Genomic DNA, 57,671 nt, shown 5'->3' on the forward strand with positions numbered 1-57,671 from the left:
AGATCAATATTTATAATAATCAATATTTAATGTGGAATCAGAGTGCTGTTTCGATGTGTTTCACCTTGTGTCGCTCCACAAGAGAACGGAACAAACTGCAACTATCAGTAACATAAACTTATATCTATATTAAATAATTAAAATATAACTGATTATAAATATATCAGCCATTACATCCACATTAAAAACCGGGGATATTTTTAAACTGAATAGTTTTATCAGATATATACTGATAGTAATTATATTAATAACACAGCTGTCTGTTCCGTTCGGTTCCTGTTCCGGACACCGGGATACAGGGTGAAACAATTTTATCTTTTGAATTAAAGACAGATGTTTTCATCTCTGCCATTAAAATACTGATTAACCGTATAGCTGCCACGCCTGTTTGTTCCGTTCGGTTCCTGTTCCGAACACCGTGACACAGGGTGAAACAATTGTTCTTTCTTCGCCTCGTCAGTTCCGGCCGATGAAGCAGCAAGACCGCCGGACAGTAAACAAGAAAGCCGCGTTATGCGGCTTCTTCTATTTTAAAAATGCTATATTTTAGCTTCGTTTGATTACAGCGTTGAGTTCTGCCATAAAATCATCGGCGTCCTTTTTAGTGCGAATAACTTGTGATAAACTATCAACATGACCAGAATTCATTGGGGAAGGCTCACGTTTACTTCCCTGGGTTTTAGCCAGTTTTTTAAATTGATCAATTTTTTCCTGAACAGATTTATTCATATACAAATATACTCAAACAAATAAGGTTGAAATACAGACCGTGTAATTTAAAAAAACACTTATGAATATTCGCTTTAATTGCTACGAATAAACAGGTTCTACAAATATTTTTATTTAACACAACAAACCCCTACCTTTCGCTATTGATGCATCTTCCCCTAGATGGTCGTCAACACCAATTTTCCTTTACTATTTAACAAACCTGTTACTGTACTATGAAAGAAGAGAACGAACAACCCTCACGCAGAAGTTTTATTAAGAAGTTCGGCGCCGCAGCTGCCGCAGTGGCCGTTGGCTCAAATGTTCTGGCTGCCGAAAAGAAACCTGAAGTTTTTGCATACCTGAAACGCAAAGGCGGCATAGCAGCTAACGACCAGCTAAACATTGCCCTTATAGGCGCCGGCGGACAGGGCAGCGAAGACACTAACGTAGCCTTGCAGGTGCCCGGCGTTAAGCTGGTAGCCGTTTGCGATTTATACGATGGCCGCCTTGCGGATGCTAAAAAACGCTGGGGTGCAGATATTTATACTACCAAGATCTACAAAGAAATACTTAACCGCAAAGACATTGATGCGGTGATCATCGGTACGCCCGACCACTGGCACCAGCAAATATCCGTCGACTCGATGCATGCGGGCAAGCATGTTTATTGCGAAAAACCAATGGTTCATGCCATTACTGAAGGCCCCGCCGTTATAAAAGCGCAAAAGGAAACCGGGAAGGTTTTCCAGGTAGGCAGCCAGGGCGTGTCTTCATTAGGCAACGAAAAAGCTAAAGAGCTTTTGGCAGCAGGCGCTATCGGACAGCTAAACTATGCTGAAGGCTTTTGGGCACGCCGCGGACCGGTGGAGGTTTGGCAATACCCTATCCCTGCCGATGCCTCGCCGCAAACGGTAGACTGGGAAACTTATGTCAGCAATACGCACAAGCGTCCTTTTGACGAGAAGCGCTTTTTCCGCTGGAGGAATTATACCGACTATGGCACCGGCATGGCAGGCGACCTATTTGTGCACCTGTTCAGCAGTCTGCACTTTATAACCGGTTCGCATGGCCCCGAAAAGATCTATGCGTCGGGCGGATTGCGTTTCTGGCATGATGGCCGCGAAGTGCCGGATGTATTATTGGGCACATTTGATTATGCGCAAAATGCCATGCACCCTGCGTTTAACCTTTCGCTGCGCTGCAACTTTGTGGACGGCACCAGCGGTACTACCTACCTGCGCCTTGTAGGAAGCGAGGGCGCGATGGATATTACCTGGGACGAAGTAGTGCTGAAACGCAACAAGGTTTTTGCGTCTGATGATCCCTTCTATCTTGAAAAGCTCCGCCAAGCCGGCGACCGCAACCCCGAACGCAAAAAGATGCTGCCTCCCGAAGAGATAGTGTACAAGGCCGATAAAGGCTACCTGGGCGGTCCGTACGACCACATGAACAACTTTGTTACCGCTATACGCAAAAACGGCAAGGTAACTGAGGATGCTGTGTTCGGCTACCGTGCCGCTGCTCCGGCCCTGCTGTGCAACGACAGCTACTTTAAAAATCAGCCGATGTTCTGGGATCCTGAGAAAATGGAGAAGAAAGGTTGAGGTTAGTGATCAGAGACTAGAGATCAGCGGTTAGGTAAGACACTTAACCGCTACAACATTTACAACTACTACGACCTATATGAAAAAAACAAACATACTCTTAACCTGCGTTGCTTTGATAGCAACGCAGGCTATGGCTACCCCGCCAGGTAAGCCGGTAAAGCCATCAGCCAAAATAAAAAAATGGGTAAGCCTGTTTGATGGCAAAACACTGAAAGGCTGGCACAACTATAACATGAAGGGCGAGGTGAAAAATTGGGTAGTGCAGGATGGCAATTTGGTGTGCCTGGGCGGTATACCCGGCGGCGATATTGTTACCGATGGCCAGTATGCCAACTTTGAATTGTCGTGGGACTGGAAAATAGAGAAGGGCAGCAACAGCGGGGTTTTATATCATGTGGTTGAAGACCCCAAATATCCATACACGTCTGAAACCGGCCCGGAATACCAGATCATCGACGATTTGGGCTGGCCCGACAAACTGGAAGACTGGCAGAAAACCGGCTGCGATTATGCCATGCACCTGCCCAACAGCAATAAAAAGCTGATGCCAGTAGGCGAATGGAATACCAGCAAGATCATTTTTAACCATGGTCATGTGGAGCATTGGCTGAATGGCAAAAAGATATTATCCTTTACCGCGTGGGATGCAGACTGGAATAAGAAAAAAGCTGAAGGGAAATGGAAAGACCATCCGGGCTATGGCGTGGCTAAAACCGGCGTTATTGCCTTGCAGGAGCACAATAATAAGACTTACTATAAGAATATCTGGATTAAGAATTTGGATTAAACGGGATTTAAAGATTACGTTAGTTACGTTAGTCCGGATTTGCAATCCCGGACTAACAAACATGCGGATTTGTAATCCGCGAAATAAAAAGATTATTACGGGGATTGCAAATCCTCAAAAACCTTAGACCGGATTACAAATCCGGACTAACAACTGAGCATACATTACGTTAGTCCGGATTTGCAATCCCGGACTAACAAACATGCGGATTTGTAATCCGCGAAATAAAAAGATCATTACGGGGATTACAAATCCCCAAAAACCTTAGACCGGATTTCAAATCCGGACTAACCTGTAAGGTTTGTTACGTTAGTCCGGATTTACAATCCCGGACTGGCAAACATGCGGATTTGTAATCCGCGAAAGATGCTGTTTTTCCAAAAATCAGTTAAGTTCTCCCAGCAGCCCTTCCAGATCCAGCCTCCGGGTAAACATCGTCAGTTCGCCGTTTTCATCAAGCGGCCATTGTTCACGGGGCCTGTCCCAATATAGTTCAACGCCGTTGCCATCCGGGTCATCCAGGTAGATAGCCTCCGATACGCCGTGATCTGATGCGCCGGTTATGGGGTATTTGGCGTCGATTAAGCGTTGTAATATTACGGCCAAATCCTTCCTTTCAGCATATAGAATAGCAGTATGATATAAGCCCGGCGCATATTCAGGTGCAGGCGGTGCGCCTTTGCTGTGCCAGGTATTTAAGCCGATATGGTGATGATAGCCACCGGCGGATATGAATGCAGCCTGTCCGCCATACATCATCATTTTATCAAAGCCCAGCAATCCGCAATAAAAATCAAGCGACTTCTGCAAATCGCTAACCTTTAAATGCACGTGGCCAATGCGGGTTTGGGCTGGTATTTTATACGGTTCCATTTTAAATTACATGTTTAAACATCAAATTTACTAAACATTTTGATAATCATTTGTTTAATCAGTGTCATATCATTTTACTCAACTAATCTATAGTCAATTATCCGCTAATCTCTCAACCAAAACCCTACCTTTGCCATATGATCATCAAATCTGCCGAGTTTATTTGCAGCAATTCCCAAATTTCAAAATTGCCGCCACCGGTAATGGCTGAATATGCTTTTATTGGCCGCTCGAACGTGGGCAAATCGTCGCTGATAAACATGCTGACCGGAAAAAAGGGACTGGCAAAAACATCGCAAACGCCGGGCAAAACCCAGCTTATTAATCATTTTTTAATAAACGATAGCTGGTATATTGTTGATTTACCCGGTTATGGTTATGCCAGGGTATCGAAAAACAAAAAAGCCGATTGGGATAAATTCATACACACCTACCTGGATAAGCGCGAAAGCCTGCAATGTGTGATGGTTTTGATCGACAGCCGGCTTGAACCTCAAAAAATAGACTTGGAGTTTTGTAACTGGTTGGGTGAAAAAGGTTTGTCGTTTGTTTTGATATTTACCAAAGCCGATAAGCAGTCGGCCACAAAAACCGACCAGAACGTTGCGAAATTCCGGAAAGCGCTTTTAGCTACTTTTGAAGAAGCGCCCATGCATTTTGTAACCTCGTCAGAAACGCAATTGGGGCACGACGAAGTTTTAAGCTTTATAGATGAAGTTAACCAGCAATTTATAATACCCGTAATAAATCATTAAAAACAGAAACTATGAAACGTACAGCACATGCTCACTGGAATGGCACTTTACAGGAAGGTAAAGGCGAAATCACAACCCAAAGCACCATTCTTAACAACACACAGTATTCATTTAAAACCCGTTTTCAGGATGGTATCGGCACTAACCCTGAAGAACTGATAGCCGCTGCACATGCTGGCTGCTTTACCATGGCCGTTGGCGCTGCGCTTAGCCAGGCCGGTTTTAAACCGAACGATTTGACCACCGACGCTATATTAGACCTCGACATGCAAAAGTTAGAAATAACAGGCATTCACCTGGAATTGAAAGCTTCAGCGATTGATGGTGTATCCGAAGAAAAATTTAAAGAAATTGCCGAAGGCGCCAAAGCGGGCTGCATTGTCTCAAAAGCGTTGAGCGTTCCCATTACGATGAATGTGAGCTATTCGTAATGCAAACACGATAACCCTGATATGTTTAATATTAGAAAGAGCGGCCACCAGTCGCTCTTTTTTTATACAACCATCTGTATTTCAGGTTAAAAAAATGTTAACAAATATTATAATAAATGTTAATTTTATATATTTGATAACATTATAAACCCATTAAAACCTTTATTCATGAAAAAGATCCTATTAGCGCTATTCGTGCTGGCGGCTGCAGCATGCAGCAGTTTTGCACAAACAACAAAAAGTTCGGATGTGGCGAAATTCAGTATCGGTGTTGACCCGGGTTTGCCGGTAGGCAACGCCAGTAATGCCTACAATTTTGCTATTGGCGGTTCACTTAAATACGACATGCCAATCGGCTCCGGTACTTTTTTTAACCTGTCAGCCGGTTACACGGCATTTTTAACCAAAGATGCACTTAAGCAACTGGGGGCCAAGTCATCTTATGGTTTCGTGCCATTAAAAGCAGGCTTAAAATACTACTTTAATGGCCAGGGTTTTTACGGCGAGGCACAGTTGGGCGCAGCCATATCGACTGAAAGCGGCGGCGGTACTGCATTTGCTTATGCGCCCGGCATCGGTTATACTGCAGATGGCGGATTTGACATTGGCGTTCGTTACGAGGGATGGTCTCATAATGGTACAATCGGCCAGATAGCCCTGCGTATTGCCTACGGTTTCTGATTGGATAGATTTTTGCAAATTGAAGAGAGCGGACCAACATCCGCTCTTTTTTTGTTTTATATCAAGCTATCCGCTGTATCCACGTTTAAGCAGATACTTTGCACCTGCCTTGAATGCATCGTCAGAGGGCACAAAAAAATCAAAAGTATCTGCCAGCCGGTTCGTTACGTTAAATGCAAAGCAAACTGCCAGTGCATCTTCAATCTGACTAGTTGAAACACCAACTGCAATTACCTTACGTACATCATCCGCGCTGACTGTACCCTGCCTGGTGAGCTTGCCCAGCATTAACAATGTAGCACGCAGCGGTAACGTGATTGCCGCTTCCCCGGGGTCGGTTAAAACCGATTCTACCTTCGTGTTATCGCCGTAAGCAGCGGCGGATACCGCACTATGAGCCTTAACGCAAAATGTACACTGGTTCAGTTTGGAGACATAGGCAGCCATTAGTTCCCGTTCAGCTACCGACCATCCGGAAGGGCCACGCATGGCACGCTGGGTAAATGCCTTAGCAGGCGTACCGTAGAAATCAGGGCGATAGAAAACTAACCTGGCAGCATCGGGCAAGGGATAGCCTGAAACTATTTTAATGATAGAAAATAATAACCTGGCGCCAAGTTTATACCCGTTATTTAAAATTTCAAGACGCATGCTGCCCTCCTTCCTGCATGGCTTCAGCCAGTGCCGCCAAGCCGTTCTCATATTGCCGTGAAGCTGCACCAACAGCCGCACAAACAATAAGTTCAAAAATCTCGTCCTCGCTAACTCCCGATTGTTTCACTGCCTCAACCTCGCCGTCGGTCACTTTAAAAGCCGCATTTGCAACTTTCGTAATAAACGCGTGTAAAGGTTCCGGTAAATCTGAATTATTAAAAGCTGCCTGCCGCAGGCCGGCCGTACTGTAACCGTCTCCCTTCAGAATACGGTTAATAAGGTTTTGAAAAAGCGCTCCATAATCGCTCGTGTCCTTCACTGTATCCATAACTAAGATATTGTCAATTATTGTTGAACCTGCTCAAATCTACAAAACACTCCTATTTATGATAAAACGAAATTCAGCAAAGAAACGAGACAGTTACGGCAAAAAAGTCAATCCTTAATAAAATCCAGCTGCACATGCTGGTAGGCGGGCTTTTTCAGTTGGAGTTTTAACGCCTGGAAACTTTTCATGGGCCCGCTGGCAGCTAACAGATTTACCAGCCATGCCGGTATGTCGCCGCCCGGGTCAGTCTGCAATGTGTACACCACCCTTACCACATCTTTCCTTACCGGCGTAAGTATCCAGAGTCCTTTGGAGGAATGAACCCTGACGATGCCTTCCTTTTCCGGCACGAAACCATCAACTGCGGGTCCGTCCATAGTCACTACTTTGGTGTTGGGGTTTTGGCGAACAGTAAGATGGGCTACAAAGTCGCGGTTCTGCGCCGGCCAGGGGATATTGATTTCGGAATAATAATATAATTCTGATGGGGACACCTGTTTCAAAAGCGTACAGGATTTGGTATGGTCTACCCATTCGGGGCAGGTCTTTATATCCAGCAGCACTTTAACCAGCTGCGATAAGGTGGTATTCAGTTCACAATCAACCCTTATGGCCTTAAATTTCGAATCGGGAACGGCGCCAACGTAAACTTTTATGCCGTCTTTTTCATTTTTCAACTTCCAGCCGGTTTGAGCGGAAGCAACAGTTGTTTGTGCTGTGATGAATAGTGCTGCGAGTACCTTTAGCATTAAAAAATATTTACCTGAATGTCAAATTTACGTAAACGACGGCATCGTATCGCCTGCCGGAAATATTTTTACATTAGGCTGCAAATAGAACTAAACTTAATATAGGCGCTTTTTTTTTTCAGAAGGCTTATGATTTACAAAGATAAATTCCCCTCTTGAGAGGAATTGGGCGTGTGTTGCCCGGATAACTTCCCAATTCCTATTATGGTTTCCAAAGACAAATTCTCCTCTTGAGAGGGGTTGGGCGTGTGTTAGCCCGGATAACTTCCAATTACTATTATGGTTTCCAAAGACAAATTCCCCTCTTAAGAGAGGTTAGGGGTGTGTTAGCCCGGATAACTTCCAATTCCTATTATGGTTTTCAAAGACAAATTCCCCTCTTTGAGAAGGGTTAGGGGTGTATTAGCCCGGATAACTTCCCAATTCCTATTATGGTTTCCAAAGACAAATTCCCCTCTTGAGAGGGGTTAGGGGTGTGTTAGCCCGATAACTTCCCAATTCCTATTGGGCCCTCCTCTCCTGCCTGTCTAAAATATAATACTCAATTGCCCGCAATACATTAACCATATCTTTTCGCACCTCTTGCTCGGTAAAACGTAAAATTGTTAAATCATATTTACTTAATTCGTCGTCTCTTAAATTATCAGACAAAGACTTCTCGTCGTTAAAATGATATCGTCCGTCAACTTCGATAACCAGGTTCAATTCGGCACAATAAAAATCAACTATATAATTTAACAAGGGCTTTTGGCGATGGAAATCATATCCTAACATTTGTTTGCTCTTCAACTCATTCCAAAGAAGTACTTCGCCAAGTGTTGAATCATTTCTGAGCCTTCGTGCTAATTCTTTCAGGTTTGAATTATAGGGAATTATTTTGCGTGACATAAGAATGGCAGGTCAAGTATAGAAAAGAAAATACAGGAAACCAACAGCATCATACAAAAGCATGGCGTAGAACACACCCCTGCCCCTCTCAAGAGGGGAGCCCGCTGCACAGGCCGGAAATTTCACCCTCCACATTTCTATTCTTTTCACACCACCGTATATAATAAATGTGCTGCCCAAGGTTTTGCGTTAGCACATTATTGTGTAATTTCGGCCTCATCACTGTAAATCGAAAGTGCTTAGCATCCTCAAAAAAGAAATCACTTCTTACCTCAGTTCCCTGGTGGCGTATGTTACTATAGGCGTTTTTTTACTGGTACTGGGCCTGTTCTTATGGGTCTTTCCTGAATCAAGCATACTGGATTATGGCTATGCCGGGCTCGACAGCCTGTTCAGCACAGCGCCTTATCTGTTTATGTTCCTGATACCGGCAATCACCATGCGCTCGCTTGCCGAGGAACGCCGCGAAGGTACTTTTGAATTGCTGCTGACCCGTCCGCTTGCCGACTGGCAGATTGTGCTTGGCAAATACCTGGCCTGCCTGGTACTTGTACTGTTTGCATTAGTACCCACATTGGTTTACTACTATTCTGTTTACCAGCTTGGGGCGCCTAAGGGCAATATTGATACCGGCGGTGTTATCGGTTCGTACATAGGACTATTTTTATTAGGCGCTAGTTTTACTGCAATTGGTTTGTTCTCATCATCAATCAGCAAAAACCAGATTATTGCGTTTACTGTTGCCGTTTTTCTTTGCTTCTTTTTTTACAGCGGGTTTGATTCACTGAGCCAAATGCTGGCTTTACAAAGTCTGAACTTACAAGACCTGGGCATAACCGAGCATTATCAGTCCGTAAGCCGCGGAGTACTTGATACGCGCGATCTTACCTATTTCGTCATCGTTATAGGCCTATTTATCTGCCTTACGCTTGTAGCCCTTATCAGGCAGCAGCAAAAATCTTTAAAGGATAAAAAGCTGATCGGCGCACTGGTTTTTCTTATTGGCATCTATATTATTTCGGGGTTTACCTTTGTCCGGTTCGATTTCACCAAAGAAAAACGCTTTACGGTATCGCCTATAACGCGCGATATCATGAAAAAGCTGCATAACCCGGTAAAAGTTACTGTTTACTTGCAAGGGAGCAATTTTCCGGCGGACCTTAAAAGACTGCAACGAGCCACCCGGGATATGCTGATCGACCTGCGGGCCTATAGTAATGACCAGGTACAATTTGATTTTGTTGACCCGGCAGCATCGATAAAAAACTTACCTGACGAACAACAAAAGGCTGTCTATGATTCGCTGGAAGCAAAAGGTATAATCGGGCAAAATAAAACCATTAAAACCGATAATGGTGTTTCAGAGATGCTTATTTTCCCGCAGGCTTTAGTGCAGTATAAAGGCAGGGAAATGGCTGTGAACCTTTTGCAGTCGCAAATAGGCCTGTCAGACGAAGAAGAGGCCAACAATTCCATACAAAACCTGGAGTATGCTTTCTCATCAGCCATAAAAAAGATCACCGCTAAAGGCAGGCCCATAATAGGCTTTACGGAAGGGCACCATGAGCTTACCGACTTGCAGTTGAACTATGCAATGAGGTCGCTGGCTGACGGGTACCAGGTTGGCCGGATCAACCTTGGCACCATTCCGTTCGAAGTGCTGATGAAGCTGAACCTGCTGGTGATACCGAAGCCCGATACTAAGTTCAGCGAGGCTGAAAAATTCAAGCTCGACCAGTACATTATGCGTGGCGGCAGGGTGCTATGGACCATAGACCAGGTGAATGCCGAAATGGATAGCTTACAGAAACACGGCAGCGAGCAGATGTCGTTCCCGAAGCAATTGGAATTGGATGACCAGCTTTTTACCTATGGCGTACGCATTAATTACGATTTAATTGCTGACATGAGGTGTGCACAGATACCGATAAGTACAGGAGACGTTGGCGGACGGCCGCAGATCCAATTGCTGCCGTGGTTGTACTACCCTGTTTTTATTCCATCTTCAAAGCATCCCCTGGTGAAAAACCTGGATGGTATCCGCAGTGAATTTGCCAGTACAATTGACACATTGGCGATAAAGAATGTACAAAAAACGGTGCTCTTAACGTCATCCCCTTACAATAAAAAAATAAGCGCGCCGCATATTATCTCGCTGCAGGCGGTGGAAAAGGAGCCGGACGTAAAGGAATTTCAAAACCCGCCGAAAATTGCGGCGGTATTGCTGGAAGGCAGGTTCAAGTCGGATTTTTTGAACCGCCCTGTACCTGAAGGAATAACCGAAAACATACCGGAAATAGCGCAAAGTGTTCCCACCAAAATGATTGTTATCGGCGACGGCGACATATTTAAAAACCAGGTAAGTTCAGACGGCATCCCCTATCCGTTGGGGTATGACCATTATATGCGGCAAACTTTCGGTAACAAGAATTTTCTGCTCAATATTGCCGATTACATGACCGACGATTCGGGCCTTATTTCACTGCGGATGAAAGAGGTTAAGATCCGCCTGCTCGATCGTCCGCGCATCCGTACCGAAAAGCTATTTTGGCAGATATTAAACAATGCCTTACCCTTCGGTTTGTTGGTAATATTTGCTATTTTTCAACATTATTTACGCAAGAGAAAGTATGCTCGTTAAATTAGTTACTTTTGATTGATTAATTCCCAATTCTATGAGATTTATTGTTTCTACATCAACATTACTCAAGCAACTGCAGGCAGTAAGCGGCGCCCTCAGCAACAGCACCGTATTGCCTATACTTGAAAACTTTTTGTTCGAGATAAAAGATGGAAACTTAACTATTTCGGCAACGGACCTGCAAACCAGCATGACCACTTCACTATCGGTTGAAGCCAAAGAAAATGGCCGCATTGCTATTCCGTCGCGCATTTTGTTAGATACACTGAAATCGCTGCCGGAGCAACCGGTTAATTTTTCAGTTGACGATACCACCTTCGCTATAGAAATAAACGCCGGCGACGGTAAATACAAGCTGAATGGCGAAAACGGTGAGGACTTCCCGAAAATACCGGTAGTTGAAAACGCATCGTCTGTAAACCTGCCGGCCTCTGTTTTAGCCGAAGCCATTAACAAAACCATATTTGCAGTAAGTAACGATGAGCTGCGCCCGGCGATGACCGGCGTTTACTGCCAGCTTTCTACACAGCATATTACTTTTGTTGCTACCGATGCACACAAACTGGTACGCTACCGCCGCAAGGATGCCAAAGCTGCCGGTACAGCATCGTTTATATTACCTAAAAAAGCTTTAACGCTATTAAAATCATCGCTTCCTTCTGACGATGTGAACGTTGCAGTAGAATATAACAGCACCAGCGCCTTCTTTAAATTTGGCAACATTAACCTGGTTTGCCGTTTGATTGATGAGCGCTATCCTGATTACGAAGCGGTTATTCCGTTAAACAATCCGAATAAACTAAGCATCGATCGCCAGGCGTTCCTGGGTTCGCTTAGTCGCGTTGCTATTTATGCCAACAAAACTACGCACCAGGTGAGGCTTAAAATAAGCGGCAGTGAGCTGAACATATCTTCAGAAGACATTGACTTTGCAAACGAGGCACATGAGCGTTTAAGCTGCCAGTACGAAGGCGAGGATATGGAAATCGGCTTTAATGCCCGTTTCCTGATTGAAATGTTGAAGAACCTGAGCTGCGAAGAAGTAATGCTCGAGATGTCGACCCCTAACCGCGCAGGCATCCTGCTCCCACAAGGTGGCGACGAAAACGAAGATGTGCTGATGCTGGTAATGCCGGTGATGTTAAATAGCTACGCATAATAGTCATAGGTCATTAGTCATTGGTCATTTGTGATTAGCATTATGGACCAACTAATAACCAATGGCTAATGGCTAATGACAATAAAAAAAGTCCGGCGTCAACGACCGGACTTTTTTTATTCGCGCTGATAACAAAATTTATTATAAGCAGTTATAATATTCTGTATGAATTTGAGGCTGACATGCTTGTTTCTGATAACCGCAATAAGCGGCCTGGTTTCGTGCAAAAATAACGACAACGTTTTTCCGCAGAAAAACCCCGATGCCACATTTAAAATAATTAATGCGTCGCCAAATACAATAAACTATTATTTAAATGGCACACGGTTAAATAATGGCACAAGTCTTTCTACCGGTGTCGCTACTCCCTATATAGCCACAACAGCCGGTCAGCAAAACTTCGGGTTTAAATTAAACGGAAGCGCGGATGTGCTGTTCAACTGGCCCGAAAAGATGATCGACAGCGTAAACTATTCGCTTTATATTACCGGAAATACCGCTGACAAAGCCTTCAGGACAAGGGATACATTAATTGTAGATTCTGGTTTTGTTTCGGTTGGCTTTGTAAACGCGGCCCCAAATGCAGGCGCTTTGGATGTCAGCATTGGCGACACATTAAGATTTAAAGCAGCTGGATTTAAAAGCCAGGCAAAGTACACAGCAGTTGCAAATGGCGACAGGGAAATTAAGGTTTACAAAGCCGGCACAACCACCCTGCTGAAGGACACCGTATGCACCATGAACCAAAATAGTATTTATACGATATACACCTATGGCACACCGGGAGCAACCGGAAGTTCGCAGTTCGGCGTGGGCATAACCCGTAATTTATGAAGCTAATATTTAAATATTTCTCTTTTAAAAATTGCAGCATCGCGCTATTCACCGGGGCTGGCTTGTGGCTGGTATCAATTATTTCATCCTGCGGCAAGGGCCCTCAAAACGAAGCTATTAATTTAAATATCAGGTACGAGGTTTTAAACCTTAGTCCGGATGTTTTTCCTCTGGATATCTATTTCAATTATATTAAGGCTAATTCAGGCCATTTGACATTCGGTGTAAACCAGGGCTATTTCAATGTCCCTTCCCTGGTGTCGCCATCTTATCTCAGATCGTCGGATATCAGGGTGGACACACCTTTGCTCAAACTGACGGATACGTTAAAGCGAAACGTACAATATTCGTTATTTATCACCGGCGATGTCGCCAACAATTCCATTAAAACTATATTTACGGTTGATACTGCCACATTACCCAAAGTTGGCCGCGGTAAGATAAGATTTGTCGATGCCTCGCCCTCTGGCAGCGCTGGGCTTGATGTATACGCCAACAATACAAAGGCTTTCAGCAAGATCGCATACCCTAAGTTTTCCGATTTTATTGAGATACCTAACGGATTTTATGACTTTAAGATAACCGCCACAGGTTCATCAACCGTTTTAAAAACCATCACCAACGTTCAGATCCAGGATGGCAGCCTGTACACCCTTTATGCTTATGGCTATACAAACCGTGCTGACAGCGCCGCATTCAACGCCGCGTTTATTACTAATCATTAGTAGTTGAAGAAGTTAGAGTTGTTGTAATAGTTGTATTGGTTATAAATGTTGTCATAATCTTCAAACATGTCTTATTATCTATAAATCTTATAGCTGCTACGGCTAACCTGTACCAATATAATAACTGCAACTAATACAACTAAATTCCCTATTTTTGCCCAAATTTTAAAGCCTTGGAAATAGTTAAAAGCCTGATTGATTTTATTTTACACATTGATAAGCACCTGGCCGGCATCATCAGCCAATATCACGCGCTTACTTACCTTATACTGTTTGCAATCATTTTTGCTGAAACAGGCTTCGTGGTAACGCCCTTCCTGCCCGGCGACTCTCTGCTATTTGCTGCGGGCGCATTAATTGCAGGCGGTGCTACAGGCTTAAATATTTTCCTGCTGACAATAATTCTTATCATAGCCGCCTTTACCGGTAATACAGTCAATTATCTTCTCGGCAATTACCTGGGGCCAAAGGTGTTTAAAGAGAATAATAAAATACTGAAGCTGGATTATTACCTCAAAACCAAGGCATTTTTTGACAAGCACGGCGGCAAGGCGGTAATCTTCAGCCGCTTTATGCCAATTATCCGCACTATTGCCCCCTTTGTGGCGGGCGTTGGAAAGATGCCGATGGGACGCTACAGCCTGTACAACATTATAGGCGGTGCGGGCTGGATCGTTCTTTTTCTTTTTGCGGGATATGAATTGGGAACTGTGCCGTTCTTTAAGGAGCACTTCGCACTCATCGGCGTGGCTATCATCCTGATATCTATCATTCCGCCGATTTATGCTGCTGTTAAAACAGGCCGCACCAGAAAGGCCGTAGAATAAAAGCCTTTAGGCGGTTAGGGAACCTTACTGGCCAAAACCAGCTTTTTTCCGCTTTTGAATAAGGCTTCTTCCTTTCCAAGCTTTAAGTTTTCATCCATATTCAGTGGCTTCGCTATCAGCTTATTTAAATCCGGCTGTCCTGCGTCAACCCATGCGGAATACCAAAAGCTGCAACGGCCAGTATTGCCGAGCGCATCCTTTTCTCAACCATACCGTGCAGCATCATATGATAAGCTTTGGCATATCCTGCTGAATAATCTTTAATCTCTTTTTTGCCATGTAAAACCAGCGCATATTTTTTTTCGGCTGGAAAAGTTTTACTAAGCATACGTTCGAAACGCAGTACGGTATCCGCACTTTTAAATGAGCTGTTGCAAATTCTGAATGCTTCATTCAGCGGGTTCTCAATATACCTGGCCCTGCCGGCGTAAAGCCTGTAATTATCACTGAACAGTTCCGGCAGCCGGCTTTCCCAAAGCGCGTGAATGCCATCCTGACCGGTTAATTGTCCGTTGTAATTTTGTGTAAGATGAAGCGGCACATGCGCATCCGCAATGTAATGACCAAGATTTGCCGAGGTATTTAAAATGGCAGTAGTATCGTGTTCCTTAAAGGCGCGCACTAACCGGTAATATTGATATTGAATAGTCCACGGCACGGTGCCATATTTGTCCAGTGTATCCGCTGTGTATTTTAAAGCCGCATCGTACCAGTTGTGCGGAATCACTTTAAATGGATATTTGCCAAAGTGGTCGGCATTCAAAAAGTGCCGCCTCGCCTCTGCCGAGTCAACATAACGGCGCTTATCAGCGCTGATGGCATGTTCCGTCAGGTAATCTATGTTGGCTTTGTAGAACCCCGCCATAGCCTTTGGTAGCGTATAAACAGCGAGCCGTCCGATCTTATAATGCGCGAAGAAACCCCAGGAACTGGTTGTCAGGAGTACCAAAATACAAATCGCAAAAGTTGCTGCACGCTTCATGTTTTGGGAGAGTTGTAGCAGTTGTAGTTGTTGAAATGGTTATAGTCCTGTGATGACTACTAATTAACCTTTTTTGTTAAGAATCCTATGTAACCATTTAATAATCGAAGGCATTCTTCATATTTTGTTCTAAAATGTTCCAGTTTACCAGCGGGTACCAATTGTTCATCAACTGCACAAATCAAATGATCCAAGATTTCATTCAGCGAGCCTCGTGCATTTCGACAAAACCTTAAGTTGTCCTGGTAATGAAATCGGCCATGTCCTTCAGCGATATTAGCTGTAACAGATCTTGAAGCCCTTATTAGTTGATCCGCCAGTCTATACTTTTCTTCGGCCGGAAAGGTCTTAACCAAATCAGAAACTTCAAGCCTGAACGCCCGGCATTTCCTCCAAACCTCCAAGTCCTCAAAACCATTCATGTAAATTCTTTAATTATGTCACAATAATACCAAAACCAAATTACTCCCTATTAGAACGTCTTTCGCAATTATCTTGATTGTCTTACATAAACTACAAATTTACTTCCACTGCAACCTTTCAATAACCAATATAACAACTACAACTTTTACAACCAATACAACCCTTTACAAAATTTTAAAAAGGTATTTGATTTTTAAAATAATCGTCATATATTTGCAGTCCTTAAAATAAAAGAAAGAATAACAAAGCTATACAATGGCAAATCATAAATCATCATTAAAAAGGATTCGTGCAAACGCTGCGAAGCGCCTGCGCAACAGGTACCAGGCTAAAACAACCAGGAACGCCATAAAAAAATTAAGAGGCTCTACTACTAAGGCTGATGCCACTCCGCTTTTAGCCAAAGTGATTTCGATGCTTGACCGTTTAGCAAAAAAGAATGTTATTCACAAAAACAAAGCTTCAAACAACAAATCGAAGCTTACTAAATTCGTTAACAACTTAAAGTAACACTATTTAATATATTTTAAACCCGCTTCCCAAAATGGAGCGGGTTTTTTATTTTCCGGTATTTCGGTCACACCTTTAAAAAAATTGAATCTTAATTAAAAAAGTTGGAACAAAACCAAATGCATACTCCGTATAAAGCCCTGTAAAACAGTTGCCGGACGGGGCAATTGTATTGGCTGAATATGTTAAAATTTAGAATTTACTTTACCTTTTCACTGCTAATCGTATCAATTTCGGCTTTTGCCGCTATCGACAGGGGCCGGGTTGACAGCCTGAAAACTTTGATCGCATCATTAGTAAATAAGCAAACTGTTGCGGACAGTATCAGCATCAACAGGCTCAATCAACTGGCAACAAACTATTTCGAATCGAATCCGGACAGCACGCTGTTTTATGCACATAAAGCAATTGACCTTGCGCGCAAAACAAACTACAAAGCAGGAATTGCTAATGGGTTAGTTCAAACCGCGCACGCTAACTTTTTCAAAGGCAGATCTCAGCAAGCGGAAACTGAATTTGCCGAAGCCATAGCTATTTATAAAGATATAAACGACCTAACCGGGCTTAGTAACGCTTACAAATTGCATGGCCGCATGGATAATCTATTGGCCAGGTATAAAAGCGCATTGTTTTACCTGGGAATGGCAACGGATATTAATAAAAAGTTAAATAATGGACCCGAAATTGCTGATTGTTACAAAAACCTCGGGATAGTTTATTTTAGTGAGGGCCAAAATTCAACCGCATTAGATTATTATTACAAGGCGCTTTATATAACCCTGAAAAGTAACGATAAAAACAGCTCCGCTGCGATTTATAACGACATCGGCGTGGTATTGCAGGGGATGGAAGTTTATCCCAAAGCGCTCGAATATTACCGGAAAGCGCTTAACCTGCTGCAATCAACCAATAACCTGAACGGGGTGGGCACAATTAATGAAAACATAGGCGAAGTGCTTATTGCCCAGAAAGAATACGATAAGGCCATCGGTCATTTAACTAAGGCGATAAAAATTGCTAAAAAGCAGGACGACAAGGACGGGATGAGTTCTGTTTATACAGATTTCGGTTTGTGCTACTCGCATAAAAAGCAATTTACCCTCGCCAAAGCCTACCTTGATTCATCATTACAGATAGCCAGCAAATACAAAATCGTATATAACCAGGCCTATGCTTTAATTGGGATGGCAACCATGTACAACATGCAGGGGGATTTCAAGAACGCCTACGTATACGCCACACAGGGCCAGCAACTTGCGGGCACCTTGCGCAATCTTACCGTGCGCTCAAATGCGGCCCTGCAATTAAATAAAACCCTTGCAGGCTTAGGAAAGTACAATGAAGCCTATCAAATGCTGAATCGCTATAATGAGTTAAAGGACAGCTTGAATAACAATGAGAGCATTCAAAAACTTACTTCTTATAATCTCGCGCTTGACTTTGCTTCCAAAGAAAAACAGCTTGCAGAACAGCACCGCGAAAAAGACGAATCCTTCAGGCAGCGTATTAAGCAGCAACGCCTCATCAACGCTATATTCCTCAGCATTATAGCAGGCATGCTTACCGTTTCTATTGTTTATTACCGGCAAAAACGCAAGCAGCAAAAGATTAATGCCATGCTGGAAGACAAGAACCGTGAAGTATTGCAGCAAAAGGCCGACCTTGACGATCAGGCGCAAAAGCTTAACAACCTGAATGTTTTAAAAGACAGGCTGATATCCATACTCGCCCATGACCTGCGCGCGCCGTTGAGCACGCTGCGCGGCCTGTTTGGCCTGCTGCAGGACGAAACCATATCGCACCAGCAGATGCTGGAGATGATCCCCAGTGTGCTAAAAAAATTAGAGTACACCTCCGACTTTCTCGACACCCTGCTGTTCTGGATAAACAGCCAGATGGATAATTTCGAAAATTCGGCCAAGAACTTTCATATTAAGGATATTGTAGCCTACGAGACCGAAAGCTATCATGAACAGGCCCGGCTGAAAGGTATCAACCTTATCGATAATGTTCCGAAAGAAGTGGTAGCTTCCGCCGACCCGAATTCTGTGCGCATTGTTATTCGTAACCTTATTACTAACGCCATAAAGTTCTCGCGTCAGGATGATACAATTGAAATCTCGGCTGCGCAGCAGGACGACCACAATTATGTTATCTCGGTAAAAGATACCGGAATGGGCATGAGCGATGAACAGCTTGGAAAATTATTTAAAAGCAAAGTAAACAGCAATACAGGCACCAATAATGAATCGGGCACGGGCATGGGCATGCTGTTTTGTAAAGACCTGGTTGAAAAATGCAGCGGTAAAATTTGGGTAACCAGCAAGCAGGGACAAGGCACCAAATTTTCGTTTACACTGCCGATGGGAGCTTTATCTGAGCAGCATTTAGCGGTGGCTTGATAGATTTTTAAGAGAATCAATTGTCATCACAATTTGTGATAACATAGCAGGTAAGGTTTTGATATAAAACGATCAGAAATTATAAATTCGTCAGCCCGATAAATATCTTTTCCAACGACTTACCCTTGTTCTTACCCCTCAAACCTTCAAGTGAATCGTTAGCTACAATATGGCCTTTGTTGATGATGATCACCCGGCTGCACACAGCTTCTACTTCCTGCATAATGTGAGTAGATAGCACAACAGTTTTGGTTTTTCCTAAATCAAGGATCAACTGCCGTATGCCGATTAACTGGTTGGGATCAAGGCCCGAGGTTGGTTCGTCAAGTATCAGCACATCAGGGTTATGCAAGATAGCCTGCGCCAGCCCGACACGCTGCTTATAGCCTTTGGAAAGCTGGCCAACCTTTTTATGCTGCTCCGGACCCAGACCTGTTTGCTCTATAACTTCTGCGATTCTCTTTTGCGGCGATTTCATCTGATGGATGCCGGCAATAAAACCCAGCGACTCCTTTACGTACATGTCCGGATAGAGTGCATTGCTCTCTGGGAGATAACCTAGACGGCGCTTCACCTCTATAGGCTGTGATTGCACATCAAAGCCACATACCGACGCTTTTCCTGATGTTTGCGGTATAAAACCGGTGAGTATTTTCATGGTGGTTGATTTCCCCGCTCCGTTAGGACCTAAAAAACCCAATACGCCTGGTTCGGCACTAAAACTGATTTCATCAAGCGCCTTTTGCGCCCCGTAAACTTTGGTTAGCGATTCAACAACAATACTCATACCTCAAATGTAGCGGTTACATGTGAGAACTGAGATTTGAGTCTTGAGAAAATGTGCAGATAGGTAATAATTGTAAAAATATATGTTTAAAACGCATGGCAATGTTTAAAATTATCAGCCAAAAATTCAGCCTAAAGTCAAACAATTGTAAGCGAAATATCTTACTATTGTCAACAACAGTTTAAACCACTCAATTAGTCAGTTTTGCAATAATTTTATTGTCATATTGTCATTGAACCAATTGCGGCAAGCTATTTGAATACCATATATTTGTAACACAAAAAATTTAAATTTAAAAATCATGGCTTTAGAAATAACTGATGCAAACTTTGAAGACCTTGTCCTCAAATCAGACAAACCGGTATTAATTGATTTTTGGGCAGAATGGTGCGGACCATGTCGCATGGTTGGCCCGGTAGTTGAAGATATTGCGAAAGAATATGACGGCAAAGCTGTTGTTGGCAAAGTTAATGTTGACCACAATCCGGGTATCTCCGTTAAGTATGGTATCAGAAATATACCTGCCTTATTATTCTTCAAAAACGGCGAAATTGTTGACAAGCAAATCGGCGCCGTGCCAAAATCAGTCTTGACTGATAAATTGGCTAAGCAACTGGCGTAAATTGTGATTTCACAGATTACGGAATGATTTCACAGATTATCGGGCGGATAATCAAATTTATATATAAACTTGCACCAATCAGTTAAAACTGGTTGGTGTTTCTTTTTTAAGAGCATTAATGGAAGATGATGTTAGAAAAATGTTGATCTGAGCGCTAGAAAGACATTATATTGACGGCCGCAATCATATTTAACAAATTGCGTTAAAATCATTAAATCATCCTCAATCGCTGGAATCAAAAATAAATCGGTGGAATCAAAAACAAAGCTTAGCGAAGACCAGCACATCAGGCAATTAGTCAATCTTGAACTTTTAGCCCGGCAGGTGGTTGAGGGTTTTATTACCGGTTTACACCAAAGCCCATTCCACGGTTTTTCGGTTGAGTTTGCAGAGCATCGCCTGTATAACAGCGGCGAATCGGTAAAAAATATTGACTGGAAGCTGCTTGCGCGTACAGATAAATTATTCGTAAAGCAATTTGAGGAAGAAACCAATCTTCGCTGCTATCTCTTGCTGGATACTTCGTCCTCAATGAACTTTCCGGATAAGGGAATAAACAAACTACAATTTTCCATTTATGCCGTTGCATCATTGATGTATCTGTTCAAAAAACAACGTGATGCATTTGGTTTATGCCTGTTCAGTGATAAAGTTGACCTGATGACTCAAATCAAGTCGACCACATCACACCTCTTTTATCTTTATGCGGAACTGGAGAAGGCCTATAGTGCCCCAAAGCAAAATACGTTAACTAACATTACAAATGTATTGCACCAGGTTGCAGGGCAAATTCACCAGCGCTCAATGGTTGTTATCTTCAGCGATATGCTGGAGAATAGCCTGAATTCCGAAAAAATGCAGGCCCTGTTTGCAGCCATTCAGCATTTGAAATACAACAAGCACGAGGTGGTGATATTTAATGTGAATGACAGGAAAAAAGAACTCGAGTTTAATTTTGATAACCGCCCCCACCAGTTTATCGATATCGAGAGCGGCGAACAGGTGCGCGTTCACCCCGGCAAAATAAGGGACGCTTATATTTCTTCATTAACACAATACCGCCACGAATTAGAGCTCAAATGCGCTCAATACCAGGTCGACATCGTGGACGCATTTATTGAAAATGGTTATAATGAGGTGCTTAAATCCTACCTGATTAAGCGTAATAAAATGATATAAAGCAAAAAAGCTGTCCTTTCTACAAAAGACAGCTTTATAGGGGTAACAAGGAACTAAAACTCTATACACTTCAAAATAACAGAGCTTTTATGAAGATTCTGTGAAGTTGATCAATCAAAAACGAGTTTTACAGCGGTACCCTTATCTTTCGCCGACGAGATCCGGATTTTGATATGGTGAAACGCCGTTATGCTTTTCACGATAGCCAGGCCGAGCCCGTAGCTGTCCTTTTCGTCACCCTCCAGCTTTTCAAAGCGGTTAAAGGCTCTTTCAATCTGTTGCTCGCTCATTCCAATCCCGCTATCTGCTATTTCAAGTATATATTCATTGTTATCAAGATAATCAGTTATAGTTATATTCCCCTCTTCATGATTGTATTTAATAGAGTTATTCACGATATTAAATAAAAGGGTATGCATCAGGCTATGATTACCCCTCATAGTCCGCGAATGCTTCATGTTATTATGGAAAGCAATTTGCTTATCTTCCAGCCTGTCTTCCAGTTCCTGGTAAACTTCGTCAACCACCTCGCCAATCTTTACCTCGTCGGTTTTATCAAACTGGTTATTTTCAACCTTCGAAATTAACAGCAGGCTATTAATAATCGACTTTAGCCTGTTAAGGGTTTTAAGAGAGGCGAAAATCTTATTCTCAGTATCCTCTGTCAGCTTTTCTTGCAACAGGATATTCTCCAGCCTGGAACTGATAATCGATATCGGCGTCAGTAATTCATGCGAGACATTTGCGATAAACTGTTTTTCGAGCGCAAAAATGTCTGCAATTTTCTTCATCAGTGTGCTTATACTATCATCAAGCAGCTTAAAGTCCTGGGTACTTGTTTCAATTTTGGCATAGTCAAAATTCAGCGGGTCGTTTACCTTTATCAGTTTCCTGTCGATAATGCGGTAAAAGGGAGCCAGCAGGTATTTGGTAAAAATAAGGTCGATAACAAGTGTAAGTAAAAGGGCCACTACCAGCATGAGCAATGAAAATTGCTTGATAGTTTGCTTTAACTGTATCACCGCGTCCATGGTATCCCCTATCTCAAGCAGATAGCTATGCCCATCAAAATTGAACCTGTAAGTAAGGATCAGGTAATTATCGGTTACGTTTTCTATCGTACGGCGCTGCGTACTAAAGCTTTGCGTTGGCTGTCTGTCCGGCTGATAAGGCGTGGGCTTCAGGAATATAAACTCTTCTTTCAGGATATTGTAATTGGTAAAGCTTTGCTGCTGCTTTAGTATCTGGCTAATCTCACCGGGCGACAAATTTTTAAGGAATGCTTCCTTTTTATTGTTAAGCCGTGAGGATATATGCGAATAGGTGATGTTCTCCAGCGAAAACAATATAAGCAAGCCTGTAATAACAATAATCGCCAGTTTGGTTAGCGTATTGTATAATACCAGCTTAATTTGGAGTTTCATCTTGCTGTTGTAAAGTTGTAAAGTTTAAAAGTTGGAATGTTGAGTTATTGATTGGTTAAGACGGAACATTACAACTCTGCCGCCTTTCAACCTTACAATAATCTTAAATTATATATTCACCCTGTACCCTATACTCCTTACCGTTTCAAACCAATCGATCGTTTCAAACTGCGAAAGCTTTTTGCGGAGGTTTTTTACGTGTACATCAACAAAATTTGAGTCGGAATTTATTTCGAGCACATCGCCCCAAACATGTTCGGTTAGGTTAGTGCGCGATATTACCCGGTTTTTATTCAACACCAGGTAGTTAAAAATTTCGTACTCCTTTTTTGTAAGGTTTATCCGCTCGCCGTTAAAATGCACCGTACGGTTTTGTATGTTAATTCTAAAATCTTTCACGGCTATATCATTGCTTTCCAGCTTATGCTTACGCCTTATAATGGCATGCATACGGGCGAGAAGCTCATTTAATGAGAAAGGTTTCGCCAGGTAGTCGTCAGCACCCTGTTCAAGGCCATGTATCTTGTCGTCCACAGCGCCGCGTGCCGTCAGAATAATTACAGCATCGTCACGGTCTTTCAAACTTTTCAGCACATTCAGCAAATCAAAACCGTCACCATCAGGCAGGTTAAGGTCCAACAGGATGAAATCGTAATTATTTACAAAAATCTTTTCAGCGGCTGTCTTTTTTGTCCGGGCATGATCAATAGCAAAGCCTTCGTGGCTTAAAAACTCATTTATCTCATGTGCCAGGCCTTTTTCGTCCTCTACTATTAATACATTCATTGCCTGGCAAGATACTAAATTGCCAGTAAAGCTTGTAGTAGTTGCAAGCGCCGCTAATTTTCGGCCGACGGGCAGGTCAATTAGACGTGCCACAACTTCTATAAGTTAATAATCGTAAAATTGCCGCAATCAAATTGGGCTTATAGCTGTTAATTAACTAAATCCCTGTTTTTATATGAGACTTTTTATCGAACGCAAGCCAATCAGAATAAACCCAGACCCAAAACGCGTTATAGCCAGATTTTTTTTTAACGGAAACGACAGAGCAAAAGAAGTCATCCAACGGGTGATGGAGATTGATGAGGATACGGTATTTGGTATTGTTTCGCCACTATTACAGGAATACTCAAAACGGCACCGAAATATCACCCGCGCTTTAAACAGGCATTGCAGTAAACTAAAACCACTTTTTACTGAATTGGATATCGATTACGACGCACTTACGGTATACCGCAAGCTGCTGATAGGTTCATACTTTACTCATGAATATTCAATCGAATCGGCGGCATTCTTTAACCCCTCAATAGTTGAAGATCCAGATCAAACGGAACTGCTGGAAGGCGAACGGCGAGTTATCATCAGCTTCAGGGCGGTGGGCGAAGGGCACATTTCATCCATAACCTTCAGGCGGGCTTTAATAGACCAGGCCAATAATATAACCGTATCGCCCGCAGGCAGCTACATCGACGAAGCTGAAATAGTACGGAATGCTGTTTACAACAAAAAGTTATTTTTCGAAAAGGCTGCGATTACGCAAATCAACATTGATGTACTAAACGAACTGGAATCAAAACTCGACCATCACTTTGAATATGCTAACCTGCGCAGAATAATCATCGATTCGCAAAAGCTGCAGGAAAGCGACATAACCAAATTGGAATATGACAAGGTGTTGTGGCTGGCCGATTCGTACTACGAAATTGTATTTTCACTTGACACCGATATATCCGACCGGGTTATCTTCCCTATCTCTGAATATGAAAGGAAGGGCATTGAAGACGCCAGGTTCGTGCATTTTAAAAACGACGACGACAGCACGGTTTATTACGCCACTTATACCGCATACGATGGTTCACTTATAATGCCGAAGCTGCTGCAAACCAACGATTTTTATAATTTCAAGATAATGCCGCTGTACGGAGCAGGAGCCCAAAACAAAAACCTGGCGCTGTTTCCCCGTAAAATAAACGGCAAATACGCCATGATCTCCCGGATCGATGGTATCAATAACTACATCATGTACTCGGATAAGATAAATATCTGGGAGAAACCCATCAAACTGCAGCACCCAAAGTTTAGCTGGGAATTTATACAGATCGGTAACTGCGGCTCGCCTATCGAGACAGACCAGGGGTGGATTGTAATAACCCACGGTGTAGGCCCTATGCGCCGGTACGTACTTGGCGCCAGTTTGCTTAAGCTCGACGACCCCGAAATTGAGATCGGCCGGTTAAAGGAACCTCTTTTAATACCAACCAGCGACGAGCGCGAAGGCTATGTACCAAATGTCCTTTACTCATGCGGCGCATTGGTACATAACGGCAAGCTAATTATACCCTACGGTGTATCCGATTCGTCAACGGCTTTCGCCGAAGTTGATCTGAAAGAACTTATTTCTAAACTGATCGCCGATAAAAAGGAGACGGACAGGACAGAAAAAGCAAAAGAGAAAGTAGTGTAATTCATCATCGCAGTCCATTTTTGCATACACATTTTCGGGTTATCTGGCGCCTGCCAGGCAGGTATTATTTACAGAATTACATCCTGGCCGTTTTTACAGCACTTTATTGATCTGGCATATCTCTTGCTGGTATATAACAGTTACTTATTCATCTAATAACGTGACGTTTATGACCATAAAATCTACAAAACCATGGACCACTACAGAGAGATAAAAAACACCCTGCACTGGCACAATGAGGGTAAATTTGAGGTAGAATTAGTTAATGGCATAATTACTAAACTCAATTTTTGCGAGCCAGGCAAAGGGCCTGAAGATACCGGCAAAAGCCTTACTTCAACAAATTATAAATTTCTGCAGGCTGTACATTCGTGCCTGGGCGAATTATTTGCATTCATAGACGAAGAAAACAAACGGCTGGGCTACAAATTTGCCCGTGAAACAGAAATTCAGCCTTATTGGAATGGCGCCCAGGAAGATGACCAACAACCCAGCGAAACAATTTTGCGGCCTTTGATTAATTACGGTCACCAGCCAGAGGTTAACGATACCGGCGAGCATCTTTCACCCGGGACTATAACCGGTGCAACCGTAAAAAGTGCTTAAACAATGTTTACCTCCCCGTGTTCGCGGGTCAAAACCGGGGAGCTATTGAACAATAATTTGTTGATACAGTGCCAGATAATCCTGTACCATTTTATCACACGAGAATTGGCTTCCTGACCATTCCGCACAATCCCTGCGCCGGATATTTTTAATATCATCAGTTACTGACGCTGCTTCGGTTACATTATTCACCAGGAAGCCCGTTTTTCCATGCTTGATCAGCTCAGGCATCGAGCCCCTGTTAAATGCTATAACGGGCGTTCCGCATAACATGGCTTCGGCTACGCTCATCCCAAACGGCTCATTAAAATTAATCGGGTGAAGCAAGGCGTAAGCATTTTGCAGGAGTTTATTCCGTTGCCCGGGTTCTGCATTACCGAGATATTCAACATCATCCGATAAATAGGGCGCTACTTTCTCCTTAAAATAATTTTCATCCTGGATCAGGCCGGCAATCAGTAACCTTCTCTTGCTTTTTTGAGCTATTTCTATTGCTTCGGCCGTGCCTTTATCATGATGGATGCGTCCGAAATATAAAAGGTAATCCCCTGGCTGGTCGTTAAACTCAAACTGCGTAGTATTTAAGCCATTGTAAACGGTCGCTATGTAGTTTAAATCCTCGCTGCGGTCGGCATTACTGATAGAAACGTAATGGTTTGTCGGGTTATATTTTTTATAAACGGGTATAATTTGGCGTGACGAAAAACCATGAATAGTTGTAATCATTGGTGTTTTTATCAGCCGGGAATACGTAAGCGGTAAAAAATCGAAGTTATTATGAATGATATCGAATTCTCCCGCCCGCTCCATAAGGTTGCTGATATGAAGGCATTCCAGAACTTTTGCATCCTGTGTCCTGTCTTCCTCGTAGCCTTTAGCGCAAATCGAATAAAGCTTTCCGGAGGTAATAGAATCGCCTGTGGCAAATAATGATACATCAACCCCTAATTTGAGTAAACCCTCCGCAATATTAGAGGCCACCTGCTCCCAGGGGCCGTAGTGCCGGGGCGGCGTACGCCAGGCAACCGGCGATAATACAGCTACTTTCATTTAAAACGATAGTGATACAGATTGCCCGGCCTTGTTATATTCATATTCAAGCTCAAACGCCTTAAGAACGGTTAAGTGTGATATTAAATAGGCCAGCGTACTCTCGGCGCCCTGGTTGCGGTTAATTCCGCCAGGCAGCAAACCATCGCAGCAGCCCTTGGTTTCATGGTCATAAAGAGGGGCGCGCAGGCTGTTTTCGCCCAGGAACCATTTGTAACACAAAAACATCTTTTCGATATACTGCGGCTTCCGGAAATTGGTATAGGCCTGAAAATGCATCAGAACCATAGCCATAGTCTCTATAGCCTGCTGATCGTACACCGGGAAATTTTTCCCTTTGCTGTACCAGCCATCATTTCCCACCGGGCTCAAATACCCTTTTGATAATGTCACCTCATCCAAAAAAGCCATTGTTTTCAGGGCTGTTTGCTTAACCTTTTCATTGCCGGTTATATGGCATGAATGCAATAATGCAAGTGGAAGTATGGCATTATCATAAGTCATCTTTTCTTCAAACCATTGCCAGTCTTCTGTTTGATGCCGGTCATAGGCATCTATTAGCGGCTGGGTAAGATTGATCATTTCACTAACCATTCCTTCATCGCCCGGCACGGCCTGCAGATACAGGCTTATGCCAATGATAGTGTTGGCCATACCGCGCAAATGCTTTAGCGTTTTAAAATGGGGGAATGATTTGTGAAACAGTTCTGTTGCAAACTCCTTGTATGAATTGTTTGACGAACAACCTATTAAATATCCCAGCGACCAGATGGTGCGCCCGAACGAGTCCTCTGAACCTACGTCATCCAGGTATCTGCGGTCGAAACTTAAAAAATTGCGAAAGTTGCCATCCTCAGTTTGCATATAATGGATATAGCTCAGGTAGATGGGCAGCAGTTCAAAAGCCTCCCGGCTCTTACTGCGCTGGTACGCCATCAATGCCATAATTAAAGCCCGGGCGTTATCATCCAGGCAGTAGCCCTCTTTTAAATTTGGAATACCATACTTGGCATGTTGCACAATGCCGGTGTCGTCTGTTAACCGTAATACATGGTTAAGACTGAATTTCGGCATTATTTCGGGGTCAACAATACTGTTTTTAAGTATCCTGTCGCTAAAATCATGCGTCGCGCATGATTCATGCGCCACCCTTATATATTCAGCGCCAATAACAGGCCACCGCAAATGCAGTCCATAATCATAAGCGTTTTCCTTCAGCTCGTTTAAAACACGTTCCTGGTTCAGTAGTTCAATCACTATTTCTGCAAGCGCATCGGCATCCTTAAAATCAAACAAACGGCCGCGGTTATCCGCCAGCAGCTCGGTAGCATGCCAATAAGGCGTTGATACTACCGCTGCGCCCGCGCCTACCGCATAGGATAACGTACCGCTGGTTATTTGTGCTTCATTCAGGTATGGTGTTACATATATGTCGGTTGCAGCCAGGTAGTCCACCAGTTCCTCTTCCGTAACAAACTTGTTTATAAAGCTAAGATGGCTTGATACATTCAGTTGTGCAGCCAAAGTCTTCAGGTGGTCGCGGTATTCCTCTCCCGAGCTTTTAATAACCCCCGGGTGCGTGTTTCCTAAAACAACATACATAATTTCCGGGTGAATCCTGGCTATCTTCGGTAACGCCCGCACCACGGTTTCCAGGCCTTTTCCGCGGCTTATTAAACCGAAGGTCAGCATTACTTTGCGGTTTTTAAACTGGCTTAAGCTCTTTACCGGGTTCGGCTTTGAAGCCTCAACATCAGGCACCCCATGCTCTATAATTACTATTTTTTCTTCCGGAACATCATATATAGTAGTTAAAAACTCTACTGCCCGCTTACTCATTACCACTATCTTTGATGACTGCTCGGCTATTTCGCGAATGATTATGCGCTGCACATAGCTCGGGTCTTTCAGTATCGTGTGAAGAATAGATATCAAGGGCTTTTCCAGCCTGTTGATCAGCGGTAAAATATAAATACCGCTTTCTCCTCCATAAATACCGAACTCATGTTCCATAATACACACGTCGGCATTACTGGTATTAATATAATTTGCCGCCCGTATGTAATCTTTTTGATGGTTTTGCCTGATGATATACTTTACTTCTTCAGGATACTCATACTCCTGCATGTTTTCTGAGTCGTTAAGCGCTACCACGAAGCCGCCATTTAACAACGATTTTCGTTCAGGAAAATTTGCGTTTACCGCACGCATAAGGTTACAGTTAAATGTGGCTATTCCACATTCACGTGGTGGATAGGTAGATATATATGCTATTTTCATTAAGTGCGTATAATGTCACTTATAAAACCCTGTTTTTCATTTATTGTTTATGCGGCCGGCTAAAAAACTGCGTCACAGCGGCGAATCAAGGCTTTTTAAATCAAAAGTCATTTTTTCTGAAATATACCTGGTTAAGGATCACCGCACCAGCGTGCCCCCAAATTGCAGGCCGTAAATGCATCAAACATTCTTCAATCAATGCTTTGATTATGATGCGCACATTTGCACATTTGCATATCCGCACATCAAACGTGCATCTTCAATCATGATACATAAGAAAACAAGAACATACATACCGGAAGGATTTGAAATAAAGTGGGAAAGTATCGAGCCGCTCTTTGTTGAACTGCGTGACCGCCAGATAAATTCTGTGGCTGATTTAGAGAAATGGCTGCATGACCGCAGTGAAGTTGAGGCCGCCCTGGAAGAGGATTTTGCCTGGCGCTACATCCGCATGACCTGCGACACCAACAGCGCGGAACTATTGCAAAGCTTTCAATATTTCGCTACCGAAATAGAGCCAAAGATGGCGCCCTACAGCAACGAACTGAACAAAAAATTAGTTGCAAGCGATTGGGTTGATAAACTGGACAGCAATAAATATTTTATTTACCTGCGCGGTGTGAAAAAGTCGCTGGAACTGTTCAGGGAAGAGAATATTCCGCTGCAAACAGAGATACAGGTTGAGCAGCAGAAATATCAATCGATAACCGGTTCGATGTCGGTACACATTGGTGAAAAGGAATATACGCTTGAACAGGCGTCTGTTTTTTTGAAAGATACCGACCGGGCCAAACGTCAGGAAGCCTGGGAAAAGATAACTCAACGCCGGCTGCAGGACAAAGATACGCTTGATAAACTTTTCGATCACTTGCGTGTACTCCGGCATAAGGTAGCCTTAAATGCAGGATTCGAAAATTTCAGGGATTATATGTTCCAGGCACTGGGCCGCTTTGATTATACGCCTCAGGATTGCTACGCTTTCCATGAAGCTATAGAGAAAGAAATTGTACCCATCCTTCGCGAACAGGCCGAAAAACGCAAAGATGCTTTACAGTTGGAATCGTTAAAACCATGGGACCTGGATGTAGATATTTCAGGTAAACCTGCTTTAAAACCATTTAATAGCGGCGCCGAGTTGATTGAAAAATCGATACAGTGTTTCCGCAACATCAACAGCTACCTGGGCGAACGACTGGAAATAATGAAAGACAATAACCTTTTCGACGTGGAAAGCCGCAAAGGCAAGGCGCCGGGCGGGTATAACTATCCTCTTTCTGAAACAGGAGCGCCATTTATATTCATGAACTCCGCCAATACGTTCAGGGATTTAACTACGATGGTACACGAAGGCGGGCATGCGGTACACACCTTTCTGACAGCAGATTTGGAACTGAACGATTTTAAACATTGCCCAAGCGAAGTGGCAGAATTAGCCTCCATGTCGATGGAACTGATTTCGATGGATAACTGGGATGTTTATTTTGATAACGCAGAAGATCTGAAACGTGCCAAACGCGACCAGCTTTTTGACGTATTAAAGACCTTGCCCTGGGTAGCCGTGGTGGACCAGTTTCAGCATTGGATATATACCAACCCAGATCATACGGACGCCGAACGAACCGAGGCCTGGATAAAAATTTATGAGCCGTTCGGTGCTGGTTTCGCCGACTGGAGCGGACATAAGGAAGCTGAGGAAAACCTATGGCAAAAGCAACTGCATATTTTCGAAGTGCCGTTTTATTATATAGAATATGGCATGGCGCAGCTTGGTGCGATTGCGGTTTGGAAGAACTACAAAGAAAATCCTGAAAAAGGGTTACAGCAATACCTTGATGCTTTGAAATTAGGCTACACCAAAACCATTAAAGAGATTTACGAAACTGCCGGGATCAAGTTTGATTTCAGCGCGGATTATGTAAGGGAGCTGGCGGAGTTTGTGAAGGGAGAAATGGACAAGTTATAATATTAATATTCTGTATAAAAATGGCCGCTGCAAATGCGGCCATTTTTATTTAATGTGTATTTCCTCTTCAAAAACCGCTCTCAATATTTGCGGCTAATATGCTGTTTATGATACTGGTACGATAATTGAAATATCATTTTATACCGCTTAAAAGCGTCAAATTTAAAACCAATTGAGTTTTTGACAGTTTAACAATTATGAAAAAGATATTATTAAGTTTCGCCATTATATTAGGATTTATTATAACGGCGTACAGCCAGACAGCGCTCAAGCCTGTAAAAATAGATAGCCTGGTGACGGTGTCGTTGCCTGATGGTTATCAGAAAAAAGACACATTAGGTCAGCATATATATTCAGCAAATGCACAATATGGTTTCATGACAATTATTGTGGCGCCTAATGAAAAAAACAACACGCCGCTAAAAAAGGAAAATGACCTGGATAAGGTGCTTAAAAAATATATTACCAGCATCGAGGGTCAATCTGGTGCAGGCAGCAGCGCCCAGCATGTGCGCGACACGACCGTGGGTTCATTAAAAGCAAAAACCTTTACGCTGAAAAAAGATGATGGCAGCGGAACTGTACAGCTGATTAATTTTACATTGCTTTATACCCAACAAACTACCTACACTTTCGAGTACGTGTACAGCGAAGACAGGAAAGATGTTGTTAAAGATGAATATAAAACATTTATATCGTCGATCCGCACTTCGCCTGAATTGCAGCGTAATGACCAGTACCTATCAAATGCAAAAGGATTATCGCCTGTGCTTAAGGTAGCCATCTTTGGCGGCGGTGCTTTAATACTGATATTGATTATCGTTACTATCGTACGCAGAAAGAGACGTTTATCGTTGAGCTAAATACATTTATTTTAGAAGCTTAGCGGAAGCCCGGAACTAATGATCAAAGTCATTGCTTTCGGGCTTCTGGTTTTAAGGTGTGCAGTAATCCTTTATTCCACGACGGGCGGTGTATAAATTGCCTGCCTTCTATAAAGCCCAGCCAGCAGATAGTGCCAAACACACCAATGGCCGAACCGGCCACAACGTCTTCAAAAAAATGTTCGCTCAGGTACATACGCGAATAGCCAACAGCAATGGCATAGATTAATAGCGCAGGCCACCAGTTCTTATTTTTTACCAGGTAAAGAATAACTATTGCCGCCGAAAAAGCAGTAACCGTATGGCCTGAAGGAAAACTGTTAAACTGCAGCATGTAAACCCCTTTTACTAAATGTATACGGCTAAGCTGATCTTTATAAAGCAAGGTAGGCCGGGGCAAGTCGAAAATATATTTAACAATCTGTGCCGAAATTGATGTGAGTGCATAGGTGCTGGCCATTAAAAAGCCTGCCCGGTAATTAAACAAAAGTAATATGGCGGATAGCGAAATGATCGTCCAGCCGTTTCCCAAGTCGGTTATATACGGAGCGAGCCAATCTGCAAATGCATAGAAGTGGGCGTTTACGGCAAAATAAATTTCGTGCCTGGTAAACAACACTTTAATAACGAGGCAGCAGCAAAGTAAAATGACATATAGTATAAAAAACAGCCTTACTTGTTTTAAAACCTCATTTATTCCTATCTTCATCGTGCAAAGTAAGCATATACTTATCGAATTAAAAAAAATGGTTATGTTTACCAGTGCTGACCTAATTGATTAAAAAGAATGGCGAAAGGGATATTTCGTAAAAAAAACATAAGCAAAATATTACTGGATGTTGAAAGCGGTTTCGGCGATTCGGAACATTCCGGCGGGCACTTAAAGAAAGAACTGACCGTTAAGGACCTTACGCTGATGGGCATTGCTGCCGTTGTAGGCGCAGGTATATTCTCCACCATTGGGTTAGCATCTTTTAACGGTGGGCCGGGAGTTACCATATTATTTGTTTTAACAGCCATTACCTGCGGATTTTCAGCCCTGTGTTATGCTGAGTTTGCATCGCGTATACCGGTTGCAGGCAGTGCTTATACGTATGCCTATGCTTCTTTTGGCGAGTTGATAGCCTGGATAATCGGCTGGGATTTACTGATGGAGTACGCTATTGGCAATATAGCGGTGGCGATATCGTGGAGCACCTATTTTGTTAATTTATTAGAGGGGTTCCATATCCATGTGCCGGTTTATTTAACCATGGATTATTTTACCGCGTTCAAGGCGCACGAAACTATGCAAGCCCACAGCGCCGAAATAACTGATACCATAAAACAAGGAGCGCTGGCCTGGAACACAGCCCCAGGCTTTGGCGACTTTAAGCTGATAGCAAATATACCTGCGCTGCTGATTGTCATCATTATTACCTACCTGGTTTATGTTGGGATTCGTGAGACCAAGAAAGCTACCAACGCAATGGTATTTTTAAAGATCGCTATAGTGATAGCGGTTATCCTTATCGGCTTTTTTTATGTTACACCGGCCAACTGGCATCCGTTTATGCCTAATGGTTTCAGCGGTGTAATGAAAGGCGTATCGGGCGTTTTCTTTGCTTATATCGGCTTCGATGCAATATCCACTACGGCAGAAGAATGCCAAAGCCCACAACGCGACCTGCCGCGGGGAATGATTTATTCGCTGATTATTTGTACGGTTCTCTATATCCTGATAGCCCTGGTGCTTACGGGCATGGTGAGCTATAAAGAATTAGCCGTAGGCGACCCGCTTGCTTATGTGTTCACCAAGCTGCATTTAACGTTTCTGAGTGGCATTATATCCTTCAGTGCAGTTATAGCTACGGCCAGCGTGCTATTGATCTTCCAGCTGGGGCAACCCCGCATATGGATGAGCATGAGTCGTGATGGTTTGCTTCCGCCGGCATTTTCAAGGATCCACCCCAAATTCCGAACGCCATCTTTCGCAACTATCGTTACCGGTTTTGTTGTAGCAATCCCGGCCCTGTTCATGAACCTTACCGAGGTTACCGACCTTACCAGCATAGGCACGCTGTTTGCATTTGTATTAGTTTGCGGCGGGGTGCTTTTACTGCCGCGCGAACAGGCCGCAAAAGGGCGTTTTCATCTGCCGTACATCAATTCAAAATGGATCGTGCCGGTAGTGTTTATCATAGGAGTTTATTTCTTGAAAGATTACGTTTGGCAGCTGCTCACCGGCAAAAACGCGCACGAAAGTTTCCCATTCTTTTTATTCGTGATTTTGTCTGCCGTGCTTACCGTACTCGCATTCATCAAAAACCTGTCGTTAATACCGGTGCTCGGGTTAATGAGCTGCTTTTATCTGATGACGGAACTGGGGTACACCAACTGGATCCGCTTTCTGGCATGGCTGGTGATAGGGTTAGTGATATACTTTACCTACAGCTACAAGCACAGTGTATTAGGCAGAGAAAAACACACGACAGGACGATAATATTGATTGGGAGGATTCGGGGCGGCTAAACGGTTTTAACTTTATAACCCTTTCAACTACTGCAATCTTTACAACCAAACTACAATTGCATCGCAAAAGACAAGCCTTTTACACCATCCTGGTATAAGGGCATTATCATGGTCTGTTTTCCTGACTTGTCTTTGTGCGTCAGTGCGTTTCGCAGGTAAGGATAAACAAGATAAGCAGCCTTTGTTGATAGGATACCAAAGCCGGCGCCGGCCACAACGTCGCTAAACCAATGGTCGCGGTGGTACATGCGCATTACACCGGTTGTTATAGCCAGCGAATAACCTGCAATGCCGTACCACGGTGATTTTCCTGCATATTCCTGCGCTAAAAATTCCGCTCCCATAAATGCGTTGGCGGTGTGTCCTGAAGGGAATGAAAGCTTATCTGCCTTGTTTGGCCTCAACCGATGGGTGGTGGTTTTTAAGCCGTAAACGCTTACACCGGCAAAAGCGGCCGACAGCCCCAGCAAGGCCGTGCGGTCAATAAACCGGTTTTTTCCGGTAACACCCACAAGGTTTAAACCATATACCAAAGCTACAGAGCCAAATTGAGTATAGTTTTCAATACTACCGGGATATTTAGGATAGTATTTATCAAACCGGCCATTTACATAATAATCAATTCTTCGTACGGGGTGAACAATAAATGAAACCACGCCATAACCAACCAATGCAGCAGGAGGAATAAGTGCGGCGGTAGAACTATGCAAATGTTTTACCGTATCGGGGGCTGTAAGTATATCCTTTTTAAGGGTATCGGCAAGATCTTTCTTCGTGGTATCTTTAACTTGCGCATTTACACCAATCCAGGTAAAGCACAATAGAACAAAAGTTATTTTTCTCAAGGGTTGATATATATTTCTACTAATCTAAAATTTTAGCGCTGATATATGCGTCACATAGGTACGACTTTATACAGCAAACTCTGGCAACGTAAAAATATCCGATAATTCTGTAGTAAATCTGAATTAATATTTATTTAACCTGATATAATACGCAGAATAGCATAAAATGTTTTTCAACAAATAAATACTCATCCGCAAATGCAGCCCGATCCTTAAAGCCGGTTATATGATACGGGTAAGCTCAACCGTATCAGGTGCAGATAGCATAAGTGGCACCTTCTCAACCGTTACAAAACTTAAATCGAGGCCAAAACCACGCTCTTCAGACAAGCTTACCTTTTTCAGCAGTTTATAATAGGCCATTATAAAGCCTTCGTAAAATGAAAGATTGTGTGAGCGCGATAGCACTTTTTCGATAACTACGAACCTGAAGTCGCCAACAATTTTGTGCTTATGCAAAGATTTATAGGTACTGGTGATATCAACTTCGCCCTTCTTCACCAAATCTTCCACCACTTTCCTGAACAGGAGGTTAATTTGTTGCTCAACCCTGAAACCGAGTTTAAAGTCGATCCTGATTAATTTATTCGGAACCAGAAAATCTACCTCGTATTCTCTTTTATAGGGTTCGTCAACCACATCAACATGCACCAGCCAGTACACGTCGGCGCGCTTGGGTTGTTTTTGCAGGATGGAATATATGATTTTCGATTCCACCTCGGAATTGAAATTTGCGCTGGTAAGGTATACCAGTTGTGAGGCGTATTTCGGCACTGTTTCGTCCTCGCTCAGTTCTTTCAGAATGCCATAGTAGTCTTCAATCTCAATAAATTTAACGTAGCGGTTGCGTATTTTGCGGGCCATGTGCCAGGTCCACATTACTGTAAACAGCAGGAGTCCAACTGACAAAGTAAACCAGCCGCCGTGTACAAATTTCACCAGGTTACCGGCAAGGAAAGTGCCTTCAATAAGTACATATACGGCCAGGAATATGCCAACAATGTAAATGGGCAGTTTTTTCCGGCGTAAAAAGTTGGCTACCAGCAAGGTGGTCATCAGCATAGCTACCGTTATACTTAACCCGTAAGCGGCCTCCATATTTCCGGACTCTTCAAATAATAATACCACACCGACGCATCCGGCGCACAACAGCCAGTTTACACTTGGCACATATAGTTGCCCTTTTTGTTCAGACGGATAATTGATGCGCACTTTTGGCCACAAGTTCAGCCTCACCGCTTCGGCTATCAACGTAAATGAACCCGAGATCAGCGCCTGGCTGGCAATAATAGCGGCAACCGTGGCTATACCGATACCATAGATCAGGAACCATTGCGGCATTATGGCGTAAAACGGGTTGTTCAGGTTCAGGTCCATTGACTTCCCGGTATTTTGTAAAAGCCATACCCCCTGCCCCAGGTAGTTAAGTATCAGGCAAGTTTTAACATAAATCCAGCTTATCTGTATGTTTTTGCGTCCGCAGTGGCCCAGGTCAGAGTAAAGTGCTTCAGCACCCGTGGTACACAGGAATACCGCGCCAATAATGATCAGGGGGTGCACACCAGCCGGCGGGTGCATCAAAAGTTTTATTCCGTAATAGGGATTTAGCGCTTTGAATATCGACGGATCTTTCAGTATAAAGGTGATTCCCAGCACGCCCATCATGGTAAACCAGATAAACATTAAAGGCCCGAAAGCCTTTCCTACCAGCGATGTGCCAAATTGCTGTATAATGAAAAGCGCAATAATAATCGCAATTACTATAGGCACGGTCTCGATATGCGGAAACTTGCCCTGCAATCCTTCAATTGCCGACGAGATGGTAATTGGCGGCGTAATAATTCCGTCGGCAAGCAAAGCACATCCGCCCAGCACTGCAGGCACGATGAGCCATTTCGCTCTGCGGCGCACTAACGAAAAGAGAGAAAAGATGCCACCCTCTCCCTTGTTATCGGCACGCAGCGTAATTACAACATATTTTAAGGTGGTTTGGAGGGTTAGGGTCCACGCGATAAGCGATATGCCACCTAATATCAATGTTTCGGAGATGCTTCTGTCGCCCACAATGGCTTTGAAAACATACAGGGGGGAAGTACCTATATCACCGTAAATTATTCCCAAACTAATCAGCAGGCCTGCCGCCGTTAGTTTTTGCAGATCTTTATGACTTGACACTTTCTAGTTTCAAAGCCCCAAAAGTATTAAAAATTACAATTAACCCATTAAATAATAAATATTTGAAAAATAAGAACTAAATTTAAAGACACATTAAACCTTGCAGTGTTAAAAATTGTTAAAATGTTAGATAAAAGGCCCTGATGTTGAAAATGATGGGCGCTTTATTTATACTTTTGCAGTTGATAAGAATATGAGGCAAAATTCTACCTTTAGAAGATCTGGAGTCATAATAATTGCGATAGCGATATTTATGAGCTTTGCCTTTTCGGATGCTATGAGCTATCAAAAAACCGATACCGGCATCCTGCGCCTTTTAAAACCCCATCCCAATAAAACCGTTTTATTTAAAAATAATCTTCACCTGGTATTGCCGCCCATAAGGCCGGCCGTCATATCAACTACCAAAGTTTCTGTTGCACGATCAGACGATAAGCTGCTAAGCAATGTCAGCGTGTATCCTAACCCCGTTACCGACCAGATCAATTTAAAGTACGATATATCCCGCGCTTCAACCGTTACCATTAAGGTTGTTGACGTTTTGGGTAATGAGCTGGTAACCCTGTATAACCAGCGCACAGAACCCGGCGAGCGCACATTTAGCTACTCGCTTAACAGCAAGCTAAGCAAAGGCTTTTACTTCTTAAGGATAGTTGCCGGTACAGAGTCGGTAATTAAGAGGATATCGGTTCTGTAACTAAGATTTATAGGATTGCAGGATCATTGCTGTTTCTTATAGATTCCGCATTAGGATCAGGATTTCAGGAAGTTATATATCAAAAGCATTGGCAATCGAAATGCAAAAACAACATCTTTCCTTTGATAGCGAAACGGAAATGTCTGTATACTACGATGGTATTCATTATTGCATCGCAATAATAAAAAATCCGGTAATCTTTTAATCCTACAAATCTTAGTTTAACTTCGGCGTTATGAAAATAATTGCCATAGGCCGCAACTATGCAGAGCATGCTAAGGAGCTGAATAATCCCGTTCCGGGAGTGCCCGTTATATTTATGAAACCCGAAACGGCGCTGCTTAAAGACAACAAGCCTTTTTATCACCCCGAATTCTCGGAGGATATCCATCATGAAATTGAGATCGTCATCAAAATAAGCAAAGAGGGCAAACACATCAGCGAAGAATTTGCTCAAAATTATTTTGAAGAGATTGGCCTCGGTGTGGATTTTACCGCCCGCGACATACAATCCAAACACAAAGAAAAAGGCTTGCCGTGGGAGTTGGCCAAAGCCTTTGACGGCTCTGCGCCGATAAGCAGTTTCGTACCAAAAACACAGTTTGCAGATTTAAAAAATATCAGCTTCAGGCTCGATGTTAACGGCGAAACCCGTCAGCAGGGCAATACTTCATTTATGCTTTTTTCGTTCGAATATATTATTGCTTTTGTTTCGAAATACATCACCCTGAAAAAAGGCGACCTGATTTATACGGGTACACCGCAAGGGGTAGGCAAAGTAAATATCGGCGACAGGTTGGAAGGCTACCTGGAAAACCAAAAGATGCTTGATTTTGTTGTGAGGTGAGTCGGAGAAATCCGGAAAGTCAGTAAAGTCCGAAAGAAAACAAGAAATCGGTGAAATCATTCTCTAACCGGTGAGATCACAAGAAAATAATAATGTTAAAAAAATATCTGCTACCTCTTGTACTAACTTGTTGTATCTATTTTAACGGCTTTGCGCAAAGCCCTATTCAAAGCAGGCAATATCCGCAGAATTTCTTTCGGTACCCGCTTGACTTGCCTCCATCTACAGCCGGTTCCTTTGGTGAGCTGCGCGGGGCTCATTTTCATTCGGGGCTTGATTTTAAGACGAACCAGGTAACCGGCTACCCGGTACATGCCGCTTATGATGGCTATGTATCGCGGCTCAGGGTGCAGTTTGGCGGGTTTGGCCATGCCATCTATATAACCCATCCGAATGGATTTACTACAGTTTACGGGCACGTTAAAACGTTCAGCCCGGCCATGGAGAAGTTGATCAAAGCGGAGCAATATAAACAGCAAAGCTTTGAGGTAGATTTTAAGCTCGACCCGCTGCAACTCGAGGTTTGCCAGGGTGATGTTATCGCGCTGTCGGGTAATGAAGGCGCATCGGCAGGCCCGCATCTGCATTTTGAAATACGCGACACGCAGACAGAAGAAACCATAAACCCCCAACTGTTTGGACTCACTATCCCCGATAAGGTGCCGCCATCTATAACCGCCATTGCCATTTATCATTTGGATGGCAGCCCCTTCAGCGAAAAAACACAGCGCCAATTTTTTGCTGTGAAAGGAAGGTCAGGAACGTATAATTTGGTGAAGCCCCAGGTGATAAACCTGACCGGGCAGATCGGCTTTGGTTTAGCAGCAACCGATATGACCAGCGTTTCCCCAAACCATAACGGTATATATTCATGCGAGCTAAAGCTGGATGGCAGAACGGTTTATACATTCGCTGTGGAGCGCTTTGCATTCGACCAAACACATGCCATTAATGCTTATATTGACTATCCTGAACTGATGAGGACGCACCGGTGGATGCAGAAGTGCTTTATACTTCCGGGAAGCAAAATTTCGCTTTACCCGCAGTCGGAAAACCGGGGTCTGATCAATTTTAATGACGGCCGGCTGCATGATGTACAGTACGTGGTGAAAGATGTTGCAGGTAATACATCTACGTTAAATTTGAAAATAAAAGCCGGGCTGGCACAAAATAATTTGCCTGTTGTTAAAGCCGGCGGCGATTTGTTTCATTACGATCAGAGAAACGAGTTTGGTAACGACAAGGTAAGGGTAATTATTCCGCCGGGAAACTTGTATGACGATATGCTGTTTACCTATAAAATGCTTCCTAAACGGCCGGGGGCATATTCGGCTACGCACAGCATTCATAATAAATATACGCCGGTGCACGATAGTTATGAGCTTTGGATAAAACCAGACAGCAGCATCGGGAAGTATGCTGATAAAGCTGTGCTTGTAAGCACTGACGGCGCTATGGCGGGCGGAACCTACCAGGATGGCTTTATAAAAGGCAATCCGCATACCTTTGGTGATTTTTTTATTAAAGTAGATACAGTTCCGCCGGTGGTGGTTCCTGTAAATATTAAAGCCGGCGCCAACCTGAAAGCCGCAAAAGGCATCTATTTCAGGATTGGCGATAACCTGTCGGGCATAAAATCATATACCGGTAAAATTGACGGCCAGTGGGTACTGATGGAGTGGGATTTTAAAAGTAAAGTTCTGGGTTTTAGGTTTAATGACGATATTGCACCCGGTAAACATATATTTGAATTAACTGTTACCGATAATAAAAATAACAGCAAGTACTTTACCGCATCATTTACCCGATAAAATGGAAGCACTTAAAGAAGGCGATAAAGCCCCTGATTTTACCTCGAAAGACCAAAACGGCAAGACCGTTTCATTAGCCGATTTTAAAGGAAAAAATATAATCCTTTATTTTTATCCTAAAGATGACACCCCTGGCTGTACCGCCGAAGCCTGCAGTTTCAGAGATAATTATCAATCGTTGCAGGGTAACGGTTTTGAAGTTATAGGGATAAGCACCGATAGCGAAAAATCGCATAAAAAATTCGAAACCAAGTACAGTTTGCCATTCCCCCTTATTGCTGACGAGGACAAAAGCATTAACGAGGCCTATGGTGTTTGGGTAGAGAAAAACATGTATGGCAGAAAATATATGGGCACCGCCCGCAAAACGTTTCTGATCGGTCCGGATGGCATTATCAAAAAGATAATTGAAAAAGTTGACACCCAGAACGCTTCGAAGCAGGTGCTGGACCTGATGCAGTAAATGGTTTATGTTTAGAAAAACCTTTAATATTGTTTAAGCAAGCAAAAAGCAGCTAAAATTTTAACTATAGTTACATGCCAATAGAGGTAGACGACGCAGAGATTTTAAACAAATTCCAGGATGAGAAGACCCGGAACGAGGCATTTAACCTGCTGCTCAAAAAATATCAGCAAAAAATATACTGGCACGTACGCCGTATGGTAATTGACCACGATGATGCTGATGACCTGGTGCAGGATATATTTATAAAAATATGGAAGAACCTGGCGGGTTTCCGCAGCGATGCGCAATTGTACACCTGGATGTACCGCATTGCCACAAACGAGTGCATTACATTTTTAAATAAGAAAAAACAAAAGAATAACATATCGCTCGACGAGGTGGATTACTCGCTGGCCGATACTTTGGCTGATACATCATACTTCAACGGCGACCAGGCCCAGCGCAAATTGCAGGAAGCGCTGCTCACCCTGCCCGAAAAGCAGAAACTGGTGTTTAATATGAAGTATTATGATGACATGAAATACGAAGAAATATCGCAGGTATTGGGTACCAGTGTTGGCGCTTTAAAGGCATCGTTTCACCTGGCGGTAAAAAAAATAGAGGCCCATTTACTAAATAAAGATTAAATTGAAATTTAGATTAAACCTTTTAACAGAAGTTATATCTATAGTTTTAAGATATGAAGAGTGAAATGGAAAATAAAGAATGGCTAAATGAATATATGTCACTTAAACAGGTTAATCCTGCTAATCCGTTTGAAGTGCCGGCCGGTTATTTTGACAACCTCGGAGATCGTATTGTAGCGCTAAGAAACTTAGATGAATTAAAAAGCAAAGGATTTTCAGACGGTTTTGAAGTTCCGCCGGACTATTTTAAGGAACTTACTGATAACATACAAAGCAGGATAACGATTGAAACGGCGATGACCGGTGATCCCGGCTTTGCCCTGCCTGATGGTTATTTTGAAAACCTGCAGCAACAAATTGAAAGCAGGATTTTTATTGAAGAGGCTTTGAATGGGCCCGCCGAAGATTTTGCAGTGCCCGCAGGCTATTTTGATAAGCTTAACCAAAGCATTCTGGATAAAACAGTTAATCTTAACACGGTTAACCAGGAAAAGATTAAAGGCGGCGGTATAGTACGCAAGCTGTACGCATCTAACTTTTTTAAATATGCAACCGCAGCCTGCGTTACGCTGGCCCTTTGCGGTGGTATTTTGTTAAGTGAGCTTACAGGCTCGGTGGTTGAGCATAAAGGCACTTTTTTACATAAAGAATTGTCGCAAGTGCCGGTTGATGATATCAGGAGCTACCTGGAACTCAATGGCGACCTTACCGACGCACAAACAACTGAAGCGATAAGCGATGGTGCAATTGATGACCGGCAGTTGGAAAATGCCTTGCAAAAGGATGTTTATAACGGACAGTAATATTTTAATGACGAAGCTGATAAGGGTTGTTTTAAGTATATTGATGATAACGGCGTTTAGCTATACCAGCTATGGGCAACGCCGTGTAGTTGTGCCTGTGCGGCCTTATACTAATCAACAACGCCTGCAGCAATATCAGCCACGGAATGCTGCAAAGGCTGGAAGCGGTAAAAGAATACAGGCCGTAAAAGAAAACTTTATAGCCCAACGGCTAAATCTAACCCAAAAGGAAGCAAAGGCTTTTTGGCCGATGTACCGCAGGTATAACCAGGAACTAACGGCAGTTAAGATATTGAAGCGGGAAAATAACTCGAATGCAACTGCAGACGGCGCCCAGCAAGTGGATACCGATTTAAAGCTGGAAACCCAGCTTGTTGATATAAAAAAGCGTTACCGCGATGAGTTCTATAAAATTCTGTCACCCGAAAAGGTTAGTATCCTTTATAAAAGTGAAAAGGAATTTAACGATGAGGCCTTCCGCATACTCACCGAGCGCAGTGTAAGAGCGGGTGATTAGTCCGAAGTTCAATGTCGTTAGTCTTAAGTATTGAATTCAAAATCAAGAGCGGCAACGGGTGCAAATGGTTTAATTGCCAATTTAAGCGACTTAAGACTTAGAACTTAAGACTAAAGACTTACTTTTGCCTCATGCCCACCCTCCGACAGCTATTTCTTGCCAATAATGCACAGACTACCAACTTTCCCTTACTGCTGGAATTTGAGCGAGCGGCAGGCGTGTACATGTATAACAGCGAAGGCAAGGCATATCTTGATCTGATATCGGGTATTGGCGTAAGCAACCTGGGGCATAGCCATCCTTATGTAGTGGAGGCAATAAAAAATCAGCTGGATAAATACATGCACCTTATGGTGTATGGCGAGTATGTACAAACCCCGCAGGTACGATTTGCCGAAAAGCTCGTTGCTGTCCTTCCGGACAATTTACAATCTGTATATTTCACTAATTCAGGAGCAGAGACTGTTGAAGGGGCGTTAAAGCTGGCTAAACGATACACCGGCAGGCCGCATATAATAGCCTGCAAAGATTCTTATCACGGCAGCACACACGGTGCGTTGAGCGTAATGGGTAACGAGGAGTTTAAGCAAGCCTACCGCCCGTTACTGCCCGGGGTTAGCTTTATTGGTTTTAACAATATCGTTGACCTGGGGCTGATCAATGATCAAACAGCCTGTGTAATCATCGAAACCATCCAGGGGGAGGCCGGTATCCGCGTACCCGATGCGGCCTATATGCAGGCTTTACGTGCACGCTGTAACGAGACAGGCGCCTTATTGATATTAGATGAAATACAGGCCGCATTCGGTCGTACCGGCAAATTATTTGCATTTGAACATTTCGGTATCAAACCGGATATTTTACTTCTGGCTAAGGCGCTGGGCGGTGGAATGCCCGTGGGAGCATTTATATCCTCAAACGAGGTTATGGGAGCGCTCAAGGAAAATCCCATACTTGGCCATATTACAACCTTTGGCGGCCACCCTGTTTGCTGTGCTGCCGGGCTCGCGGCGCTCGAAGTACTGTTGAATGAAAACTTGATTGCCGGCGTCGCCGAAAAAGAAACGTTATTTAAAGAACTGCTCGTTCACCCTGCTATCAAAGAAGTGCGCGGTAAAGGCCTGATGCTTGCTGCGGAATTTGACAGTTTTGAGTTGAATAAGAAAATAATAGACCGCTGCATCGAAAATGGCATAATTACCGACTGGTTTCTGCATTGCAGCAACTCTATGCGCATTGCGCCGCCGCTGGTTATTACAAAAGAGGAGATAGAAAAAGCCTGTAGCGTGATCCTGGAAGCGGTGAATTACTTCGCTTAGATCTATCTTTCCCGGTTGCTCTATTCCTAAGATAAGAGCCCGTAGCTGCCCGGGCAGACCTGCCCTCTGCAAATACCGACTCTCCGTTTGGCTCATCCTTTCTTATACAACGTCTCCGACAAGGCCTTTATCCCTTCCTCATAACTCGTCGGTTTCATATTGAAAGCTTTTTCAAATTTATCGCTGTTAAAATTATAGTCGTGGTTGTACTGGTAATACATCTCTACCGTACCCATCACTACTTTTTGAAACAGCCCGACCAGCCAAAGCATAAATTTGTTAACCGCCATAAATTTTGGCTCTGCACCATAAATGCGGGCCGCCAATTCAATAAACTGTTTGCCGGTAAGCGGTTTGGCAGTGGGCATGTGCCATATTTGGTTATCGCTTTCAGGATGCTGGCCAAGCAGGAACATACCCTTACCCATATCTGGTATATAGCTAAAATTGTGCAGCTTGTTAGGGTTGCCAATCCATTGTGCTTTTTGCTTTTTGGCAAATTTATCCAGCACCATCATATCGAAAAAGCTGTTCATGTTATCCGTGCCGTAAAAATCTGCACCGCGGGCTATCGTCGCGCGTATGTTGCCGGCTTTTGCCTCGTCCATCAGCATATTGGCAATTTTTGCCCGGATACCGCCTTTAACACTCGATGGCCTGTATGGCGTATCTTCTTTCATCGGGCCATCAACCAGGCCATACATGTATACATTATCAAAGAATATCAATCGCGCTCCGGTTTCTTTACCAAGCCTTATAAAGTTTTGCATTATAACAGGCCACTGCTCAGCCCAGATTTTTTTATCGTAAACCAGGCCGGCAGTAAGATAAATTACAGACGAGCCCCTGGCAGCAGCTATCAATTCGTCATAATTTAAAAGATCGGCTTTTTGCCAGGTTACATTTTTGCTGCCGGGTTCAACCGGTTTGCGGCTCACCAAACGAACGGTATCGTTGTTGTTTATCAATTCGCGGGTAAGTGCGTTGGCTACTGCGCCGCCGGCTCCTAATATGGTATGCATAATTTTTCTGTTTTGATTTACTCAAAGGTAGGGTTACCCTGCTGCTCAAAACGTTAACAAAAGATAAGGAATTTAGTGGATGAGTGGCGACTAGTTGATCAGAGAATAGTTGCTGCCGCTTTGACAACTACTTTTCTATCAAAATCCGCCTTCTGATGCGCGAGAGTGACACCGGGGTTATCCCTAAAAAATGGGCGATATAGTGCTGCGGCATGCGTTGTAAAATTTCGCGGCCGGTAGCCAGCAGATCCAGGTAGCGTTCCTCCGGCGTTTTGGTTACGAATGAGGAAACACGGTCTTCATAACAGATCAGGTAATATTCTGCTACACGGCGGCCGAATTGTTCCATCTTATAACCCAGCACAGGATTAGCCAGCATAGCCTCCATGCTTTTATGGGTAATGATGATCAGTTCCGTATCTTCCAGCGCCTGTATATAGTTTGTGCCTGGCAGCCCTGTAAGGTAACTCTTATAGGAGCTTACAAACTCATTCTCAAAACTGAAATAACCTGTAATCTCTTCGCCATCCTTTACATGGTAATACCTCACTGAACCTTTTACAATAAAGCCGATCTCACGGCAGACTGTTCCCGGCTGTGCAAAAAATTTCTTCTTTTTAATCGCGCCAAAATCAAGATGCTGCGCGAATACTATCCACTCCGCCTCGTTCAAGTCGACGAACTTTTTAAGTTGTTCACGAAAAATACCCTGAGCGGCTAGTTTGTCCATAGGTTGATGAGCGGATATGCAAATGTGCGGATGTGCGAATGAAAAAGCAAATAAACACCAACCGATAATTTACGCGCCATTCATCTGCGTCACCATAAAATCTGCTTACATCTGCGCTCTACCTTCGGACTTTACTGACTATCCGGCTTTCCGGCCTACTTAATCCAAATCCTATCCAGCAAAAAGAATACAGCAAACACCACGCTGGCGATACCATTAGTGGTCATGAATGCGAAGTTCACCCGGCTTAAATCGTTCGGCTTAACTAATAAATGCTGATAGATCAGCATTACGCAAAAGAAAACGATACCTGCATAATACAGGTAGCTAACAGGCGTAAAAAATACCGGCATAACCACAAACGCCGCCGAAAGTACATGCAGGAAAGTAGATAATCTTAAAGCATTTACCTTGCCCAGCCAGGCCGGTATGGAGTGCAGGTTCTGGCTGCGGTCGAAATCTTCATCCTGCAAAGCATAGATGATATCGAAGCCGCTCACCCAGCAAAGCACAGCGAACGAGAAGAACAAAGGTGTTAAGGCGAATTGCCCGGTTATTACCAGGTACGCCCCAATAGGCGCCAATGACAAGCCTAAACCCAGCACCAGGTGGCAAAGCGCTGTAAACCGTTTAGTAGCGCTATATCCCAATACCACCAGCAATGCTACCGGCGAAAGGAAGAAACAAAGCTGGTTAATAAAATAAGTAGTGCCAATAAAAAGCGCGCAGTTGATCAGCGTAAAAGTAAGCGCCGCTGCCGGGCTTATCCTGCCGGCGGGGATATCGCGTTGTTTAGTTCGCGGATTTTTTGAATCGATGTCCCTGTCCAGATAGCGGTTAAATGCCATTGCCGAATTACGGGCAAATACCATACAAAGCACCATCATCACCAGCTTCAGCCAATCAAACTTATTGCTGGTGGTGGTTACCGCCAGAAAAAAGCCAATAAATGCAAAAGGCATGGCAAAAATGGTATGCGCAAACGTTACTAGGGAGAGGTACTTTTTCATTATTTATAATAACGAACATCGAATGTTGAATTTCGAATATCGAAGTTCCGCAAAGGTAAGCTATGCGGACTTAATTCCTTGCTTCATCATTCAAAATTCGACATTCGGTGTTCCATATTCAATGCCTTTTACCATTTGGCCCGCTCATATTGCACCGGCCATTTTATGTCGTGACCAAGCTCATGTGCCGCCCGCAGGGGGAAATGCGGATCGCGTAAAAACTCGCGGGCTATAATTACCAGGTCAGCCTGGCCGCTTCGGATAATTTCATCCGCCTGCTTTGGCTCAGTTATCAAACCAACGGCGCCGGTTAGTATCCCTGCCTCTTTTTTTACCTTTTCGGCAAACTCAACCTGGTAGCCGGGTTTCAGTGGTATTCTGGCAAGCACATTACCGCCGGATGAGCAATCAACCAGGTCGACGCCTTTACCGATCAATATCTTTGCTAATTCTACCGAATCATCTGCTGTCCAGCCGCCTTCTGTCCAATCTGTTGAAGATATACGTACAAACAGCGGATTTTCTTCAGGCCAGGATTCTTTAACGCTGTCAATAACTTCTAGCAGTAAACGGATACGGTTTTCAAAGGAACCTCCGTATTCATCTGTGCGGTGGTTGCTTAGTGGTGATAAAAATTCATGTACCAGGTAGCCGTGTGCCCCATGTATCTCAATCACCTTAAAACCGGCCGCTAAAGCGCGGGCTGCGGCTGCCTTAAAATCAGTTTTTATTTTTTCTATGCCCGCCCGGTCAAGCTCAAGCGGCGTTTCCTCATTCGGGATAAAGGGAATTGCACTGGGCGCAACCGGCTTCCAGCCATTTGGTTGGCCGGATGGTATTTGTGCGTTGCCTTTCCACGGAACTTCATGACTGGCCTTTCTTCCCGCATGCGCCAATTGTATACCGGCAACCGAACCATGTTCGTGAATAAAACCCGTTATCTCCTTTAATTTTTCGATGTGCTCGTCTTTGTAGATACCAAGGTCGCCGTAAGATATTCTTCCTTCCGGAGATATCGCCGTGGCCTCAGTAATCACTAAAGCTGCCCCGCCCACAGCGCGGCTGCCCAAATGTACCAAATGCCAGTTGTTGGCGAAACCGTCTTCGCTGCTGTATTCGCACATTGGCGATACCACCAGGCGGTTCTTCAATTCAATGTTTTTTATTTTTATAGGTGAGAATAGATGTAGCATAACGCTTTCTTTTTGCGCAAAGATGAGAAGCTGCCGTCGCCTTTTTATATGGCCTTCATTTTTTTTACCGGCGGATGATGTAGCATACACCTGCTTTAAGGTTTACAGAGGGTTTACAGTTTTTAGTGTAACCTATTAATTAGGTAACTGATAATCAGATTATTAATTAAAAATTCAAGGTTACACCTGTAAACCATGTTCATAGGGTGCAAAATTGGCCGCCAAAAGCATATTACTTACCTCTTAAGCCTGCCGGGCGGTGGTCTGGAATCCAAATTCCGCCCCCAAAAATCCTGCTATATTCCCAGCACCTGTTTCAACTTCACATACCCGGTTTTGCTAACGGGTATCTTGGCGCCGGATTTTAAGATCGCCAGGTGCGCGTCCTTTTCGTAAGGATCAATACGGGTTATCTGCTGTATAGCTACAATGTATGAGCGATGCACGCGAACGAAGTACTTGGGGTCCAGCGTTTGCTCAAAAAAGTTCATGGTTTTATTTTTCAGGTAGGAACCTTCGGCGGTATAAACGCTTACGTAATCATCATCTGCGGCCAGATAAAGCACATCCTGAACGGGGATGATTTTAACCTTGGTTCCTGTTTTCACTACGATACGCTCATTCTGTGCAGGGGAGTTCGACGCGGTCTCCAGCAACTCTTCCGTATGTTTTTTTGCCGGAGCGGTATCTGAGGCGGTTGCGAGGTACTTTTCTATTGCCTTGTTGAAACGGTCTTTGTTGAACGGTTTTAAAAGGTAATCTACAGCATGTGCTTCAAATGCTTTTATAGCATATTCATCAAAGGCAGTGGTGAATATTACGGCCGGCGGGTTCTCTACCAGTTCCAGCATTTCAAAGCCGTTTATTTTAGGCATTTGCACGTCAAGGAATATCAGATCGGGCTGATGGGTTTGTATAGCCTTTAAGCCTTCAAAACCATCGTTACACTCCTGCATCACCTGTATCTGCGGAAAATCGCGCAAATACTCCAATACAACCATCCGGGCCAGGGGCTCGTCGTCAATAACTAAGCAACGTTTCATATTTATAACTGCGGTACTTTAATAATAGTTGTAAATATATTATCATTTGCATGAGTTTCCATCAAATCATTGCGTGCAAAAAGCAAATATAATCTGCGCTGTACCCCGCGCAAACCAAAACCGGTGCCTTTTCGCGGTCTTGACGTTTGCGGGTCATAAGGGTTTTGCACCATCAGTATCAGGTAGTTACCATCCATTTCGGCCCGTATGCTCACGGTTACTTCGCCAATCGTATCGTACAAACCGAATTTTATGGCATTTTCAACGATCGGCTGCAACAACATCGATGGCAGTACCGCCTGCCCTGAATGGTTATCGCAGCTGATCTCTGTTTGCAAACGGTGACCGAAACGCACCTTTTCAATGTCGAGGTAAAGATTCAGGTGATTAAGTTCTTCGGTCAGCGGCACCTGCTGCTGGTCATCCTTTTTTAACGTACCGCGCAAAAAGTCTGACAGTTGGTGGATCATACGGCGCGCTTCGTCAGGTTTAAACCCGATGAGTGCATTTATTGAGTTAAGGCTGTTAAATAAAAAGTGGGGCTGCAGTTGCTGTCTTAGGTTGTACAACTCCGCTTCGCGTGCCAGTTGTTCTGCCTCCGACTTACGTTTTTCGTTTTCCTTTTGCTCAAGCTGCGTATAGTACAGCATGCTGATCATGGCCATCCATCCGATAGCCAGGAAATTAGTGAAGAAACGAATAGTTAATGAATTGAGTAAAAATTGGGTATAGGCCGGCCCTGTTGCCAGGAAAGGCAAAATCCAGCGGCTGCCAAAGGTGCATATCGCTGCCAATGCTCCAATCCATATCAATATATTCAGGTAATTTCCTTTTTCAGGCTGATAATAGCGCAGGTTGTTATTGATAAGCCAGCAGGCCGAAGCCAATAAAACAGAGCAAACAACACCATCGGTAGAAGCGATATACCAGTTAAACCCAAAGCTATGTACCACATAGGTTTGCAATGCAATCCATGCCAATCCGCAGGCTGCAAATCCTGCGTAAAGTCGCGATGCGGTTATATTTCCACTCAGGGCCATTGTTTATTAGTCCGGACTTTGAATCAAAAGCTTCTTATATCCACCCCTGCAAATATGGAAACGCCTTTTAATACTAAAATTTTATCGCTTCCTGCGGTTGCAGTGCTCTTCAGGCGTTTATCATCTATCCCTGCAAACACAGCGGCAATGTCTGAAACCACCTGCCAGTGCGGGGGTACGATCATTTTTACGCCGCCGAATATTTGTGTAATGTCTATAAATACTTTTCCGTTAATATCGGCCTGGGTGAAATCAAGCTCTGCGCCACCGAAAATATTTACGATCTCGCCGCCCCTGAAATGTTTGGAGAGAATAGTCTTTTTTACTGAACCGAAAACAGATACTGCATCCAGGTAATCGTCGCCGGTATATGGGCCGCTGTAACCGGGATCAGCAGGGGGAACGTCGTTTACCGTATAATCAACAGCTGGGTCGCCGGGAGCCTGGGGCGGGTAGGTGTAGGTATAATCTTTCCATTTTTCGCCCTCCTGGTTTTTCCAGTTGTTTTTATCAAAGCTGTGATGACGCCTTAATATCATCCACAAACCGAAAGCAATAATACCGATTGGCCAGGCCACATCTCCGGCGCCGTGGATATTGTTTACAATGAGCAACACCCCGCCAACAATCATCAACAGAAATGCGGACGGTTTGCGATAATTGCTTTTTACGCCTATATACAAGCCCCAGCCAACCAACCATAGCGGCCAAAGCTGAATATTGTCGGGGAAAATATCGAGTTGCTTTATCAGCAGAAGGCCACCCACGGCGAGTAAAATTACCCCGGCAAGGACTTTCCCATTGCGCGGGTTATTGGGTTGTAATATATCGTTGTTCATTATATGGTTTGCAAATTAAATCTTATCCAAAACTAAGGTAACATTATATGTATGGCAAACAAAAACTGGCAGCATGTTTAAACAAGTCGGTAAGATAATGCAAAGTGTCGGTGAAAAAGTTGGATTTTTTATGGTGTCTGATTTAATTTTTCAAAATTGATGGTCTGCACCGGTTATTATGCCTGCAAATGGCTTCATTTCAGGCTTACTTCTACGCTCCAGTCTGCCCCGCTTTTAATGTGATGAGCTTTGGCAAAATCGCCTTGATTTAAGGCGAACGAAAGCTGTAAGAGGCTATTCAGGTAAGCCAGTGGTTTCCCTGCTGCTACGTCTCCAAAAGTCTGACTGTAAGGCATATCTCCCTCATATACTTGTTTGCCTTTGTCCAGTATAATTACATGCAGCATATTGCCAAATTCAGGCCTCAGTTTATTGAATAAATCGCCGGGTATATTAGTCCATACATTGCCGTACTGCACATCCAGCACCGGTATATCACCTTTTAATGTTTTGCCGGTCAGCGTAGCATGCTGGTAAGGAATAGTAACGATCTTACTGCTTAACAACGGACCAACCTGCTCAAAAGTGATTACGCCCGCTGCCAACCGTGCCCCTGTGTACGAATACACATCGCGGCCATGAAAGGTGTAAGACTTTTGCGAATCTTTACGGCGGTTTATTGCTTCATTGATCTCGCGCACTTCAGCGACACCCAGCGACTGCGCCACCAGCGTCAGCGTGCCATTATCTGGCGTCACAATGAAATGCCCCGACTTTGTTTTCAATACCACCGACTTACGGCTGGTGCCAACGCCCGGATCCACGACCGAAACAAAAACAGTTCCCTTTGGCCAGTACCGCACGGTTTGTTCCAGGCGGTAGGCCGCTTCCCAAATGTTATAGGCGGGAATTTCATGGGTAAGATCGAACAATTTCAAATCCGGCGAAACAGTCATGGCTACACCTTTCATTTCGGAAACGGCGCCATCTTTAAGCCCGAAATCTGTTTGGTAAACAACTATTTTGTTTTGGGCTGATGACAGGCCGATCGACGCCAGGGATAGTAACAAAACAGTAGCAAAGCGTAAGGTTTTATTCATGCTGATAAATTTATAACCGCTTTACAAATTAAGGGATTTTAATATATCAGGCAGCATATTTTTTTGACGCAGGCGGAATTCACCGGACGATATCAACTTTTCAACGTTCCGACATTACAACCTTCCAACATTACACTTTCCAACAAAAAGAAAGCCACCCCGGTAAACAGGGCAGCCTTCAACCGCTATGAAAAATATTGCTGTGAAAAATTATATTTTCTGGAAGTTATTATCCTGGTACTGCGCATCAGCCCGCTTGTTATGCCTCATTACCATCCAGGCGCCTGCAGCAATTATGGCTAAAGGCCATACTACCCGGTCGGCGTTATCAATGTTCTCGGTGAACAGGAATGCGGTACCAATAATTACCAGCCATGCCCAGATTGGCTTTCTGAAGTTGTGTTTGCCGCCCAGGTAAAGCCCGTAAGCTACCAGGAACATTGGCCAGCTGATCAGCCAGTCAGGCACAAAAAACAGGTTCAAATTGTCGATAAGTAAGATGCCGCCGACGATAATAATAATGATACCTGCCATTACTTTACCGTTAAATTTGTCGGGGTTATTTATGATAGTTTCCATTGTTTTCGAATTAAAATCTTACCCAATATTACGGCAGTATCAAGCGGGCAACAACGCAATGTTGGCGAGGTGTTTACAGAAATCGGTAGGAATGGAAAAAGTGTCGGTGAAAATGGAAGGACTTTAAAATAGAATTTAATAGTTTTCTATCGATTTAAACTCTACTGCGTTTCTTCCAACAGTATAGCAATATGTACTGCTCGGAGAAAAGTCATAGGTCAAATTATTATCCGTTTTTATTTCTTCAATGTCTAACGTGGTAACCAATGTAACGGAGATATTATTTTTGATACAAAAAGATTTCAAATTTGCCAGTTTTTGAATGCTTTTTACATATCTGTTACTCCATTTAATTTCAACAGCCCAAGATGGTTTTTGCTTGATATTTAAGCCAACAATGTCAACCTCGCCATCCTTCCATCTTGCGTAATAAGGAGTAAATTCTGTATTGTGGCTCCATTGCGAAAAAATTGCTGTTTCGACCATGTTACCGATAAAATCGTCATCAGCTCCAATAGGCGAGAAAAGCGCAGTTCTTAATGAGGGGTTAGTTAAATAAATTTTAAAAAAATTAGCCCTTTTAAATTTTTTTGCATTGATATCTATCCTGTTCACAACTTTAATTAAGAAAGCGGCCTCAAGATAAGTAATATATTTTCTTATCGTATTTTTAGCTATTCCAGAACTGGATGATAATTCATCGAGCGTGAACTCATTTCCCGAATTATAGGCTATAGTACTAAATAGAGTGTTTAGCTCCTGAACATCCTGGATACCATATAAGCTTGGTAAATCCCTTAGTAAAACTTTGTCGATAATATCATTTCTGACATACCGCCCGGGATTTGCCTGCATTTCCTTTGACAAAGACAACTCGGGATAACCACCATAATTGATGTAGTCAATAAAATGTCTATTAAATTCATTAATATTAGTTGTTCTGTAATAATTCTTTTCCGAACCATTCCATGATTTTATATACCCTACAACTAAATGATCAAGGTTTTTCAAGTCAATGTATTCGTGAAATGTTAAAGGCGGGAGAATAAAATCCGTAAAGCGGCCAGCTCCCGATTCATTACTCTTTAACCGCAATGCGGCAGCAGCCGACCCCGATGCAATGAAGTTACTATAATGATAGCTATCAACTAAGGTCTTTAAATGGCGTTCCCAATCTTTTAAATATTGAATTTCGTCAAAAATTACATAATAATCTTTTATTGAATCATCATTATTAGCTTTCCTGCATAGTTCGAATAATTTTTCAAGTCGAATTCCACTGTAAATCGGATTGTCAATTGATAAATAACAGATTTTTTGGGGATTTATCCCTTCGTCAATGAGGTCTTGAATTAAATGAAATATCATAACGGTTTTACCAACCCTCCGAGGCCCCATTAATACAACGGCTCTTTTTATTTGACTTTGCTTAATCAGCGGTTTGAAAAGGCGGTAGTACAAGCGCCTTTTCATAGAAGTGTAGAAATCCTCTATTCTCCCTGATTCCCACCATGGATTTTCAAACTTGATTTTATCAATTATCTGAACTTCAGAAAACGCCTTGAGGTTTTTCATTCCATCAATTATTATAACAAATATAAATAAATAAGATCAAGGCTTTAATCTTATTTATTTATTAATTTTAAATAATTGACTATGAGATACTTATAAGCATTTATAATTTAACTTTTTAACTAAGATAAGGTTTATCCGATTTGAATCAGCCTCATTTTTACACCTCCGGCTCCTGCTGGCTCAGGCAATGAAAACTGCCCAACCCCCAGATAATATCGGTAGAATCGATACCCACAACTTTCCTCTCCGGGAAACAGCCCTGGATAATATCCAACGCTTTTACGTCCTTGTCGCAGCGATATGTAGGCACAATAACCGAATTATTGGCGATATAAAAATTAGCGTATGAAGCAGGCAGGCGCTGGTCTTCGTAAATTACTGCATCCGGCATTGGCAACTCTGCAATATTTAGCTGCTTGCCATTAATCAGGCGCATCTTTTTCAGCATTTCAAGATTATCCTGAAGCAACTGGTAGTTCTCGTCGGTTTTATTTTCTTCTATAACGGTAAGCACCGTATCTTCATTTACAAAACGAACAGTATCATCAATGTGCCCGTCTGTATCATCGCCTGTAATCCCCTCGCCTACCCACAACACCTGCTCCACGCCGTAGTAATTATACAGGTATTCTTCAATTTGCTGCTGGTTTAAAGCGGGGTTGCGATTTTCATTCAGCAGGCATGCGGTGGACGTGATCAAAGTACCGGCCCCGTTAAAATCAACCGAGCCGCCTTCCATTACAATACCCGGATGATAAACCGGCAAGCCAAAGCGTTCGCCAATTTTTGTGGGGATAACATCGTCCAGATCGAACGGGGGATATTTTCCGCCCCAGGCGTTATAGCCCCAATCAACAATCGCCTTCTGTTTGGTAACCGGGTTTATTAAAAACGCCGGACCATGATCGCGGCACCAGGCGTCGTTGGTTTCAAACTCAAAAAACTCCACCTGTTTTAAATCAACATTTTGCAGCAGCAACTGTTGTTTGGCAAAGGCGGCCATTTGCTCATCTTTTACATTGATGCGCACCAACTCGCCCTCAGACAATATCTTGATAAACTCGCAATAACGCGGAAAGATCAAATCGATCTTACCGGGCCATGAAGCCTCTTTATGCGGCCAGCTCAGCCAGGTAGCGGTATGTTTTGCCCATTCTGCCGGGAAATGGAATCCGTTTTGTTTGGGTGTAATCATTAAGTTGGATACTATTAGGTTTTGTCATTGCGAGGTACGAAGCAACCTCGTCGACATATATAGTCCGCTATGCATTGCGAAGAGATTGCTTCGTCGTTCCTCCTCGCAATGACAATATTATTGATTAGTCTTCGTCCAGAAAGCGTTTAGTGATCGGTTGATACGACTCGATGCGACGATCACGCATAAACGGCCAGTGACTGCGGTAATAATCCGATTTATCCAGGTCCAGTTCCTGCACTACCACTTCTTCTTTATCGGCAGATGCCTGGTAAATTAATGCGCCGAACGGATTGGCGAAAAATGAGCCGCCCCAAAACTTAAGGCCGGCCTCCTCGCCCACGCGGTTAACACTTACAACGTGCACGCCGTTGGCTACCGCATGCGAACGCTGGATGGTTTGCCATGCATTGTATTGTTCGGTATTTGTGGCTTCATCCTGGGTACTGGCCCAGCCAATAGCTGTAGGATAGAATAATATTTCAGCGCCCATCATCGCAGTGATTCGGGCAGCTTCGGGATACCATTGATCCCAGCAGATCAGTACGCCGATGGTCGCAAATTTAGTTTTGAAAACTTTATAGCCCAGGTCGCCGGGCGTAAAATAGAATTTTTCGTAAAAGCCGGGGTCATCCGGGATATGCATTTTGCGGTATTTGCCGAGATATGCGCCATCGGCATCCAGCACGGCAGTAGTATTATGATAGATACCCTGTGCCCGTTTTTCGAATAAAGAGGCAATGGTCACCACGCCCAATTCCTTGGCTACTGCCGAAAGCGCATCGGTAGACGGGCCGGGAATAGCTTCCGCCAGCTTAAAGTTGTCGTAATCCTCAACATCACAAAAATAAAGCGATGTAAACAGTTCCTGTAAACAAACTATCTGCGCGCCCTTTTGAGCGGCCTCGCGCACTTTAACAATAGCTTTGTTTAAATTCTCCTGTTTATCGGAGGTACAGCTCATCTGCACCATTCCCACTTTTACTTTACTCATCCTGCTAAATTTTGCGCAAAAGTACGTTTTTAGTCCGACAGTCGGGAAAGACCGAAAGTCCGAAAGACGAAAATTACAATTCACAAATGTTGAGAGGAGTGCGGGAAGGCCAAAAAAAGCACCGCCCAATAGTCAACTTAAAAGCAGCTTTTTTAGCTTTTTGACTTTACTGACTTTCGGACTTTACTGACTCAACCAGCAATCCGTTCACCGTATCAATCAGTTCATCCAGCCCGAAAGGCTTTGAGATAATGGCGTCGCACCCGCATGCGAGCATATCGTCTTTGTTGAGGTATGCCGAACAAATAATAACCGGCATATTACAGAGCGCGGGATGGGCTTTTACCTGCCGGCAGATTTCGTCGCCGCGCAGCCCACCCAATTTATAATCGAGCATTAACAGGTCAGGCTTGTGGTTGCTGATACTTTCGATAATGTTCTCCGTCTCCGAAGTTATAGTTACTTCAAACCGTTCGTACGACAGGGCTTCTTTAACAACATC

Annotated in this window: 56 protein-coding genes (1 of these 56 running past the window's edge); 27 read left to right on the top strand and 29 right to left on the bottom strand. The window is 43.5% G+C overall.

Annotation, left to right across the window (positions count from 1 at the left end; translation table 11 throughout):
- Positions 1-546: 546 nt before the first annotated feature.
- A complete protein-coding gene (locus Q3W13_RS21580) occupies positions 547-729 on the bottom strand; it encodes a hypothetical protein (protein WP_302867475.1) in 183 nt (60 codons plus the stop codon).
- A gap of 215 nt (positions 730-944) precedes the next feature.
- Between Q3W13_RS21580 and Q3W13_RS21585 the strand changes: the two genes are divergently transcribed.
- Complete coding sequence (locus Q3W13_RS21585; protein WP_302867476.1) at positions 945-2,315, top strand: Gfo/Idh/MocA family protein; 1,371 nt, start codon at positions 945-947, stop codon at positions 2,313-2,315.
- Positions 2,316-2,394: 79 nt separating this feature from the next.
- Positions 2,395-3,105, top strand: a complete 711-nt coding sequence (locus Q3W13_RS21590; protein ID WP_302867478.1) for a DUF1080 domain-containing protein — start codon at positions 2,395-2,397, stop codon at positions 3,103-3,105.
- 384 nt (positions 3,106-3,489) lie between these two features.
- Here the strand turns inward: Q3W13_RS21590 and Q3W13_RS21595 are convergent, their stop codons facing one another.
- A complete protein-coding gene (locus tag Q3W13_RS21595) occupies positions 3,490-3,978 on the bottom strand; it encodes a VOC family protein (RefSeq protein WP_302867480.1) in 489 nt (162 codons plus the stop codon).
- 137 nt (positions 3,979-4,115) lie between these two features.
- Between Q3W13_RS21595 and yihA the strand changes: the two genes are divergently transcribed.
- The 3 genes from yihA to Q3W13_RS21610 all read left to right on the top strand — a co-directional run bounded on the left by yihA (position 4,116) and on the right by Q3W13_RS21610 (position 5,845).
- Positions 4,116-4,733, top strand: a complete 618-nt coding sequence (yihA, locus tag Q3W13_RS21600; RefSeq protein WP_302867482.1) for a ribosome biogenesis GTP-binding protein YihA/YsxC — start codon at positions 4,116-4,118, stop codon at positions 4,731-4,733.
- Positions 4,734-4,744: 11 nt separating this feature from the next.
- Entirely contained in the window at positions 4,745-5,164 is a 420-nt protein-coding gene (locus tag Q3W13_RS21605; RefSeq protein ID WP_302867483.1) for an OsmC family protein, read from the top strand.
- Positions 5,165-5,332: 168 nt separating this feature from the next.
- Entirely contained in the window at positions 5,333-5,845 is a 513-nt protein-coding gene (locus tag Q3W13_RS21610) for a hypothetical protein (RefSeq protein ID WP_302867484.1), read from the top strand.
- A gap of 66 nt (positions 5,846-5,911) precedes the next feature.
- Here Q3W13_RS21610 and Q3W13_RS21615 read toward each other — a convergent pair whose 3' ends face one another.
- The 4 genes from Q3W13_RS21615 to Q3W13_RS21630 form a co-directional block, all read right to left on the bottom strand.
- Positions 5,912-6,547 carry a carboxymuconolactone decarboxylase family protein gene (locus Q3W13_RS21615; RefSeq protein ID WP_302867485.1) on the bottom strand — a complete coding sequence of 212 codons (636 nt, stop codon included), beginning with the start codon at positions 6,545-6,547 and terminating at the stop codon, positions 5,912-5,914.
- Positions 6,486-6,827: a hypothetical protein gene (locus Q3W13_RS21620; RefSeq protein WP_302867486.1), complete on the bottom strand. Its 342-nt coding sequence runs from the start codon at positions 6,825-6,827 to the stop codon at positions 6,486-6,488. The genes Q3W13_RS21615 and Q3W13_RS21620 overlap by 62 nt, the downstream gene beginning before the upstream one ends.
- Before the next feature lie 107 nt (positions 6,828-6,934).
- Complete coding sequence (locus Q3W13_RS21625; RefSeq protein WP_302867488.1) at positions 6,935-7,576, bottom strand: START domain-containing protein; 642 nt, start codon at positions 7,574-7,576, stop codon at positions 6,935-6,937.
- A gap of 501 nt (positions 7,577-8,077) precedes the next feature.
- The gene (locus Q3W13_RS21630; RefSeq protein WP_302867489.1) at positions 8,078-8,464 is read right to left on the bottom strand and encodes an endonuclease domain-containing protein; all 387 of its coding nucleotides are present in this window, start codon (positions 8,462-8,464) and stop codon (positions 8,078-8,080) included.
- A gap of 235 nt (positions 8,465-8,699) precedes the next feature.
- Here Q3W13_RS21630 and gldG point away from each other — a divergent pair, with 235 nt between their 5' ends.
- The 5 genes from gldG to Q3W13_RS21660 all read left to right on the top strand — a co-directional run bounded on the left by gldG (position 8,700) and on the right by Q3W13_RS21660 (position 14,650).
- On the top strand, positions 8,700-11,105 hold the full coding sequence (gene gldG / locus Q3W13_RS21640; protein WP_317567210.1) for a gliding motility-associated ABC transporter substrate-binding protein GldG: 2,406 nt from the start codon (positions 8,700-8,702) through the stop codon (positions 11,103-11,105).
- A gap of 34 nt (positions 11,106-11,139) precedes the next feature.
- Positions 11,140-12,264 carry a DNA polymerase III subunit beta gene (gene dnaN / locus Q3W13_RS21645; RefSeq protein WP_302867491.1) on the top strand — a complete coding sequence of 375 codons (1,125 nt, stop codon included), beginning with the start codon at positions 11,140-11,142 and terminating at the stop codon, positions 12,262-12,264.
- A 165-nt stretch (positions 12,265-12,429) separates the two neighbouring features.
- Entirely contained in the window at positions 12,430-13,098 is a 669-nt protein-coding gene (locus tag Q3W13_RS21650; RefSeq protein WP_302867493.1) for a DUF4397 domain-containing protein, read from the top strand.
- A complete protein-coding gene (locus Q3W13_RS21655; protein WP_302867495.1) occupies positions 13,095-13,823 on the top strand; it encodes a DUF4397 domain-containing protein in 729 nt (242 codons plus the stop codon). Before Q3W13_RS21650 ends, Q3W13_RS21655 begins: the two co-directional genes overlap by 4 nt.
- A 173-nt stretch (positions 13,824-13,996) precedes the next feature.
- Positions 13,997-14,650, top strand: coding sequence for a VTT domain-containing protein (locus Q3W13_RS21660; RefSeq protein WP_302867498.1), 654 nt, complete (start codon positions 13,997-13,999; stop codon positions 14,648-14,650).
- A 124-nt stretch (positions 14,651-14,774) separates the two neighbouring features.
- On the opposite strand, the gene Q3W13_RS21665 is transcribed toward Q3W13_RS21660, so the two are convergent.
- Both Q3W13_RS21665 and Q3W13_RS21670 read right to left on the bottom strand, forming a co-directional pair.
- Entirely contained in the window at positions 14,775-15,632 is an 858-nt protein-coding gene (locus tag Q3W13_RS21665) for a zinc dependent phospholipase C family protein (RefSeq protein ID WP_302867501.1), read from the bottom strand.
- Between the two features lie 59 nt (positions 15,633-15,691).
- Positions 15,692-16,054 carry a four helix bundle protein gene (locus Q3W13_RS21670; RefSeq protein ID WP_302867503.1) on the bottom strand — a complete coding sequence of 121 codons (363 nt, stop codon included), beginning with the start codon at positions 16,052-16,054 and terminating at the stop codon, positions 15,692-15,694.
- Positions 16,055-16,310: 256 nt separating this feature from the next.
- On the opposite strand from Q3W13_RS21670, the gene rpsT reads away from it, so the two are divergent.
- Together rpsT and Q3W13_RS21680 are read left to right on the top strand one after the other, a co-directional pair.
- Positions 16,311-16,565, top strand: coding sequence for a 30S ribosomal protein S20 (gene rpsT, locus Q3W13_RS21675; RefSeq protein ID WP_302867504.1), 255 nt, complete (start codon positions 16,311-16,313; stop codon positions 16,563-16,565).
- A gap of 182 nt (positions 16,566-16,747) precedes the next feature.
- On the top strand, positions 16,748-18,967 hold the full coding sequence (locus Q3W13_RS21680) for a tetratricopeptide repeat protein (RefSeq protein ID WP_302867505.1): 2,220 nt from the start codon (positions 16,748-16,750) through the stop codon (positions 18,965-18,967).
- A 79-nt stretch (positions 18,968-19,046) separates the two neighbouring features.
- On the opposite strand, the gene Q3W13_RS21685 is transcribed toward Q3W13_RS21680, so the two are convergent.
- Complete coding sequence (locus Q3W13_RS21685; protein WP_302867507.1) at positions 19,047-19,754, bottom strand: ATP-binding cassette domain-containing protein; 708 nt, start codon at positions 19,752-19,754, stop codon at positions 19,047-19,049.
- 301 nt (positions 19,755-20,055) lie between these two features.
- Here Q3W13_RS21685 and trxA point away from each other — a divergent pair, with 301 nt between their 5' ends.
- Both trxA and Q3W13_RS21695 read left to right on the top strand, forming a co-directional pair.
- Positions 20,056-20,376 carry a thioredoxin gene (trxA, locus tag Q3W13_RS21690; RefSeq protein ID WP_302867508.1) on the top strand — a complete coding sequence of 107 codons (321 nt, stop codon included), beginning with the start codon at positions 20,056-20,058 and terminating at the stop codon, positions 20,374-20,376.
- A gap of 249 nt (positions 20,377-20,625) precedes the next feature.
- Complete coding sequence (locus Q3W13_RS21695; protein ID WP_302867509.1) at positions 20,626-21,555, top strand: DUF58 domain-containing protein; 930 nt, start codon at positions 20,626-20,628, stop codon at positions 21,553-21,555.
- A gap of 110 nt (positions 21,556-21,665) precedes the next feature.
- On the opposite strand, the gene Q3W13_RS21700 is transcribed toward Q3W13_RS21695, so the two are convergent.
- Together Q3W13_RS21700 and Q3W13_RS21705 are read right to left on the bottom strand one after the other, a co-directional pair.
- A complete protein-coding gene (locus tag Q3W13_RS21700) occupies positions 21,666-22,979 on the bottom strand; it encodes a HAMP domain-containing sensor histidine kinase (protein ID WP_302867511.1) in 1,314 nt (437 codons plus the stop codon).
- Positions 22,980-23,087: 108 nt separating this feature from the next.
- Positions 23,088-23,765 (bottom strand): response regulator transcription factor, encoded by a 678-nt coding sequence (locus Q3W13_RS21705; protein ID WP_302867644.1) that lies wholly within the window; start codon positions 23,763-23,765, stop codon positions 23,088-23,090.
- A 175-nt stretch (positions 23,766-23,940) separates the two neighbouring features.
- Here Q3W13_RS21705 and Q3W13_RS21710 point away from each other — a divergent pair, with 175 nt between their 5' ends.
- On the top strand, positions 23,941-25,446 hold the full coding sequence (locus tag Q3W13_RS21710; protein ID WP_302867513.1) for a glycoside hydrolase family 130 protein: 1,506 nt from the start codon (positions 23,941-23,943) through the stop codon (positions 25,444-25,446).
- A gap of 192 nt (positions 25,447-25,638) precedes the next feature.
- Positions 25,639-26,052, top strand: coding sequence for a hypothetical protein (locus Q3W13_RS21715; RefSeq protein WP_302867515.1), 414 nt, complete (start codon positions 25,639-25,641; stop codon positions 26,050-26,052).
- 42 nt (positions 26,053-26,094) lie between these two features.
- Here the strand turns inward: Q3W13_RS21715 and Q3W13_RS21720 are convergent, their stop codons facing one another.
- Positions 26,095-27,102 carry a glycosyltransferase family 4 protein gene (locus Q3W13_RS21720; protein WP_302867517.1) on the bottom strand — a complete coding sequence of 336 codons (1,008 nt, stop codon included), beginning with the start codon at positions 27,100-27,102 and terminating at the stop codon, positions 26,095-26,097.
- Positions 27,103-29,382, bottom strand: coding sequence for a glycosyltransferase family 4 protein (locus Q3W13_RS21725; RefSeq protein WP_302867518.1), 2,280 nt, complete (start codon positions 29,380-29,382; stop codon positions 27,103-27,105).
- Positions 29,383-29,647: 265 nt separating this feature from the next.
- Here Q3W13_RS21725 and Q3W13_RS21730 point away from each other — a divergent pair, with 265 nt between their 5' ends.
- Both Q3W13_RS21730 and Q3W13_RS21735 read left to right on the top strand, forming a co-directional pair.
- The gene (locus Q3W13_RS21730; protein WP_302867519.1) at positions 29,648-31,348 is read left to right on the top strand and encodes a M3 family oligoendopeptidase; all 1,701 of its coding nucleotides are present in this window, start codon (positions 29,648-29,650) and stop codon (positions 31,346-31,348) included.
- A gap of 197 nt (positions 31,349-31,545) precedes the next feature.
- Positions 31,546-32,211, top strand: a complete 666-nt coding sequence (locus Q3W13_RS21735; RefSeq protein ID WP_302867521.1) for a hypothetical protein — start codon at positions 31,546-31,548, stop codon at positions 32,209-32,211.
- 49 nt (positions 32,212-32,260) lie between these two features.
- Here the strand turns inward: Q3W13_RS21735 and Q3W13_RS21740 are convergent, their stop codons facing one another.
- Positions 32,261-32,941: a phosphatase PAP2 family protein gene (locus Q3W13_RS21740; RefSeq protein ID WP_302867523.1), complete on the bottom strand. Its 681-nt coding sequence runs from the start codon at positions 32,939-32,941 to the stop codon at positions 32,261-32,263.
- A gap of 78 nt (positions 32,942-33,019) precedes the next feature.
- On the opposite strand from Q3W13_RS21740, the gene Q3W13_RS21745 reads away from it, so the two are divergent.
- Entirely contained in the window at positions 33,020-34,714 is a 1,695-nt protein-coding gene (locus tag Q3W13_RS21745) for an amino acid permease (protein WP_302867526.1), read from the top strand.
- Between the two features lie 79 nt (positions 34,715-34,793).
- Here Q3W13_RS21745 and Q3W13_RS21750 read toward each other — a convergent pair whose 3' ends face one another.
- Both Q3W13_RS21750 and Q3W13_RS21755 read right to left on the bottom strand, forming a co-directional pair.
- Entirely contained in the window at positions 34,794-35,588 is a 795-nt protein-coding gene (locus Q3W13_RS21750; RefSeq protein ID WP_302867528.1) for a phosphatase PAP2 family protein, read from the bottom strand.
- A 222-nt stretch (positions 35,589-35,810) separates the two neighbouring features.
- A complete protein-coding gene (locus tag Q3W13_RS21755) occupies positions 35,811-37,763 on the bottom strand; it encodes a KUP/HAK/KT family potassium transporter (RefSeq protein WP_302867530.1) in 1,953 nt (650 codons plus the stop codon).
- A 277-nt stretch (positions 37,764-38,040) separates the two neighbouring features.
- Here Q3W13_RS21755 and Q3W13_RS21760 point away from each other — a divergent pair, with 277 nt between their 5' ends.
- The 8 genes from Q3W13_RS21760 to Q3W13_RS21795 all read left to right on the top strand — a co-directional run bounded on the left by Q3W13_RS21760 (position 38,041) and on the right by Q3W13_RS21795 (position 44,849).
- Complete coding sequence (locus Q3W13_RS21760) at positions 38,041-38,460, top strand: T9SS type A sorting domain-containing protein (RefSeq protein ID WP_302867532.1); 420 nt, start codon at positions 38,041-38,043, stop codon at positions 38,458-38,460.
- Between the two features lie 235 nt (positions 38,461-38,695).
- Entirely contained in the window at positions 38,696-39,307 is a 612-nt protein-coding gene (locus Q3W13_RS21765) for a fumarylacetoacetate hydrolase family protein (protein ID WP_302867535.1), read from the top strand.
- Between the two features lie 92 nt (positions 39,308-39,399).
- Positions 39,400-41,118, top strand: coding sequence for a M23 family metallopeptidase (locus Q3W13_RS21770; RefSeq protein ID WP_302867537.1), 1,719 nt, complete (start codon positions 39,400-39,402; stop codon positions 41,116-41,118).
- A 1-nt stretch (position 41,119) separates the two neighbouring features.
- Positions 41,120-41,581 (top strand): thioredoxin-dependent thiol peroxidase, encoded by a 462-nt coding sequence (gene bcp / locus Q3W13_RS21775; protein WP_302867539.1) that lies wholly within the window; start codon positions 41,120-41,122, stop codon positions 41,579-41,581.
- A gap of 74 nt (positions 41,582-41,655) precedes the next feature.
- Complete coding sequence (locus Q3W13_RS21780) at positions 41,656-42,210, top strand: RNA polymerase sigma factor (RefSeq protein ID WP_302867541.1); 555 nt, start codon at positions 41,656-41,658, stop codon at positions 42,208-42,210.
- 53 nt (positions 42,211-42,263) lie between these two features.
- Positions 42,264-43,013, top strand: coding sequence for a hypothetical protein (locus tag Q3W13_RS21785; protein WP_302867543.1), 750 nt, complete (start codon positions 42,264-42,266; stop codon positions 43,011-43,013).
- A gap of 7 nt (positions 43,014-43,020) precedes the next feature.
- Positions 43,021-43,530, top strand: coding sequence for a hypothetical protein (locus Q3W13_RS21790; RefSeq protein ID WP_302867544.1), 510 nt, complete (start codon positions 43,021-43,023; stop codon positions 43,528-43,530).
- A gap of 131 nt (positions 43,531-43,661) precedes the next feature.
- A complete protein-coding gene (locus Q3W13_RS21795) occupies positions 43,662-44,849 on the top strand; it encodes an aspartate aminotransferase family protein (RefSeq protein WP_302867546.1) in 1,188 nt (395 codons plus the stop codon).
- 92 nt (positions 44,850-44,941) lie between these two features.
- On the opposite strand, the gene Q3W13_RS21800 is transcribed toward Q3W13_RS21795, so the two are convergent.
- The 13 genes from Q3W13_RS21800 to Q3W13_RS21860 all read right to left on the bottom strand — a co-directional run.
- The gene (locus tag Q3W13_RS21800) at positions 44,942-45,871 is read right to left on the bottom strand and encodes an NAD-dependent epimerase/dehydratase family protein (RefSeq protein ID WP_302867548.1); all 930 of its coding nucleotides are present in this window, start codon (positions 45,869-45,871) and stop codon (positions 44,942-44,944) included.
- Positions 45,872-45,998: 127 nt separating this feature from the next.
- Positions 45,999-46,601: a Crp/Fnr family transcriptional regulator gene (locus Q3W13_RS21805; RefSeq protein ID WP_302867551.1), complete on the bottom strand. Its 603-nt coding sequence runs from the start codon at positions 46,599-46,601 to the stop codon at positions 45,999-46,001.
- A 155-nt stretch (positions 46,602-46,756) separates the two neighbouring features.
- Positions 46,757-47,611, bottom strand: a complete 855-nt coding sequence (locus Q3W13_RS21810) for a UbiA-like polyprenyltransferase (RefSeq protein WP_302867553.1) — start codon at positions 47,609-47,611, stop codon at positions 46,757-46,759.
- Between the two features lie 128 nt (positions 47,612-47,739).
- A complete protein-coding gene (gene namA / locus Q3W13_RS21815) occupies positions 47,740-48,804 on the bottom strand; it encodes an NADPH dehydrogenase NamA (RefSeq protein ID WP_302867554.1) in 1,065 nt (354 codons plus the stop codon).
- Positions 48,805-49,100: 296 nt separating this feature from the next.
- Positions 49,101-49,847, bottom strand: a complete 747-nt coding sequence (locus Q3W13_RS21820) for a LytTR family DNA-binding domain-containing protein (protein WP_302867555.1) — start codon at positions 49,845-49,847, stop codon at positions 49,101-49,103.
- Between the two features lie 2 nt (positions 49,848-49,849).
- Positions 49,850-50,887 carry a sensor histidine kinase gene (locus Q3W13_RS21825; RefSeq protein ID WP_302867558.1) on the bottom strand — a complete coding sequence of 346 codons (1,038 nt, stop codon included), beginning with the start codon at positions 50,885-50,887 and terminating at the stop codon, positions 49,850-49,852.
- 23 nt (positions 50,888-50,910) lie between these two features.
- Complete coding sequence (locus Q3W13_RS21830) at positions 50,911-51,726, bottom strand: LiaF domain-containing protein (protein WP_302867559.1); 816 nt, start codon at positions 51,724-51,726, stop codon at positions 50,911-50,913.
- A 194-nt stretch (positions 51,727-51,920) separates the two neighbouring features.
- Positions 51,921-52,826, bottom strand: coding sequence for an S-adenosyl-l-methionine hydroxide adenosyltransferase family protein (locus Q3W13_RS21835; RefSeq protein ID WP_302867561.1), 906 nt, complete (start codon positions 52,824-52,826; stop codon positions 51,921-51,923).
- A 210-nt stretch (positions 52,827-53,036) separates the two neighbouring features.
- Positions 53,037-53,405: a DUF5668 domain-containing protein gene (locus Q3W13_RS21840; RefSeq protein ID WP_302867564.1), complete on the bottom strand. Its 369-nt coding sequence runs from the start codon at positions 53,403-53,405 to the stop codon at positions 53,037-53,039.
- Positions 53,406-53,540: 135 nt separating this feature from the next.
- On the bottom strand, positions 53,541-54,980 hold the full coding sequence (locus Q3W13_RS21845; RefSeq protein WP_302867566.1) for an ATP-binding protein: 1,440 nt from the start codon (positions 54,978-54,980) through the stop codon (positions 53,541-53,543).
- Between the two features lie 157 nt (positions 54,981-55,137).
- The gene (locus Q3W13_RS21850) at positions 55,138-56,175 is read right to left on the bottom strand and encodes an agmatine/peptidylarginine deiminase (RefSeq protein WP_302867568.1); all 1,038 of its coding nucleotides are present in this window, start codon (positions 56,173-56,175) and stop codon (positions 55,138-55,140) included.
- 124 nt (positions 56,176-56,299) lie between these two features.
- The gene (locus tag Q3W13_RS21855) at positions 56,300-57,169 is read right to left on the bottom strand and encodes a carbon-nitrogen hydrolase (RefSeq protein WP_302867570.1); all 870 of its coding nucleotides are present in this window, start codon (positions 57,167-57,169) and stop codon (positions 56,300-56,302) included.
- Between the two features lie 166 nt (positions 57,170-57,335).
- A protein-coding gene (locus tag Q3W13_RS21860) for a response regulator transcription factor (RefSeq protein ID WP_302867572.1) crosses the window boundary here: on the bottom strand, positions 57,336-57,671 show its 3' portion. Its footprint extends 45 nt past the window's final position; 336 of the gene's 381 nt are visible here — the last part of the coding sequence; its start codon lies off the right edge, out of view; its stop codon occupies positions 57,336-57,338.

Origin of the sequence: Mucilaginibacter sp. L3T2-6 (genome assembly GCF_030519355.1) — a bacterium.
In the GTDB taxonomy this organism is placed as follows: domain Bacteria; phylum Bacteroidota; class Bacteroidia; order Sphingobacteriales; family Sphingobacteriaceae; genus Mucilaginibacter.

Excerpts from the sequence above, each read along its gene's own strand:
- Q3W13_RS21580 (WP_302867475.1), bottom strand. The coding sequence starts at position 729 with ATGAATAAATCTGTTCAGGAAAAAATTGATCAATTTAAAAAACTGGCT.
- Q3W13_RS21585 (WP_302867476.1), top strand. The coding sequence starts at position 945 with ATGAAAGAAGAGAACGAACAACCCTCACGCAGAAGTTTTATTAAGAAG.
- Q3W13_RS21590 (WP_302867478.1), top strand. The coding sequence starts at position 2,395 with ATGAAAAAAACAAACATACTCTTAACCTGCGTTGCTTTGATAGCAACG.
- Q3W13_RS21595 (WP_302867480.1), bottom strand. The coding sequence starts at position 3,978 with ATGGAACCGTATAAAATACCAGCCCAAACCCGCATTGGCCACGTGCAT.
- yihA (WP_302867482.1), top strand. The coding sequence starts at position 4,116 with ATGATCATCAAATCTGCCGAGTTTATTTGCAGCAATTCCCAAATTTCA.
- Q3W13_RS21605 (WP_302867483.1), top strand. The coding sequence starts at position 4,745 with ATGAAACGTACAGCACATGCTCACTGGAATGGCACTTTACAGGAAGGT.
- Q3W13_RS21610 (WP_302867484.1), top strand. The coding sequence starts at position 5,333 with ATGAAAAAGATCCTATTAGCGCTATTCGTGCTGGCGGCTGCAGCATGC.
- Q3W13_RS21615 (WP_302867485.1), bottom strand. The coding sequence starts at position 6,547 with ATGAGAACGGCTTGGCGGCACTGGCTGAAGCCATGCAGGAAGGAGGGC.
- Q3W13_RS21620 (WP_302867486.1), bottom strand. The coding sequence starts at position 6,827 with ATGGATACAGTGAAGGACACGAGCGATTATGGAGCGCTTTTTCAAAAC.
- Q3W13_RS21625 (WP_302867488.1), bottom strand. The coding sequence starts at position 7,576 with ATGCTAAAGGTACTCGCAGCACTATTCATCACAGCACAAACAACTGTT.
- Q3W13_RS21630 (WP_302867489.1), bottom strand. The coding sequence starts at position 8,464 with ATGTCACGCAAAATAATTCCCTATAATTCAAACCTGAAAGAATTAGCA.
- dnaN (WP_302867491.1), top strand. The coding sequence starts at position 11,140 with ATGAGATTTATTGTTTCTACATCAACATTACTCAAGCAACTGCAGGCA.
- Q3W13_RS21650 (WP_302867493.1), top strand. The coding sequence starts at position 12,430 with ATGAATTTGAGGCTGACATGCTTGTTTCTGATAACCGCAATAAGCGGC.
- Q3W13_RS21655 (WP_302867495.1), top strand. The coding sequence starts at position 13,095 with ATGAAGCTAATATTTAAATATTTCTCTTTTAAAAATTGCAGCATCGCG.
- Q3W13_RS21665 (WP_302867501.1), bottom strand. The coding sequence starts at position 15,632 with ATGAAGCGTGCAGCAACTTTTGCGATTTGTATTTTGGTACTCCTGACA.
- Q3W13_RS21670 (WP_302867503.1), bottom strand. The coding sequence starts at position 16,054 with ATGAATGGTTTTGAGGACTTGGAGGTTTGGAGGAAATGCCGGGCGTTC.
- rpsT (WP_302867504.1), top strand. The coding sequence starts at position 16,311 with ATGGCAAATCATAAATCATCATTAAAAAGGATTCGTGCAAACGCTGCG.
- Q3W13_RS21680 (WP_302867505.1), top strand. The coding sequence starts at position 16,748 with ATGTTAAAATTTAGAATTTACTTTACCTTTTCACTGCTAATCGTATCA.
- Q3W13_RS21685 (WP_302867507.1), bottom strand. The coding sequence starts at position 19,754 with ATGAGTATTGTTGTTGAATCGCTAACCAAAGTTTACGGGGCGCAAAAG.
- trxA (WP_302867508.1), top strand. The coding sequence starts at position 20,056 with ATGGCTTTAGAAATAACTGATGCAAACTTTGAAGACCTTGTCCTCAAA.
- Q3W13_RS21700 (WP_302867511.1), bottom strand. The coding sequence starts at position 22,979 with ATGAAACTCCAAATTAAGCTGGTATTATACAATACGCTAACCAAACTG.
- Q3W13_RS21705 (WP_302867644.1), bottom strand. The coding sequence starts at position 23,765 with ATGAATGTATTAATAGTAGAGGACGAAAAAGGCCTGGCACATGAGATA.
- Q3W13_RS21710 (WP_302867513.1), top strand. The coding sequence starts at position 23,941 with ATGAGACTTTTTATCGAACGCAAGCCAATCAGAATAAACCCAGACCCA.
- Q3W13_RS21715 (WP_302867515.1), top strand. The coding sequence starts at position 25,639 with ATGGACCACTACAGAGAGATAAAAAACACCCTGCACTGGCACAATGAG.
- Q3W13_RS21720 (WP_302867517.1), bottom strand. The coding sequence starts at position 27,102 with ATGAAAGTAGCTGTATTATCGCCGGTTGCCTGGCGTACGCCGCCCCGG.
- Q3W13_RS21725 (WP_302867518.1), bottom strand. The coding sequence starts at position 29,382 with ATGAAAATAGCATATATATCTACCTATCCACCACGTGAATGTGGAATA.
- Q3W13_RS21730 (WP_302867519.1), top strand. The coding sequence starts at position 29,648 with ATGATACATAAGAAAACAAGAACATACATACCGGAAGGATTTGAAATA.
- Q3W13_RS21735 (WP_302867521.1), top strand. The coding sequence starts at position 31,546 with ATGAAAAAGATATTATTAAGTTTCGCCATTATATTAGGATTTATTATA.
- Q3W13_RS21740 (WP_302867523.1), bottom strand. The coding sequence starts at position 32,941 with ATGAAGATAGGAATAAATGAGGTTTTAAAACAAGTAAGGCTGTTTTTT.
- Q3W13_RS21745 (WP_302867526.1), top strand. The coding sequence starts at position 33,020 with ATGGCGAAAGGGATATTTCGTAAAAAAAACATAAGCAAAATATTACTG.
- Q3W13_RS21760 (WP_302867532.1), top strand. The coding sequence starts at position 38,041 with ATGAGCTATCAAAAAACCGATACCGGCATCCTGCGCCTTTTAAAACCC.
- Q3W13_RS21765 (WP_302867535.1), top strand. The coding sequence starts at position 38,696 with ATGAAAATAATTGCCATAGGCCGCAACTATGCAGAGCATGCTAAGGAG.
- Q3W13_RS21770 (WP_302867537.1), top strand. The coding sequence starts at position 39,400 with ATGTTAAAAAAATATCTGCTACCTCTTGTACTAACTTGTTGTATCTAT.
- bcp (WP_302867539.1), top strand. The coding sequence starts at position 41,120 with ATGGAAGCACTTAAAGAAGGCGATAAAGCCCCTGATTTTACCTCGAAA.
- Q3W13_RS21780 (WP_302867541.1), top strand. The coding sequence starts at position 41,656 with ATGCCAATAGAGGTAGACGACGCAGAGATTTTAAACAAATTCCAGGAT.
- Q3W13_RS21785 (WP_302867543.1), top strand. The coding sequence starts at position 42,264 with ATGAAGAGTGAAATGGAAAATAAAGAATGGCTAAATGAATATATGTCA.
- Q3W13_RS21790 (WP_302867544.1), top strand. The coding sequence starts at position 43,021 with ATGACGAAGCTGATAAGGGTTGTTTTAAGTATATTGATGATAACGGCG.
- Q3W13_RS21795 (WP_302867546.1), top strand. The coding sequence starts at position 43,662 with ATGCCCACCCTCCGACAGCTATTTCTTGCCAATAATGCACAGACTACC.
- Q3W13_RS21800 (WP_302867548.1), bottom strand. The coding sequence starts at position 45,871 with ATGCATACCATATTAGGAGCCGGCGGCGCAGTAGCCAACGCACTTACC.
- Q3W13_RS21805 (WP_302867551.1), bottom strand. The coding sequence starts at position 46,601 with ATGGACAAACTAGCCGCTCAGGGTATTTTTCGTGAACAACTTAAAAAG.
- Q3W13_RS21810 (WP_302867553.1), bottom strand. The coding sequence starts at position 47,611 with ATGAAAAAGTACCTCTCCCTAGTAACGTTTGCGCATACCATTTTTGCC.
- namA (WP_302867554.1), bottom strand. The coding sequence starts at position 48,804 with ATGCTACATCTATTCTCACCTATAAAAATAAAAAACATTGAATTGAAG.
- Q3W13_RS21820 (WP_302867555.1), bottom strand. The coding sequence starts at position 49,847 with ATGAAACGTTGCTTAGTTATTGACGACGAGCCCCTGGCCCGGATGGTT.
- Q3W13_RS21825 (WP_302867558.1), bottom strand. The coding sequence starts at position 50,887 with ATGGCCCTGAGTGGAAATATAACCGCATCGCGACTTTACGCAGGATTT.
- Q3W13_RS21830 (WP_302867559.1), bottom strand. The coding sequence starts at position 51,726 with ATGAACAACGATATATTACAACCCAATAACCCGCGCAATGGGAAAGTC.
- Q3W13_RS21835 (WP_302867561.1), bottom strand. The coding sequence starts at position 52,826 with ATGAATAAAACCTTACGCTTTGCTACTGTTTTGTTACTATCCCTGGCG.
- Q3W13_RS21840 (WP_302867564.1), bottom strand. The coding sequence starts at position 53,405 with ATGGAAACTATCATAAATAACCCCGACAAATTTAACGGTAAAGTAATG.
- Q3W13_RS21845 (WP_302867566.1), bottom strand. The coding sequence starts at position 54,980 with ATGAAAAACCTCAAGGCGTTTTCTGAAGTTCAGATAATTGATAAAATC.
- Q3W13_RS21850 (WP_302867568.1), bottom strand. The coding sequence starts at position 56,175 with ATGATTACACCCAAACAAAACGGATTCCATTTCCCGGCAGAATGGGCA.
- Q3W13_RS21855 (WP_302867570.1), bottom strand. The coding sequence starts at position 57,169 with ATGAGTAAAGTAAAAGTGGGAATGGTGCAGATGAGCTGTACCTCCGAT.